At 62.8% G+C, this 50,492-nt stretch carries 51 protein-coding genes and 4 pseudogenes; 30 read left to right on the top strand and 25 right to left on the bottom strand.

What is annotated here, in order from left to right; translation table 11 throughout:
• Window positions 1-388 precede the first annotated feature (388 nt).
• Window positions 389-619 (top strand): hypothetical protein, encoded by a 231-nt coding sequence (locus AC1DIO_RS30090; protein WP_476833001.1) that lies wholly within the window; start codon window positions 389-391, stop codon window positions 617-619.
• 26 nt (window positions 620-645) lie between these two features.
• Here AC1DIO_RS30090 and AC1DIO_RS30085 read toward each other — a convergent pair whose 3' ends face one another.
• Window positions 646-1,290 (bottom strand): helix-turn-helix transcriptional regulator, encoded by a 645-nt coding sequence (locus AC1DIO_RS30085; protein ID WP_476854514.1) that lies wholly within the window; start codon window positions 1,288-1,290, stop codon window positions 646-648.
• A gap of 257 nt (window positions 1,291-1,547) precedes the next feature.
• Between AC1DIO_RS30085 and AC1DIO_RS30080 the strand changes: the two are divergent.
• Window positions 1,548-1,805 (top strand): annotated as a pseudogene (locus AC1DIO_RS30080) (ATP-dependent DNA ligase); the annotation flags it as partial.
• Window positions 1,806-1,982: 177 nt separating this feature from the next.
• Here AC1DIO_RS30080 and AC1DIO_RS30075 read toward each other — a convergent pair.
• Both AC1DIO_RS30075 and AC1DIO_RS30070 read right to left on the bottom strand, forming a co-directional pair.
• A complete protein-coding gene (locus AC1DIO_RS30075) occupies window positions 1,983-2,489 on the bottom strand; it encodes a thermonuclease family protein (RefSeq protein ID WP_476854513.1) in 507 nt (168 codons plus the stop codon).
• Between the two features lie 1,211 nt (window positions 2,490-3,700).
• Window positions 3,701-4,195 carry a hypothetical protein gene (locus AC1DIO_RS30070; RefSeq protein ID WP_441509130.1) on the bottom strand — a complete coding sequence of 165 codons (495 nt, stop codon included), beginning with the start codon at window positions 4,193-4,195 and terminating at the stop codon, window positions 3,701-3,703.
• A gap of 738 nt (window positions 4,196-4,933) precedes the next feature.
• Here AC1DIO_RS30070 and AC1DIO_RS30065 point away from each other — a divergent pair.
• Window positions 4,934-6,460 carry a hypothetical protein gene (locus AC1DIO_RS30065; protein ID WP_476854512.1) on the top strand — a complete coding sequence of 509 codons (1,527 nt, stop codon included), beginning with the start codon at window positions 4,934-4,936 and terminating at the stop codon, window positions 6,458-6,460.
• A gap of 73 nt (window positions 6,461-6,533) precedes the next feature.
• Here AC1DIO_RS30065 and AC1DIO_RS30060 read toward each other — a convergent pair whose 3' ends face one another.
• The 13 genes from AC1DIO_RS30060 to AC1DIO_RS30000 form a co-directional block, all read right to left on the bottom strand.
• Window positions 6,534-6,803, bottom strand: coding sequence for a hypothetical protein (locus AC1DIO_RS30060; protein WP_476854511.1), 270 nt, complete (start codon window positions 6,801-6,803; stop codon window positions 6,534-6,536).
• Between the two features lie 121 nt (window positions 6,804-6,924).
• Window positions 6,925-7,143 (bottom strand): hypothetical protein, encoded by a 219-nt coding sequence (locus AC1DIO_RS30055; RefSeq protein ID WP_476833006.1) that lies wholly within the window; start codon window positions 7,141-7,143, stop codon window positions 6,925-6,927.
• Between the two features lie 324 nt (window positions 7,144-7,467).
• Window positions 7,468-7,818 carry a hypothetical protein gene (locus AC1DIO_RS30050; RefSeq protein ID WP_476833007.1) on the bottom strand — a complete coding sequence of 117 codons (351 nt, stop codon included), beginning with the start codon at window positions 7,816-7,818 and terminating at the stop codon, window positions 7,468-7,470.
• Between the two features lie 263 nt (window positions 7,819-8,081).
• Window positions 8,082-9,185: an NAD(P)/FAD-dependent oxidoreductase gene (locus AC1DIO_RS30045; RefSeq protein ID WP_441508807.1), complete on the bottom strand. Its 1,104-nt coding sequence runs from the start codon at window positions 9,183-9,185 to the stop codon at window positions 8,082-8,084.
• Window positions 9,186-9,231: 46 nt separating this feature from the next.
• A complete protein-coding gene (locus AC1DIO_RS30040; protein WP_476854510.1) occupies window positions 9,232-10,320 on the bottom strand; it encodes an NAD/NADP octopine/nopaline dehydrogenase family protein in 1,089 nt (362 codons plus the stop codon).
• Between the two features lie 76 nt (window positions 10,321-10,396).
• Window positions 10,397-12,139, bottom strand: coding sequence for an ABC transporter substrate-binding protein (locus AC1DIO_RS30035; protein WP_476854509.1), 1,743 nt, complete (start codon window positions 12,137-12,139; stop codon window positions 10,397-10,399).
• Between the two features lie 57 nt (window positions 12,140-12,196).
• Entirely contained in the window at window positions 12,197-13,306 is a 1,110-nt protein-coding gene (locus AC1DIO_RS30030) for an NAD(P)/FAD-dependent oxidoreductase (RefSeq protein WP_476854508.1), read from the bottom strand.
• A 30-nt stretch (window positions 13,307-13,336) separates the two neighbouring features.
• Window positions 13,337-14,359, bottom strand: coding sequence for an ABC transporter ATP-binding protein (locus AC1DIO_RS30025; RefSeq protein WP_476854507.1), 1,023 nt, complete (start codon window positions 14,357-14,359; stop codon window positions 13,337-13,339).
• Complete coding sequence (locus tag AC1DIO_RS30020) at window positions 14,352-15,434, bottom strand: ABC transporter ATP-binding protein (protein WP_476854506.1); 1,083 nt, start codon at window positions 15,432-15,434, stop codon at window positions 14,352-14,354. Before AC1DIO_RS30020 ends, AC1DIO_RS30025 begins: the two co-directional genes overlap by 8 nt.
• Window position 15,435: 1 nt before the next feature.
• Window positions 15,436-16,383, bottom strand: a complete 948-nt coding sequence (locus tag AC1DIO_RS30015) for an ABC transporter permease (RefSeq protein WP_441508812.1) — start codon at window positions 16,381-16,383, stop codon at window positions 15,436-15,438.
• Window positions 16,384-16,387: 4 nt separating this feature from the next.
• Window positions 16,388-17,356: an ABC transporter permease gene (locus AC1DIO_RS30010; protein WP_476825881.1), complete on the bottom strand. Its 969-nt coding sequence runs from the start codon at window positions 17,354-17,356 to the stop codon at window positions 16,388-16,390.
• 212 nt (window positions 17,357-17,568) lie between these two features.
• On the bottom strand, window positions 17,569-18,468 hold the full coding sequence (locus AC1DIO_RS30005) for a LysR substrate-binding domain-containing protein (RefSeq protein ID WP_476854505.1): 900 nt from the start codon (window positions 18,466-18,468) through the stop codon (window positions 17,569-17,571).
• A 156-nt stretch (window positions 18,469-18,624) separates the two neighbouring features.
• Window positions 18,625-19,530 carry a LysR family transcriptional regulator gene (locus AC1DIO_RS30000; protein WP_476854504.1) on the bottom strand — a complete coding sequence of 302 codons (906 nt, stop codon included), beginning with the start codon at window positions 19,528-19,530 and terminating at the stop codon, window positions 18,625-18,627.
• Between the two features lie 232 nt (window positions 19,531-19,762).
• On the opposite strand from AC1DIO_RS30000, the gene AC1DIO_RS29995 reads away from it, so the two are divergent.
• The 10 genes and pseudogenes from AC1DIO_RS29995 to AC1DIO_RS29950 all read left to right on the top strand — a co-directional run bounded on the left by AC1DIO_RS29995 (window position 19,763) and on the right by AC1DIO_RS29950 (window position 31,383).
• On the top strand, window positions 19,763-21,295 hold the full coding sequence (locus tag AC1DIO_RS29995) for an ABC transporter substrate-binding protein (RefSeq protein WP_476825878.1): 1,533 nt from the start codon (window positions 19,763-19,765) through the stop codon (window positions 21,293-21,295).
• A gap of 24 nt (window positions 21,296-21,319) precedes the next feature.
• Window positions 21,320-22,246 (top strand): ABC transporter permease, encoded by a 927-nt coding sequence (locus AC1DIO_RS29990; RefSeq protein ID WP_476769565.1) that lies wholly within the window; start codon window positions 21,320-21,322, stop codon window positions 22,244-22,246.
• Window positions 22,243-24,210, top strand: coding sequence for a dipeptide/oligopeptide/nickel ABC transporter permease/ATP-binding protein (locus tag AC1DIO_RS29985; RefSeq protein ID WP_476854503.1), 1,968 nt, complete (start codon window positions 22,243-22,245; stop codon window positions 24,208-24,210). The genes AC1DIO_RS29990 and AC1DIO_RS29985 overlap by 4 nt, the downstream gene beginning before the upstream one ends.
• Window positions 24,207-25,325 carry an ABC transporter ATP-binding protein gene (locus AC1DIO_RS29980; RefSeq protein WP_476769566.1) on the top strand — a complete coding sequence of 373 codons (1,119 nt, stop codon included), beginning with the start codon at window positions 24,207-24,209 and terminating at the stop codon, window positions 25,323-25,325. Before AC1DIO_RS29985 ends, AC1DIO_RS29980 begins: the two co-directional genes overlap by 4 nt.
• Before the next feature lie 3 nt (window positions 25,326-25,328).
• Window positions 25,329-26,534, top strand: a complete 1,206-nt coding sequence (locus tag AC1DIO_RS29975; protein ID WP_476833013.1) for an NAD(P)/FAD-dependent oxidoreductase — start codon at window positions 25,329-25,331, stop codon at window positions 26,532-26,534.
• 76 nt (window positions 26,535-26,610) lie between these two features.
• Window positions 26,611-27,579, top strand: coding sequence for a M14 family metallopeptidase (locus AC1DIO_RS29970; RefSeq protein WP_476854502.1), 969 nt, complete (start codon window positions 26,611-26,613; stop codon window positions 27,577-27,579).
• A gap of 421 nt (window positions 27,580-28,000) precedes the next feature.
• Window positions 28,001-28,564, top strand: a pseudogene (locus AC1DIO_RS29965) (SDR family oxidoreductase); the annotation flags it as partial.
• Between the two features lie 217 nt (window positions 28,565-28,781).
• Window positions 28,782-29,249, top strand: coding sequence for a PH domain-containing protein (locus AC1DIO_RS29960; protein ID WP_441508905.1), 468 nt, complete (start codon window positions 28,782-28,784; stop codon window positions 29,247-29,249).
• A 462-nt stretch (window positions 29,250-29,711) separates the two neighbouring features.
• The gene (locus AC1DIO_RS29955; RefSeq protein ID WP_476854501.1) at window positions 29,712-30,074 is read left to right on the top strand and encodes a helix-turn-helix domain-containing protein; all 363 of its coding nucleotides are present in this window, start codon (window positions 29,712-29,714) and stop codon (window positions 30,072-30,074) included.
• Window positions 30,034-31,383, top strand: coding sequence for a type II toxin-antitoxin system HipA family toxin (locus AC1DIO_RS29950; RefSeq protein ID WP_476854500.1), 1,350 nt, complete (start codon window positions 30,034-30,036; stop codon window positions 31,381-31,383). The genes AC1DIO_RS29955 and AC1DIO_RS29950 overlap by 41 nt, the downstream gene beginning before the upstream one ends.
• Before the next feature lie 45 nt (window positions 31,384-31,428).
• On the opposite strand, the pseudogene AC1DIO_RS29945 reads toward AC1DIO_RS29950, so the two are convergent.
• Window positions 31,429-31,736, bottom strand: a pseudogene (locus AC1DIO_RS29945) (cytochrome c oxidase subunit I); the annotation flags it as partial.
• Between the two features lie 743 nt (window positions 31,737-32,479).
• On the opposite strand from AC1DIO_RS29945, the gene AC1DIO_RS29940 reads away from it, so the two are divergent.
• Window positions 32,480-33,364 carry a hypothetical protein gene (locus AC1DIO_RS29940; protein WP_476854499.1) on the top strand — a complete coding sequence of 295 codons (885 nt, stop codon included), beginning with the start codon at window positions 32,480-32,482 and terminating at the stop codon, window positions 33,362-33,364.
• A 70-nt stretch (window positions 33,365-33,434) separates the two neighbouring features.
• Here AC1DIO_RS29940 and AC1DIO_RS29935 read toward each other — a convergent pair whose 3' ends face one another.
• Complete coding sequence (locus tag AC1DIO_RS29935) at window positions 33,435-33,572, bottom strand: hypothetical protein (RefSeq protein ID WP_476854518.1); 138 nt, start codon at window positions 33,570-33,572, stop codon at window positions 33,435-33,437.
• Here AC1DIO_RS29935 and AC1DIO_RS29930 point away from each other — a divergent pair.
• Window positions 33,516-33,782 carry a DUF6894 family protein gene (locus AC1DIO_RS29930; RefSeq protein WP_476854517.1) on the top strand — a complete coding sequence of 89 codons (267 nt, stop codon included), beginning with the start codon at window positions 33,516-33,518 and terminating at the stop codon, window positions 33,780-33,782. The genes AC1DIO_RS29935 and AC1DIO_RS29930 overlap by 57 nt on opposite strands.
• Before the next feature lie 120 nt (window positions 33,783-33,902).
• Here the strand turns inward: AC1DIO_RS29930 and AC1DIO_RS29925 are convergent, their stop codons facing one another.
• Entirely contained in the window at window positions 33,903-34,484 is a 582-nt protein-coding gene (locus AC1DIO_RS29925; protein WP_476854498.1) for a PRC-barrel domain-containing protein, read from the bottom strand.
• A gap of 62 nt (window positions 34,485-34,546) precedes the next feature.
• Between AC1DIO_RS29925 and AC1DIO_RS29920 the strand changes: the two genes are divergently transcribed.
• The 6 genes from AC1DIO_RS29920 (at window position 34,547) to AC1DIO_RS29895 (ending at window position 38,088) form a co-directional block, all read left to right on the top strand.
• The gene (locus tag AC1DIO_RS29920) at window positions 34,547-34,804 is read left to right on the top strand and encodes a DUF1236 domain-containing protein (RefSeq protein ID WP_476854497.1); all 258 of its coding nucleotides are present in this window, start codon (window positions 34,547-34,549) and stop codon (window positions 34,802-34,804) included.
• A gap of 574 nt (window positions 34,805-35,378) precedes the next feature.
• Window positions 35,379-35,675: a PepSY domain-containing protein gene (locus AC1DIO_RS29915; RefSeq protein ID WP_476854496.1), complete on the top strand. Its 297-nt coding sequence runs from the start codon at window positions 35,379-35,381 to the stop codon at window positions 35,673-35,675.
• Between the two features lie 36 nt (window positions 35,676-35,711).
• Window positions 35,712-36,254 carry a general stress protein gene (locus AC1DIO_RS29910; RefSeq protein WP_441493860.1) on the top strand — a complete coding sequence of 181 codons (543 nt, stop codon included), beginning with the start codon at window positions 35,712-35,714 and terminating at the stop codon, window positions 36,252-36,254.
• A 128-nt stretch (window positions 36,255-36,382) separates the two neighbouring features.
• Window positions 36,383-36,646 carry a DksA/TraR family C4-type zinc finger protein gene (locus tag AC1DIO_RS29905; RefSeq protein WP_476824007.1) on the top strand — a complete coding sequence of 88 codons (264 nt, stop codon included), beginning with the start codon at window positions 36,383-36,385 and terminating at the stop codon, window positions 36,644-36,646.
• Window positions 36,647-37,585: 939 nt separating this feature from the next.
• Entirely contained in the window at window positions 37,586-37,795 is a 210-nt protein-coding gene (locus AC1DIO_RS29900) for a hypothetical protein (protein WP_476854495.1), read from the top strand.
• The gene (locus AC1DIO_RS29895) at window positions 37,765-38,088 is read left to right on the top strand and encodes a helix-turn-helix transcriptional regulator (RefSeq protein ID WP_476854494.1); all 324 of its coding nucleotides are present in this window, start codon (window positions 37,765-37,767) and stop codon (window positions 38,086-38,088) included. The genes AC1DIO_RS29900 and AC1DIO_RS29895 overlap by 31 nt, the downstream gene beginning before the upstream one ends.
• 70 nt (window positions 38,089-38,158) lie before the next feature.
• Here the strand turns inward: AC1DIO_RS29895 and AC1DIO_RS29890 are convergent, their stop codons facing one another.
• Both AC1DIO_RS29890 and AC1DIO_RS29885 read right to left on the bottom strand, forming a co-directional pair.
• Window positions 38,159-38,407: a hypothetical protein gene (locus AC1DIO_RS29890; protein ID WP_476833023.1), complete on the bottom strand. Its 249-nt coding sequence runs from the start codon at window positions 38,405-38,407 to the stop codon at window positions 38,159-38,161.
• A gap of 382 nt (window positions 38,408-38,789) precedes the next feature.
• The gene (locus AC1DIO_RS29885) at window positions 38,790-39,029 is read right to left on the bottom strand and encodes a DUF982 domain-containing protein (protein ID WP_476835935.1); all 240 of its coding nucleotides are present in this window, start codon (window positions 39,027-39,029) and stop codon (window positions 38,790-38,792) included.
• 244 nt (window positions 39,030-39,273) lie between these two features.
• Here AC1DIO_RS29885 and AC1DIO_RS29880 point away from each other — a divergent pair, with 244 nt between their 5' ends.
• On the top strand, window positions 39,274-39,543 hold the full coding sequence (locus AC1DIO_RS29880) for a hypothetical protein (RefSeq protein ID WP_476854493.1): 270 nt from the start codon (window positions 39,274-39,276) through the stop codon (window positions 39,541-39,543).
• A gap of 171 nt (window positions 39,544-39,714) precedes the next feature.
• Here AC1DIO_RS29880 and AC1DIO_RS29875 read toward each other — a convergent pair whose 3' ends face one another.
• Together AC1DIO_RS29875 and AC1DIO_RS29870 are read right to left on the bottom strand one after the other, a co-directional pair.
• Window positions 39,715-39,774: a hypothetical protein gene (locus AC1DIO_RS29875; protein WP_476854516.1), complete on the bottom strand. Its 60-nt coding sequence runs from the start codon at window positions 39,772-39,774 to the stop codon at window positions 39,715-39,717.
• A 41-nt stretch (window positions 39,775-39,815) separates the two neighbouring features.
• Window positions 39,816-40,349, bottom strand: coding sequence for an ATP-dependent DNA ligase (locus tag AC1DIO_RS29870; protein WP_476854492.1), 534 nt, complete (start codon window positions 40,347-40,349; stop codon window positions 39,816-39,818).
• A gap of 1,005 nt (window positions 40,350-41,354) precedes the next feature.
• Between AC1DIO_RS29870 and AC1DIO_RS29865 the strand changes: the two genes are divergently transcribed.
• On the top strand, window positions 41,355-41,657 hold the full coding sequence (locus tag AC1DIO_RS29865) for a DUF7696 family protein (RefSeq protein WP_476854515.1): 303 nt from the start codon (window positions 41,355-41,357) through the stop codon (window positions 41,655-41,657).
• Between the two features lie 478 nt (window positions 41,658-42,135).
• Here AC1DIO_RS29865 and AC1DIO_RS29860 read toward each other — a convergent pair.
• Window positions 42,136-42,333: pseudogene (locus tag AC1DIO_RS29860) on the bottom strand (cold-shock protein); the annotation flags it as partial.
• 338 nt (window positions 42,334-42,671) lie between these two features.
• Here AC1DIO_RS29860 and AC1DIO_RS29855 point away from each other — a divergent pair.
• Together AC1DIO_RS29855 and xth are read left to right on the top strand one after the other, a co-directional pair.
• Window positions 42,672-42,911, top strand: coding sequence for an alpha/beta hydrolase family protein (locus AC1DIO_RS29855; protein WP_476825791.1), 240 nt, complete (start codon window positions 42,672-42,674; stop codon window positions 42,909-42,911).
• Window positions 42,912-42,980: 69 nt separating this feature from the next.
• Window positions 42,981-43,766, top strand: coding sequence for an exodeoxyribonuclease III (gene xth, locus AC1DIO_RS29850; protein WP_476854491.1), 786 nt, complete (start codon window positions 42,981-42,983; stop codon window positions 43,764-43,766).
• A gap of 295 nt (window positions 43,767-44,061) precedes the next feature.
• Here xth and AC1DIO_RS29845 read toward each other — a convergent pair whose 3' ends face one another.
• The gene (locus AC1DIO_RS29845; RefSeq protein ID WP_476854490.1) at window positions 44,062-45,066 is read right to left on the bottom strand and encodes a LysR substrate-binding domain-containing protein; all 1,005 of its coding nucleotides are present in this window, start codon (window positions 45,064-45,066) and stop codon (window positions 44,062-44,064) included.
• 33 nt (window positions 45,067-45,099) lie between these two features.
• Between AC1DIO_RS29845 and AC1DIO_RS29840 the strand changes: the two genes are divergently transcribed.
• The 5 genes from AC1DIO_RS29840 (at window position 45,100) to AC1DIO_RS29820 (ending at window position 49,982) form a co-directional block, all read left to right on the top strand.
• Entirely contained in the window at window positions 45,100-46,194 is a 1,095-nt protein-coding gene (locus tag AC1DIO_RS29840; RefSeq protein WP_476854489.1) for an ABC transporter ATP-binding protein, read from the top strand.
• A complete protein-coding gene (locus AC1DIO_RS29835; RefSeq protein WP_476854488.1) occupies window positions 46,191-47,045 on the top strand; it encodes an ABC transporter permease in 855 nt (284 codons plus the stop codon). The genes AC1DIO_RS29840 and AC1DIO_RS29835 overlap by 4 nt, the downstream gene beginning before the upstream one ends.
• Window positions 47,046-47,047: 2 nt before the next feature.
• Window positions 47,048-47,851 (top strand): ABC transporter permease, encoded by an 804-nt coding sequence (locus tag AC1DIO_RS29830; RefSeq protein ID WP_441481251.1) that lies wholly within the window; start codon window positions 47,048-47,050, stop codon window positions 47,849-47,851.
• 19 nt (window positions 47,852-47,870) lie between these two features.
• Window positions 47,871-48,989: an ABC transporter substrate-binding protein gene (locus AC1DIO_RS29825; RefSeq protein ID WP_441481252.1), complete on the top strand. Its 1,119-nt coding sequence runs from the start codon at window positions 47,871-47,873 to the stop codon at window positions 48,987-48,989.
• A 69-nt stretch (window positions 48,990-49,058) separates the two neighbouring features.
• Window positions 49,059-49,982, top strand: coding sequence for an arginase family protein (locus tag AC1DIO_RS29820; protein ID WP_476854487.1), 924 nt, complete (start codon window positions 49,059-49,061; stop codon window positions 49,980-49,982).
• Window positions 49,983-50,492 lie beyond the last annotated feature (510 nt).

Genomic DNA, 50,492 nt, shown 5'->3' with positions numbered 1-50,492 from the left:
GCTGGTGGTGCGAACAGACACATCAAGACCGACGAACAGCTCCATGGCAGGCCTCCTGACCGGTTGGATCGATGGAGCCTGACCGGAAGACCGCTCTCCGTCATCCCGTATCAACGGGCGGCCGGAGCCCCAACAACCCGATCTTTTTGCGTTGGCGCCGAACCGCTGCTTTCCCAGCGCGTTTCTCCACCAATCATGCCCCCTACACTTGGCCCGCAGTGGGAGGACGCCGCGGGCCGCTTTTTTTTGTTCCCGTATTCTGCTTTGATGGAACACCGAGGGGCATCATCGGTTTGTCTCTCTGTGCTGGCATCGCCACTCTCCAAGCCTGCACAGCCTCGGGCCCTGCTGTCGCCATAGGCGGGCCCTATCGCTCGGAATCAGGCGGATGTACCGTACCGAGGTCTCAAACACGTGGATTTACCACGTCGCAATCCCGATCGCGGGGCACCACTTCCTGGATAAGTGGCTGACCGAGTGGGAAATCCCTTACCGGGTTATTCCAACAGAAATTGGTGATTCAGCCCTGTTGATCGGGTTTCCAACTGAGCGCTTTGCGCGCGCCTTTATCCTCGCGGAAGAGGCAGGGGGCACGTCCGTTTCGACCGGCCAACAATAAGCGGCTTTCTCCTTGAACGAGCGCGTTCAGGGCAGGACCGCTACCCTGGCGAGCAACGTGACCAGCTCTGCCTGACGTTTCGTGTTGGTTTTTGCGAAGAGCGCAGCTAGTTGCGAGCGAATGGTGGTGCGGCTTAGGTGCCGACTGCTGGCGACATCCGCGGGCAGATCGCCCTGCGCCATTTGAAGCGCAAGGCGCGTCTCAGCCATGGTCAGGCCAAACATGCGCTGAAGCATGAAGGGATTCGGTCGCAGGTGTGCATCAAGATCGAGCAGCATGACCACGCTCGTGCCGTCCGGTATGTCGTCCGCGACCTGATTGAGGAGGAAAGGCGTGTCGCTTGTGCCAGAGATGACGATCCAGCTCAGTGGACCGAGTCTCGGGCCGTTTGGGGCTCGCCCGATCAACCGCTTGAAGGCGCTGGTCAGCTGGCCAAGATCTTGAAAAGCCCCCTCATCGCAGCCAAGGATCAGTCTGGCCGTTGCGTTGGCCTCAACGATCTTTCGGTGGTTCTCGACGACGAGATAGCCGCAGCCGATTCGGTCGAGCATGTTCAGGGCCACAGCGCGGCGATAATTGCTTGTCGAACCTGATCTCCCCTTCTCCTGTGGCTCGCTGCTCAAAGTTGCGCTCAGCCTGGCGTCGTTCGGCCTAGAGATCATCGGTTCCAACCTTATCCCCCCAGCAATGAATACGCCCATCAAACTTTAACTATCGAGCCGCTCGCCTGTTCCTTTGCCGAGGTGCTGTATTTGCAGCGCTAGCCGCGCCGGGGAATCGCGGGTTTCGCCATGAGTTCGCTATTCAGTCTTGGCGTCATCCACATCCGGCACCGTCACGGCCTAGGGAGCCCCGCCGCGCCCCCTCGGAACGGCGGGGCGAACCTCGTGCGTGTGTTGGAGTGTCAGTTGTGTGCGCGCGTCGCGTTTTGCGTGCCGGCCCTGGGGCCGAGACTGTCCGTGGCCCGGTCAGCAAAGCGCGGGATGCGCGCCAGCGGAAGCTCAACTTTGACCCCATGCCGGAGCGGGTCGAGCCATGCCTGGATCTATTGGCTTCCAAGCCGCCTACCGGCAACGACTGGTCGTTTGAAGTGAAATGGGACGGCTATCGTCTCGCCATTCATATCGATAATCGCACCGTTCGGATCCTGACCCGCGGCGGGCATGATTGGACCAATCGCTTCCCGACKAGGACGTTCTTCAATTAAAAGATCCATCATGACCTAGTTTATGCCGTCTGCTCTCGACTCTAGTCGGATGTTGGGACTCGGTCAGAACGCGACATTGATCCCCGCAAGGTGTAGCGTACTGGAAGGGGCGCCCGTTCCTTGGCTCTCGCGAACGCGTTCGCGTTCCAAACGGAGTCACCCGGTGCGGCCGAGAATTTCTGTGACGGTGTCCGCCTCGCCCGGCATCCACCGGCTCCTGGAAGGTCGCCGGGATCTTGCCCCCTGAGCAGACGTTCCGAAGGTCGCAGAAGGGTCGCGAGCGGAAATTAACACCAGGGGCGTCGGCCGCCATTCCATGGTCAAGCCCTCGTCGACGAGTTGGGCGCCGATCGAACCACCGCCGTTCGCGACGATACGAAGTTTTCGGCCGTACGAATCTACGTCCCGGCTGCCAATCGCTTCCAATCGGAAGGGCCTCGAGCTCAGGAGCTCGGCCAGTCTCAGGGTGGCCCGTTGACCGAGAGCTGCTTCGTCGGCGCATTTGGCTCCGCCTGTTTCCGGCGCGTCAATGTCAGCGATCCGGATCTTCTCGCCGCGAAACCGGAAGGTGTCACCGTCGATGACGCAGTCGCCGGCGCCCCGCCCACATAGCGGGGAGGAAGATTGCGCCTGGCTGGATCCTGCAGTCGCTGGGCGGATCACCTCGATCTCGTTCGGGCGCGGGTTTGATCTCGAAGACAGGGGATCGAGTAGCGTCGCCCGGATCGATCCAGCCGGTTAGGGGAGGGCGTTAGCAAGCCGAGTGCGGCCCCCATCGAGACGATGAAGGTGCACACGCAGACGACTGCCCATTGGGCCGAACTCATGCCGGCCAAGTCTCGTCGGAACGACATTGCTGATCCTCCAGGCTGGAGAGTGCCAGAGGCGTCCTAAGGGACAGCCTAGGGAGACAGCACGGTTTGATGGTTCGCAGAACGAAACCGTTAGTGAAAATGGCCCGGCTCGCGGGCCTCAAGCGATAGCTTCTGACGCCGGATGGCGGCAGCAAACCTGAGGAAGCGAAGCAGCCTCACTGGCCAGGGTTAGGAGCCCGATGAGGGCGACCAATAAGGCATCAAAATTCGCTCGTGCGCAGGCACGCGGAAGGGTCACGGGGGGCTCTTTGGCGAAGGCCAAGGCGCCTATCCCGTAGCCTCGTCATGAGGCGTCGGACACGCGAATTTCTGTGCCTTAATTCGAGGCCAGTCTACGTCTCCAAGCCCCATGAGCGCGCAGGCGCTGGACCACCATTCAAGAGCCGCCGAAGGGCGGCCAAACGACATCCGAAACCGATCAGGCCCGGGCGAAGGCAGGGCTGGCGTGCGCAGGCGCGCATCAAGGTCGGAAGCGGATGGAAGTGGTGTGGTCCTGGGGGCTGTCGGAGACCGAAATGACGCGAAGGCGTCACTCAGTTTTATGTGGTGTGCGAAGGCACCCACAAAAACTGCGGTATTGAGCCTATTTTTTATTTTGGGAAATGAGGCCCATTCCGGGCCTGTCCTTGGTGGGAGGCAGCCACTGTGAGGCTGCGCATTTGCGGGGGTTTCTGCCGTCCTTGCCTGGGGCTTCTCAGGCGCCCTGAGCGGGCAACGCCGTCAGCTTGGGGCAGGGCCTGATCCTTGGAGGGGAGGGAGGCTCCGTGGGGTCTTCAAGCCCGTCTATGGAGCGTCCGTCTTTATTGGGGAACGCCGGCGGCAGCTGCCAGTGCTTCAGCCAGCAGATGCCGCCGGCGGACTTGTCCTTGATAAGTGGCTTTGTCGATAGCGGCCGCGGGGTTTTAGCCAGTCCTCAAAAGATAAGCGCAGGCGGACACTTGGCACGCCTGCGCTTTGTTTACATGGGGGTTTGCGCCCTGGAGCGCGGCGTCGAGATGTTCAACGGCCGGATTTCACGGCCTGTTCCAGGGACTGGAACCTATGCCGGGCGATGAGCAGCTTACGGATCCGGGATCCAAGCTTCGCAGCGAAGGAGTATTTCGAGACTTCGGCACGCGCCATGATGGGCTCACCATCGACAACGTCAAATAGCGTTTCGATGTATACCAGGGTTTCATCATCGCGGATCTGAACCTCAGCGAGAGGTTTTTCATCACCGTTCTCAACCCACCAATCGTAGGGCAGTCTTTTTCCCGGACTGAATTGATAAATCGGCGAGAATGCCTTCAATCGGTCGATAGCAGCGCGGCCGATCACCGCGTCGGAAGCATCCGCATCAAGGCAGACGAGTTCTCCAGAGTGGTGATATCCTCCGATCGCACTCATTGCGATACCTCCTCCCGTGTAGAATGCGGAAGCACGGCGCGTGCCGATGTAAGGTAATTCTTCACTGATCCAAGGTTCATCGAGAATGAGCGCTTCGAAATCGTGCATGGGCAATGTCAATCCTGGTAGGGGCGATGCTTATTGTATTCGACAATTTGGGATCGCCAAGAGATGCGCTCTTTTACTGGGGTTATGGAAACTCACAGAGAGCGTGCGGGCAGGGCAAATCAAGCCATAGCGTATCGAGCCGCGCTCGACATACCAGATGATGTGTTGTGAGGCCCGGATTTGATTCGCATAAGGAAGATTATGGAACCAATCCGGATCGGATTTCGATTTGTTTCGCCTTAGCCAGGCAGGCCCGCCTGGGTCGAGGTCGCCAGAGAGGTTTCCGCAAATTGCAGCAAATCCGGCCTCAACGGCCGCTAACCTCCTGATACGACGTGATCTCAAGTGCAAAACGCTAAGGCGAGATAATTGCGTTTCGACCACGGGACGGCCGGGGCATCCAGCGAAGTCCGAGTGCAGTTCCTTAGGCGAGATAAATGCGAGCGCCGCTTGAATCACAGGCGCGATAAAGCTGGAATACCTTAGGCGAATTAATTTCGAATGCTGACCTGATCGGCGCCACCAAATGCGGGTTGGAAATTGCGATCGCTTAGGCGAAATTAATTACTGAGACGGCGCTGCGGCATTTTTGGCGCCTTGGGAAAATCGCCGTTGAAGGCTGTCGGAAATAATCCAATTTTTTAGGCGAAATAATTCGCTCACTGACTTGTCAGGGTCGGAGCGCACCCGCTAAAATGAGCATCGAATTCAAACGCTATGCGTCACCCAGGACTTGCAATGACCGTTTTTCAATATCAGTGGGGCACCGAGCGTCCGCGTTCGCGCGGTGACCGACAGGACCGCTACCTTGGCGCATATGCCGAGGCGGGTCTGGCGCGCATTCTCGCGGAGAATGAGGCTCGGCTGGCCCGGTTTCAGAGCGACCTTGATGTGATCAAGCGCGATCGGGAGATCGTGCGCCTGTCGACGCCGGGTGGCCGCTATAACAGCGAGGTTGCGGCGACGGTTGCGGCGCAGTTTGGCGTCGTGTCGATGGGAGAACCCGTAAAGCGCGGTCGCGGACGTCCCGTGAAGTATGGCCCGCATGATCCGCGCCCGGCGCGGCCGAGTCGCGCGGTGACGCCTGCCGGTCGTTTGAGGGCCGCAGCCATGGTGCATACCCGCAAGAAGCGCGGCGGTGTGCGGCAGGAGTCTGGCACAGTCTCCCTCGTCACCGCCTCGCCGGCGCGTGCCGTCGCGCCGAAGGCGGCTGCTGAGATCGGTCGCGAATTGCTGAGCGGAACGATTGCGGCGCAGCAGGATGTGGTCGCGCCAGTCGAGCTTGACGTTGTGGTCGCGGATGGTGCGCTGGTTGCGGAGCCGGTGGCGAAGGCTCCGTCCTTCGACCTGGCTGCGATTTTGGCTCGTCAGCAGAGCAGCATGGAATCGGCGCTGCGGGAATTGTCGTCCGAGGACGACTTGTCCGAGGATGCCATCGTGGTGCGCAGCTTGTTCTTGAGCAGCCATAAGGCGCAGACACAGCTTCATCGGCGCCGGGTGCGCGGCGACGATGGTATTACTCGTCTGGATTATGACTTCACGGACGCCCTGGATGAATCCAAGGTGCCTGCCGAGGTGCGCGCGCGCTTCCCGGCTTTCGGACTGGTGACTGACCCGCCATCCGGGGAATTCTCGGAGGAGGAGCTTCTGCTTTGGATGAAGCTCGGGATCTTCAACGGCGTTGATTACCCGGAGGCCGATTTTGATCGGTATCTGCGGGATTATAAGACCGCCAAGCAGTTTTATGCGTCATTGAAGCGTCTTGTCGATCCCATTATCGACGGCGAGCGGCGGCGCATTCTTGTCTGGCCGTCGATCGAGCGTCGCCTGCATTTTGTCGAGCAAACGCATGATCGGTTTGCTCGCGGAAAGATCAACCTCGACACGGCGATGGTTCGTGTGGCGAACTTCGATTTCCTCGAACTCGATACCATTCGATACGGGGCGCATAAGATCTATCGTGCGATTGTCGATGCCATGCGCTGGTTCGAGGGCTTCTCGCGATTGGATATTGCGGAATGGTCGGGGCATGACCCCTCAAAGGTGCCGTCGTGCCGGTCGATTTATGGTTTTCCGAATTGGACGTTCCCGGAGCGTCTCCATGCCGAGATCGGCAACGGGAATATGCTCTGGGAGGAGGTTGATGCGGAGTACGCCGTGCCGAGCATGAAGGATCTTGTTGAATTTTCTGCGACGGACACMGAGATCCTGATCGCGAATCTCCGAAATCGCACCGACGTCGATTACGCAGATATCGAAATCTAGGGGTTTCGCCGATTGGGCGTGAAAAAGGGCGGCTGCCGCGAGGCGAGCCGCCCTTCACTATTCTGGTCTGATCTCAGAGGCTGCCGTCTCGCTCGATGAGGCGTTTGTGGACGCGATCGGTGAGGACCTTATACCCGTGGTCCCAGTTCGCGATGGCGTACTGGTTCCGGCGCACGATCATCTCGTAGAGGTCTATTTCGGTTCGATAGCTGTGCGGCGGCGTCCTGGTGCAGATGTGATCCGCCAGACGCTCGAGGTCTCTGTCGACCTTGGTCCGCTTTTTGGTCCAGGCCGGATTGGGCTTGCCGAAGGCTTTCGGGTCGAACGCGGTCTGGCCTATCATGGCGAACGTCCATTTTCTGGGGTTTCAACCCTCTTGGGTTCGCCCAAATTTCGATTTTGATCGAAGTGCGAGATCGGATTGATCGACCTCGCCTTGGGCTGCTCCAGAACGAACGTCAGCGTCAGTTGGCGGCGTCGGCCGGCTCTGGGTTCTGGATCCAGGTCTTTTTGGCGGCATCCCATTGATAGGTGGACTCCTCACCCTCTTTGTAGAAGTCGAGGGCTGCGACGGCGCCGCCGCCGTAGCCGGCGCTGTTCATCGCCGCGGTGATGGTCGGACCACGCACGATCTCGGTTTCGCCGGTGAGCCAGTAGAGGCGGAAGGTTTTCGTTTGGGTCATTGGGGTCCTTCAGAGAGCGTTCGAATCGAAGGGGTTGGGCTTATTTGTAGCCCAGGCTGCGGCGGCCAGCGCGAGAGATTTCCGGGATGCCGTATCCGAGCATTTTACGCGGGGTTGGCCCGGGACGCAGGGCTTTGGCCTGCGCCTTTGCGAGGCGGCGCCTTGCCGCGCGATCCATTTCCTCCGCGGCTGGCTGATCAGGCTCGGACGGTTCCGGCCTGGGAGTGGGCGGTGCAGCGCCGAGCCCGGCGGACATAAGGCTGAGCGCGGCAATTCCGATGCGGGCTCTCATGCGCGTTCCTTCGTTGGTTGTCAGGATCGAGATCAGCAGGCCTCGATGAACAGCTCGGGCTTGTGACCGGTAGCGGAGATGATGCCGAAGATGATGTCTTTGGCCTCGTCAAGCAGATGCGCCGGTGTCGGATCGACGCCGATCCCATTGGCGATGTTGGCGGTTGTGTCGACTTCGATCATTTCAAAGACTGTGACCGGGATCTCGACGCCCGCGCCCCGCTCGGCGATGTCGAAAAGCTCAGTGAGTTCGGGAGCTTTGGCGGCGAGGACGTCATAGACCTGGTGACGCTGCAAGGTGCAGTCATTCGTGAGCGCGTGCGTGGTGATGCGACGGGCGCCATTGACGCGCGAGATGATCGAGAGCGAGAGGCCGTATGCCATCGTTGTCACCCTTCTTGGGATTTCGAAGAAAATCGATTTCGATTCCCAATGCTGGAATGATGGCCTCTCCCCTCCCCTTGGGTTTGATMGCACCGCTCAAAAAGAACCCGCCATTCTGGCGGGTCGAGATGGGGAGGGTCTCTCCTCTAAGGGAGCACGATACTCAATGGGTGTCGTTCCTACCACACGTTGCGTCAGGAACTGGTCACTTGGCTCGGTTAGCGACGGGTTTTGATCGCGTCAATCTTGCGATCGGTCCGAACCTAGCGAAAGAACCGGGCCGGCCGGAACTGGGCGAGTTCGGGGCGCGGTTTGCCGCTCATTATCTCGTCTGCCGCCATCGCCCCGAGCGCAGGCGAAAGCGTCGCGCCGCTATGGGTGACCATCACATAGTAGCCTTCGAGGTTCGGTACGGGGCCCATGGCGGAGAGGCCGTCCTTGGGAATCGGACGCTGGGTGACGCGGCTCGCTTCCGGTTTCACCGGCGCGATTCCGGGCAGGATCCGTGTCAGGCGCGCGACGAGATCCGCCGCCTGGTCGAGGCCAGGACGGTTCGTGATTTCGGGGGTAACCAAGGCATCGGCCGGCCCCCAGTGCACCATAAGCCTGCCGGCGCCATCCGGCCTAAAATCGCAAACAGGTGTGGCCACGACACGCTGGATCGATGCGGGAACCGGGGGCGTGAAGACCAGAAAGCCGACAGTCGGCGCCAGCGGCACATTCGGGGCCGTTCCGGCAATCGTGTCGTTCGACCAGCGCCCGGTGCAGTTGACCACGAGATCGGCCATCAGGGTGTCCCCCGCCTCGGTGTGCACACCCTTGACCTTGCCGCCCTGCACAAGCAGCCCGGTAACCTTCGTTTGGGTATGCAACTGCGCGCCCTTGCGGCGTGCAGCGGTCATCATCGCATGGGAGTAGACGACAGGATCGAGCCATCCGTCCTCCGGATACCAGGCGACCGGGGCATCGCCCACCGCGGCAGGATCGATATCGGGCTCGAGTTCAAGCAGCTGCTGGCGATCGATCCATTCGACGCCATAATCCCATTCCTGGAGGCGAGCCACCTTGGCGCGGTGTTCGTCTCGCCCCTCCTCGTCGCGCCATTCGACACGGCCGCCGGCATGCCACCACGGCGTCGCACCGAACTCGTCCTTCAGCGCCGCATGCGCCCGCATGCCCGCGACATTCAGATCGTGATAGGGGCGCGGCGCCTTATTGCTGGAATTCGTCCAGGCGAAGCTGATGCCGGAGGTGCCACCGCCGACGCGCGTGGCCTCCAGCACKGTGACCTTCGCGCCCGCGAGCGCAAGACGATAGGCCACCGACGTCCCCAGGACGCCGGCACCGACAACGATGATCTCAGGCATAACCGTATTTCCGATCGAATAAGGGGCGATTGGGATGGCGCCGGAACTACTTCGCCTGCGACGCGGACCAGCCGTCACGAACCAGCGTCTTGAGTTCGGCCAGCGACATGGTCTCGAGCCCGATATCGTCGAGCAGGTCGTTCTCGCTCGCGAAATCGCGGCCATAAAGTGCCGAGAAGACGTCGATGCCAGCCTGGTGCAGCGTGGCGGGCCGATCGGTCAATTTGCCGAGCAGCACGGTCGGATGCAGGCCGAAGGGCGCATCCTCCAGCACATAGCGCGTGTCGATGCTGTCGGGGCCGTTGCCGCCATTGCCGCGTGCGGCAAGCTGGCGGGCCATCTCGCCGACCGGTCCGGGCTCGACATGGAAGGAGAGGTTATAGTGCTCTCGAATGGTGCGCACCTTGTAGCCGGCCGCCTCGGCGATCGCGAGGCGTTCAGCATCGAGCGCTTCGAGCAGGCGGCCGACAGAGTCGGTATTGTTTTCGTTCTGGCCCCAGGTTTCGCCGTGCTCCATGCGCGTGAAATTGCATAGTGCGATGCCGAGATGGTTTTGCGGATTGAGGTTGGAGAGAGAAATCGCCAGTGCGTCGGAGCGCTCGACGAAGCGGTCGCCGAACAGTTCCTGACAGACTTGCAGCCCGCGTGCGCCAGCCGAGGCAGGGATGGTCGCGATATCGACCTTGGAACGGATCGTCGAGACGTTCACGCTCGCGTCCCCGGTGCGGCGCCCTGCCGTCACAGTGGTTCCCCAGACAACGACAGGGATATCGAGCCCGCGCTCCGCGATCTTTTTGGCGATATAGAGGCCGCTGAACGAGGTGTGCGAGCTGATGATGACAATCTGACCGCTGGCAAGGTGGGGAGCGGCGGCATCCATCGCCATGCGATGGCCATTGGCCGGCAAGGCCAGCAGGACGGCGTCAGCGCCGGCGATCGCATCACCCGCGTTGGTCGCCATCGTGACCTTGAACGAACCGTMGAGCGAGCCAGTCGCCGCTAGTGGCTTGCCCGCGACGATGCTTTGCCCGGTTTTGCCTGAGGGCGACCACAGCACAGGCTCATGGCCGAGGGAGGCGAGCAGCGCAGCATTGCCATAGGCTATCGAGCCCGCACCGAGTATTGCGACACGCATCGTTTGTTTCCTTGGGAGTACTAGAGGCTTCTGGAGCGCCGGGCCGACGAGCCCGGCGCTGACGACGGCATTGAATTCAGTATTTGTAGCCGGCCTTTTCCATATATTGCTTGGCCAGGTTCATGTCGTAGGCGATCGGCTTGAGCAGATCGTGGTCATAATCTTCGGAGGTGAAGGGAATTGGCACCGTGCCGGGCTTGCCGAAACCGGCAACAACGTTCTTGATGATCTGCTCGCGCGGGATCATGTGGCTCATGGCCTTGCGGACATAGGCCGCAGCTTCCGCCGCACGGCTGGGATCCTGCTTGCCGAGCGGGGTTTCCACGCCCGTTCCGAAGACCGGGTGGTTCATGTTCAAGCAGGTCTGCATCCACTTATAGGAATCGAAGCGATTGACGGTGCCCCATGACGGATCGATCGTCTCGAGCAGCCCGCCGACGTCGTACATCGGATCATGCGCATCGATGGAGCCGGCCTTGATCGCGCTCAGAACAGCGTCGGCGCCCTGGATATTGACCACGTAGAAGGTTTTCACATTGCCTTCGGTCTTCTTCCAGTAGCTATCGTTCTTGATGTATTTGTAAGCCTTGCGGGCCGGATCGAAACCCTGCGGAATCCAGGGCCCCGTGCCGATACCGCCTTTGGCCTCGAAGGTCTTGCCGTCGGAGGTCTTGACCGGGAAGGTGCCGAGCCAGGTGCTGATGACATGGCCACGCAGCTCCTCGGGCTTGAGGCCCTGATAGGCGTGTTTCGGCATGATCGCGATGACGGGCAGGACGAAATCGCGAAACATCACGTTCGGCTCCCGCAAGGTCACGGTGATCTCGTGGGTGCCGCTTACCTTGTAGGCATCCTTGCTGCCCAGGACGGTCTCGAGGGGCGACTGGAAGACGCTGGCATAGGTCTTGTCGATCACCGTATCCCAGGTGAACTTGACATCTTCGGCAGTGAACTCCTCGCCGCTATGCCATTTCACGCCCTTGCGAAGGGTGAATACCCAGGTCCTGCCGTCGTCGGAGGTCTTCACTGACTCCGCCAGCGCCGGGACGAGCTTCTTGTTCGCCCAGCTGTCGTATTCGAACAGCGCGTTGTAGACGGGGMCGAAGATATTGGCCTCGTTGTAGCCGCTGCCATACATCGGGATGAGCTGGCTCGGCGGCTGCCAGGACGCGAAAGTGGCCGTGACGTCGCCAGTGGCGCCCTCGATCGTCCAGTTCTCGGGGCGCGGATAGAAGACCGGGTTGTAGGTCGTCGATTCCATGCCCTTCAGCTTCGGATTCGTGATGATCACCTCTTCCGGATAGAAGACGACATGGAGCGGCTCGATCTCGTACCAGCGCTTCATGAAGGCGGTGATCGCCGCCTTGCGGTCGGCCGGCGTGACGGAGCGCGAGTATTTCTCGATCGCCTCGTCGATCTGCTTGTCGGCGATGCGATAGTAATTCTGCCCGTTCGGCGGAAAATTCTTGCTGTGGAAGAGCGTCTCGGGCAGCGGCACCAGCCCACTGTAGTAAATCCGCTCGGAATACATGTCCCAGCCGCCATCGACATGCGTCTTGCCGCTGTCATTGGCGCGCCGCGCGATCACGACCGAAGGCGGCTGGTAGCTCGACACGATATCGATGCCGAGGCGGGCGAACTGCTTTCCGATCAGGTCCGTCCAGATCATGCGCGACTGGAGGTTGTTGAAGATCATCAGGTAGAGCTTGAAGAAGGGCGGCTTGGCCAGCGCCCCCTCCGGTATCCCACCGGCCGCGAGCGCGGCCGCTCCGGCTCCGGACCATTTCAGCACATCGCGTCGCGTCGATTTCCTGGACATCGATTTTCCMCTTGTTTCTTGGTGGTGCGAAATGAACAGGCCGAGAGCGTCCGGCACTCAGGCCTGGAAGCGCGAAGGACGAAACTGCGCCAGTTCCGGACGCTCCCTGCCCCGCAGGACCTCGTCGGCGACGGCCTGGCCGAGGAAGGGAGACAGCGTCACGCCGCTGTGGGTCACGACGACGTAGTAGCCGTCGACGCCGCGGGCCGGTCCGACGGTGGAGAGCCCATCGGCGGGGATCGGTCTGACGGTCGTGCGCACCGCTTCGGCCTCGACGCCTGCCAAGCCGGGCAGAAGCTCGGTTGCGCTTGCGAGCGCGATCTTCGCCTCCTCGCAATCCGGCAGACGGCTTTCCAATTCGGCGAAACGGTCGTCGAGCGAGTCCTTGCGGATCATCATGCGGCCTGCCCCGTCCGGACGGACATCGACGTCGGGCGCATGGAAGGGCCGGCGCAGATCGACACCGACCGGAGGCGTGAAGACGAGGAAGCCCACGGTCGGAGCGAGCGGGACATTCGGCGCCGTCTCGCTCACCGTATCGTTGGACCAGCGCCCGGTGCAGTTGATGACGAGGTCGGCTGCGTGGACAGCGCCCGTATCATCCCGAGCGCCGACGACACGACCATTGCGGGTCTCTACCCCGGTCACCTTCACGCCGGTCTTCAGCGCCGCTCCATAGCGCTGACGGGCAGCGCGCAGCATGGCTCCGGCGTACTGGACAGGGTCCACCCACCCTTCTTCAGGGCAGAATACGATCTGAGCCTTGTCCGAAACTGCGCCGATTGCCAGCTCCGGCTCAAGCGCCTGCAGCCGCTTCTTGTCGATAAACTCCGCCGCATAGCCCCACTCGCGCAGCCGCTCGACCTTCTTCGCCTGAGCGGCGATCTCCGCCGGATCGACGCGCCACTCCAGGCTACCGCTCTGATGGAACCAGGGTGTCGAGCCGAACTCATCCTTCAACGCGGCATGCGCGCGCATGCCTGCGACGTTCAGGTCGTGATAGGGGCGCGGCGTCTTGTTGTTCGCATTCGTCCAGGCGAAGCTCACTCCGGATGTTCCGGCGCCGACGCGAGAGGCTTCGAGGACCGTGACCTTCGCACCGCCCTGGGCGACGCGGTAGGCGATGGAGCTGCCGACAATTCCGGCTCCGACGACGATAACATTCATCATGGCGTTTCCTATGGTCTCTCCCCGCTCTCAGCGCGGGTTGTGGCAAGCGAAGGCGTGGGTGCCGTCCGGTGCGGACAGCGGCGGAATCTGTTGGGAACAGACAGGCAGTGCGGCGGGGCAGCGGGTGTGAAAGACACAGCCGGACGGTCGCCGGACAACACTGGGGACTTCGCCCTGGATCGCCTGGCGCTGTGCCTGGTTTGAGGGATCAGGCACGGGAATCGCCGAGATCAGGGCAGCGGTGTAGTGATGGCGCGGCCGTGCGAAAATCTCGTCGACCTMACCGATCTCGACGAGATTGCCGAGATACATCACCGCAATGCGGTTGCTCAGAAAGCGCACGGAACTCAGGTCGTGCGAGATGTAGAGATAGGAGAGTCCCAGGTCTTCCTGCAGGTCCGCCAGCAGATTCAGGACCTGCGCCCGCACCGAGACGTCGAGCGAGGAGACGGGCTCGTCGCAGATCAGCAGTCGCGGCTCGACCGCCAGAGCGCGCGCGATCCCAATGCGCTGGCGCTGCCCGCCGGAGAATTCGTGGGGATAGCGATCGGCATAGTCCGGCGGCAGCCCGACCCGCTCCAGCAGACCTTCCACCGTCGCGTCCCAGTCCTCCTTCGGGGCATGACCATGGACGCGCAGCGGCTCGGTCAGGATCTGCCTGACGCTCCAGCGCGGATTGAGTGAAAGATAGGGATCCTGGAAGACGTATTGCATCTGACGGCGCAGCGCGAGCACGTCCGGCCGCCGATCCTGAGTGAACGTCGCCCGGATATCCGTGTCGCCGAGGCGGATCGCACCGGCAGTCGGTTCGACGAGGTGCAGGATCGCGCGGGCCGCCGTCGTCTTGCCGCAGCCGCTTTCGCCGACGATGCTCAGCGTCTCCCCGGCCGCCACGCTGAAGCTGATGTCGTTGACCGCGCGGATTTCCCCGGTGACCTTCTGGCGGAAGAGCCCGCGGCGGCGCAACGGGTAGCTCTTCACCAGCCCGTCAACGGTCAGCAGGGGCTGTGGCACGCTGCGTGGGCGGACATTCGGGGTCGGCTCAATCATGGCTGGCCACTCCGGCGCTGCCGCGCTTCAGGCAATGAACGACACGGCCTGGCTCGATCGCTGCGGCCTGGGGCACCAGCCGGGAGCATTCCGGCGCGGCTTCGGGACAGCGCCCGGCGAAGCGGCAACCGCCACCGAGTGATTGTCCGGGCGCGACGGCGCGCCCGACCGTGGGCAAGCGCTCGCGACGCCCCTCACCATCGACTGCGTAGCGCCGGTCGATGCGCGGCGTGCTTGCCAGAAGGGCCTGCGTGTAGGGGTGCGAGGGCCGTGCGAAGATGGCGTGCTTGTCGCCCGTCTCGCAGACCTGGCCCGCATACATGACGGTGATCCGATCGGCGATGCGAGCCACGACGCCCATGTCGTGCGTGACGAAGATCATCGACATGCCGAACCGCGCCTTCAGGTCTTCGAAGAGATCGAGGATCTGGGCCTGGATCGTGACGTCGAGCGCCGTCGTCGGCTCATCCGCGAGCACGAGCGCCGGGTTGCAGAGCAGAGCACGGGCGATGCAGACACGCTGCTTCATGCCGCCGCTCATCTCATGCGGATACTGCGACAGGCGCGAGCCGGGGTCGGTGATGCCGACGAGGCGAAACAACTCCTCCACCCGCTGCAGAGCAACGCTGCGCGGCATCTTCTCGTGAACCTTCAGGATCTCGMCGAGCTGCGCGCCGACCGTCATCAGCGGGTTCAGGGAATAGCCGGGGTTTTGGAAGACCATGGCGAGCCTGCGCCCGCGCAGTTTCTGCATCTCGCCCTGCGACTTCGCGGCGAGGTTCTCGCCATCGAACATGATGCGGCCGCCGGTGATCCGTGCGGGAGGCGGCAGAAGGTTCAGAATCGCGAGACTCGACAGGGTCTTGCCGCTGCCGGATTCTCCGACGATGCCCATCGTCTCGCCGGCGCGGACCTGAAAGCTGACATCCTCAATGATGCGAACGGGCGCATTCCAGGGTGGAAACTGAATCCGCAGGTTCTCGACGCGGACGAGGTCATGGACAGGCGGCGTCAGCACGCTGCTATCGTCGATCGAAATGGCGGCGACTGGCTTTGGGGTGGCGAGGCTCGACATCTCAGCGCTTCGCCCGTGGGTTGAAGGCATCGGTCAGGCCGTCCGCCAGAAGGTTGAAGCCGAGCACCGTGATGAAGATGGCGACACCCGGGCTGAGCGATGCCCAGGGAGCCACTTTCAGTGCCTCGTAATTGAAGTAGAGCAATTGCCCCCAGCTCACCGCGGCCGGATCGCCGAAACCGAGGAAGCCGATCATCGCCTCCGCCAGCACGGCCCCGCCGATGCCGAGCGCCACGATGACGACAAGGGATGGCAAGGCGTTCGGAAGAATGTGGCGGAAGAGGATATCGCCCGAAGTAGCGCCGATGCAGCGCGCAGCCTCGACGAATTCCTGGTTCTTCAGCCGCAGGAACTCGGCACGCGTCATCCGAGCGATCGGAGCCCAGGAGAAGACGCCGATCAGCAGGATGATGACGCCGAGATTGAGATACGGCACGCTTTCGAAGGGCGTGTTGACGACCGCCACGCCGAGCAGGCGAATGACGGCGAGGATGACGACAAACATCGGAATCACGAGGAAGAAATCGGTGAAGCGCATCAGCACCTCATCCGTGGTGCCCCCGCGATAGCCGGCAACGCCGCCGACCAGAACACCGATCAGCGAGGCGATCGACATGGCTCCAAGCCCGACGGCAAGTGCCGTCGGCGCGCCGTAGATCACACGGCTGGCGACATCATAGCCCATGCGGTCCGTCCCCAGCGGGTGGACCCAGCTCGGCGGCGCCTTTGCACCGGGGTCGATCATCGGGCTCTGGTCCTGCGGATCGAAGGGCGCAATGAATGGCCCGATGACGGCGGTCGCGACGACGAGGAGGACCAGGATGAGTCCGAGCATGCCGGTGCGGCTACGGGCGAAGCGCTGCCAGCCCTGCCGCCAGATGCCCTTGACCGGACGGCGGGCCGGCCTTGCGGAAGACGGCGGATGAGCCGTGATCGTCTGATCGCTCACATGCTCACTCCAGGCTGATGCGGGGGTCGATGAAGACGTAGATGACGTCCGTCAGCAGGGTGGTGCAGATCAGCATGAAGGCGATGACCGCGCTCGCCCCCATGATGACGGGATAGTCGAGCTGATGGATCGCGGAGATGTAGAGATATCCGAGCCCCGGCCAGGTGAAGACGGATTCGGTTACCGGCGCCGTGCCCAGCATCAGGCCAATCAGGAGGCCCAAATAGGTCAGCATCGGGATGAAGGCGGCGCGCAGTGCGTGCACATAGATGACGCGCCGCTCGGGGATGCCACTCGCGCGCATCGCCGCGATGAAGTCGCTCTTCAGCACATCGACCATATTCGAGCGCATCAGGAGCGTCAGCGTCGCGGTGTTGAAGAAGGTCAACATCGCGACCGGCAGGACCATGTGCCAGAGCGCATCGAGCGTCGGGCTGCCCCAGAGAGGATTGCGGGTCGAATAGGCGCCGTAGCTCGGCAGCCAGTCCAGGCTGTACGAGAAGATGAAGATCAACAGGATGCCAAGGAAGAAGGCTGGCAGCGACTGCCCCAGCAGCGCCGTGGCCATCACCGCGAAATCGGAGCGCGAGTGTTGTCGGCGCGCCGCCGTGACACCGAACAGGATCGCGACCGCAAGGGCGATCAGGATCGCGGGAAGCTGAATCTTGAGGGTCTGCCAACCCCAGGTCAGGATGAGCGAGCCGACAGGCTGGTTGTAGACGATGCTGGTGCCGAAATCGAGTTGGACGATCCGGCTCAGCCAGAGCAGGTAGCGCGTCATCGGCGGATGATCGAGCCCGTAATAGGCCTTCATCCGATCGATCACCTCGCCGGTCATGCCGGGTGTTTCCGCCATCATCAATTCGATCGGGTTGCCGATCGAATTGACCAGAAAGAAGATCGCCGCACTGACGCCCAGCATCAGCAGGGCTGCAAAGATCATTCTTCTCGTCAGGAAGACGAAAATCCGCATCGGCGAATATTTCTCCAAGTCAACGGGACAGCAGATCTCATTCGCTCCACAGCGTTGTTAGGCGCGAATGGAACTGGCGGTTTCTGTTTGATCTACGTCAATGACAAGGAGCGTATGGGCCGAAAAATAGGCCGTCAAAGAATATGTTTTTGCTAGTTCATTCCTTCAGGTTATGAGTTAGGCCTTCGACCGGCCCAGCCTCCAAGCGGTGCTTAAGCTTCGGCCCGATAGCCAAGCCGCTCGAATTCGTCCTCGAGATCGCGGGTCAAGGCCTCGGCAAGGGAGGAGCTGCTCAGGCTGAGGGGCCGCAGGTGCCAGACGGGGAAGGAGATCTCCGGCAGAAAGGGCTTCACGACGAGGCCGCGGCCGCGAAAGGCCAGCGCATTGATCTCGTCGACGATGGCGACAGCCGCCCCGTTCGCGACCAGAGCACAGGTCAAATGCGCCATCGGCGCCTCGATCATGATCCGCAACCGCACGCCGGCAGCATCAAAAGCCTTCTCGATGATCGTGCTGCGCTCGATCGCGCCGATCGAGACATAATCCTCTCCGTCGAAATCCTCAGGCCGCACGTCGCTGCGCCCCGCGAGCTTATGCTGTTCCGGAACGATGCAGACGCCAGGTATGCGCGCCATGACGCGGCACGCCACATTGGGATGCGGCGTCGACTTATTGGTTATGCCGAGATCGATCTGCCCGGCAATGGCCCATTCGATCACGCGCTCGGAACTGCGCGAGTGCAGCGATATCGTCGTATTCTCGTGTTTGCGGCGGAAACGCGCGATCAGCGGCGGCATCAGCGTGCCGGCCAGCGCCGGTTTCACGCCCAGATTGAGGCGGCCGAAGCGCATCTGACTGATGTCCTTCGACATCCGTTCAAGCCGCTCGATGCTTTCCCAGGTCCGCTGGACCTCCGCGAAGAACAGTTCGCCGTCGCGCGTCGGCTTGAGCCGTCCCTTGGTGCGCTGGAACAGGGTGATCCCCGTCGACCTCTCGAGCTGGAAGAGCATCTTGCTCGCCGCTGGCTGCGAGATGGCCATGATCTCGCCCGCCTGCGTGAGCGTTCCGAACTTCATGATGTGACGGAAAAGCTCGACATGCCTGAGATTCATCAATGCCCCGCTCCTTGCTCGTGATTGAGAAACCCGAGATCACCGTGCGTCCGCGCACCCTGTCGATTCCAAACTGCGACCCTTGCCCGGCCCATGCAGAGCCGAAACCCGGCTCAGCCGATCGTCGGGCACGACAAAGCGTGAAGGATGCAGCCGTCAGTCATCCCCGCCATCGTCCCCTCGAAAGGGCGACGGCGGCAACAGGCTGGCACTGAACGCCTCCACCAATTTGCTGGTGGGGCGACCGCGCTGGCGGAACAGATAGATCGGCACGCGTATCCTCGGGCTGAAGGCACGAAACACAAGCCCCTTCCCGGCCTGGGTGCGGGCGGCCTCGCTGTCGACGATGCCCACGCCACATCCTGCGGCGACGAGGGTGCAAACCGTGACGCCCAGGCTTGCATCGATCATCGAGCGGTATCGCACGCTCGCGCCATCGAGCGCCTGGGATAGCCGGCGCCGGAATTCGTCATCCAATCCGAGCCCGACAATGGCCTCGTCGGCGAGGTCTTCCGCCCTGATTTCCGACCTGCTCGTCAATCGATGCCTTTCCGGCAAGGCGATGACGCCTTCGAGGTCGAACAGCTTGCGGCGCGACAGATTGTATTCCTCGCTTCGCAGCTGGGCGATGCCGAGATCGATCTCGCCAGTACCGACAAGCCGGGCGGCGTCGGTGGAATTGCTGGATTGCAGCGAGATGGTGACATCCGGATGGGCTGCGGAAAACCGCGCAACCATGGCCGGGAGCCAGGCGAGCCCCAGCGCTGGAATCGTGCTGACCACGATGCGGCCCTGCTTGCGGTCGCGCAGACTAGCGGCGAAGCGCGCCAGATTCTGCATACCGAAATAGGTGCGCTCGACTTCCGTGTAGAGCGCCCGCGCTTCTTCCGTTGCAGCGATCCCCTTCGTGGTTCGCGAGAAGAGCCGCAACCCGAGTTCGTCTTCGAGCAGTTTCAGCGCCTTGCTGACCGCCGGCTGCGAGATCCGCAGCATGGTCGCCGCCTCCGTGATGGAGCCGGAGTCCATGATCGCCTTGAAAACTTCCACCTGCCGATAATTCATGCGGCCTCGCCATAACCTCAGTTCATATACATCGCATAATTATGAATTTGAGGCAGATCAATGCGTGTGGTTCTCTAAAGGCCGTCGCTGACTTTGCTGCGCCCGATCCAATCGCGGCGCGAAAGCGACCAAGGAAGCAAAAACAGCAATCCCTCCATAGCGTTAGGCGGGGCATTCGCCCGGCTGCGCCGTCATGGAACGATATCTTTGCGAGCTTGGGGAACAGTCGAACATGCGCAACCTTCGTCGATCCTGCTACGTCGCCGCCCTCTCCGCCGGCGTGTCGATCATGGCCCTCCAGGTGCAGGCGCAGCCGGCCGGCATCCTTCGCATCGCGGTCGGTGCGGACCCGGCTACCTTCGATCCCGCCTTCAATGATCTTCCGGTCGGGAATGCGGTTGATCTGGCCGTCATGGAGGGCCTCTTCCGGCTCGATCCGCAGAACAACGTCCAGAAGAATCTTGCGACAGACCATGCCTTCTCGCCCGATGGGAAGGTCTTCACGGTGAAGATCCGGACAGGCAGGAAATTCAGCAACGGCGACCCGCTGAACGCCGAGGCCGTTGCGGCAAGCTTCAACCGCATGCTCGACGAGAAGACCGGCTCGATCTATCGCGGCCTCTATGCCTCGCTCGGGACGATCAAAGCGGTAGGCGAGGATACCGTCGAGTTCCACCTCGCTGAGCCGAACGGGCATATCCTGATGCTGCTGTCCAACACGGCCGCCAGCATCGTCAACGTCAAGGCGCTGCAGGCCATGGGCGCAGAATATGGCCGAAAGCCCATCGGCTCCGGCCCTTACATGGTCGAGAAATTCATCGGTGGCGAAGGCTTCAGGCTCGTCCCCAACCCTTCCTATTCCGGCGACTATCCGGCGACGCTCAAGGCCATCGACTTCACTGTCGTTCCCGAAGACGGCTCCCGCATGGCGCTTCTGGAAACCGGGAGCGTCGATGTCGTCGAACGCGTACCACCTGAATCCATGCCGGCGATCAATGCCTTGAAGGACGCCAAGGTCATCAACCCACCCAGCATGTTCTCCATCAACATGGAGATGGTGCTGCGCGGGCCGCTCGCCGACCCGCGCGTGCGCAAGGCCTTGAACCTCGCGATCGATCGTGAAGGCATCACCAAGGGAATTCTTGGCGGACTGGGCACACCATCCGTCGGCATGGTCGGCCCAGGCACTCAGGACGAACTGCGCAAGACCTTCCCGCCGATCGCCTTCGACCCTGAAGGCGCCAAGAAACTGCTCGCCGAGGCCGGCTACAAGCCGGGCCAGCTCACGCTCAGCTTCACCTGCCCTACCGGTCGCTACATCAAGGATTCGCAGGTCTGCCAGGCCCTCGCCGGCTCATTCGAGGATATCGGGATCAAGGCGACTCCCATCGTTGTCGACCGCGGCACCTGGACCAAGGTCGTCGGCATGGAGCCGGCCCAGCGCACCGACAACATGGGCATGGTCGGCCGCGCCACCGCGGGCATGGACTATACGCTCTACCGCCTGTTCTTCACCGGCGTCGGCGCGAACCGAACCGGCTACACAAATCCGCGCGTCGATGCATTGCTGAAGGAGGGACGCATGGCGACCGACCCGGTAAAGCAGAAGGAGATCTATGGCGAGATCCAGAACATTGTCTGGAGCGACCAGCCCTTCCTCTTCCTCTGGTACCAGACCCAGGCGCTGGGCGTAGCCAACCGCGTTCAGGGTCTGGCGATCCAGCCGAACGAGACGCTGGTCTTCGACAAGGTCACGCTGAAGTGAGGCTTGCATAGCGGAGAAGCGGCAATGTTCGTTCTCAAACGCCTGGGCAGCGCGCTGCCGACGCTCTTTGCGGTTTCCCTGCTCGTCTTCCTCTTCGTCGACCTGATACCGGGCGATCCGGCCCAGATCCTCGCCGGGCCGACCGCCTCGAACGAAGAGATCGAGAGCATCCGCAAATTCCTCGGCCTGAACGAGCCGCTTCTCACGCGGTACGGCCAGTTTCTGCGCGGCATCTGGGATCCATCCGCTGCGACGTCCTTCCGAACGCACCGCCCCGTCGTCGTCGAGCTCTCGGAGCGGCTGCCGAATACGTTGATCGTCTCGATCGGCGGGCTMGCACTCGGTCTTGTCGTCGGCACGATTGCCGGCATCGTCTGCGCCATGCGGCCGGGCGGGCTCGCCGATGCTGCGATCACGGTGCTCACGCTCGCCGGCATCTCGATGCCGATCTATTGGCTGGGCCTGCTTTGCATCTGGCTCTTCGCGGTCAATCTCGGCTGGCTGCCCGCGGCCGGCGCCTCGACGCCTGCCCATTTCGTCCTCCCGATCCTCGTCATCGCGACGCGCCCGGCAGCGATGTTCAGCCGCCTCGTCGCCACGAGCCTGCTGGAATCGATGGGCAAGGACTATCTCGATACCGCCCGGGCCAAGGGGCTCAGCGAGACCCGCGTCGTCCTGTTCCATGCGCTGCGCAATTCGCTGATCGCTGCGGTCAGCGTCGCCGGCGTACAGTTTGGCGGCATGCTGGGCGGCTCGGTCGTCACCGAAACCGTGTTTGGCATTCCAGGCGTCGGTCGCCTGCTCGTCGATGCGGTCTCCCGCGCCGACTATCCGGTGATCCAGTATGCCATCCTGATGTTCGCGTTCTTCTTCGTGATCATCAATCTCGTCACCGACCTGCTGACCCAGTGGCTCGACCCCCGCACGCGCGAGCAGGAGCGGGCGACATGAGCATCATGCCGAACGTGCTCTCCGCACCTGAAAGAGCGGCACCCCTTGACGCCTTTGCACCGCAGTCGCGCTGGCTGCTGCTGCGACGCATCCTTTCACAGCCGAAAGGCGTCGTAGGCCTGACGCTTGTCACGCTCTACCTGCTGCTCGCGATCTTCGGGCCTATGCTGGCGCCTCAGGATGCCTTTCGCCAGAACTTCGCCCAGACCCTGCGGCCACCTTCCGCCGCGCATTGGTTCGGCACCGACCAGCTCGGCCGCGATGTTTTGAGCCGCGTCCTGGTCGGCGCCCGTGCGACGCTGGGCATCGGAGTAGGCGGCGTCGCCGTGGCCTTTCTGGTCGGCGTGCCGCTCGGCGTCCTCGCCGCCTGGCGGAGGGGCTGGATCGAAGCCGCGGTGATGCGCGCCATCGATGTCATGCTGAGCTTCCCCGATATCGTCTTTGCGCTGGCGGTCGTCGCGATCCTCGGCGCCAATATGCAGAACGTCATCATCGCGGTCGGCATCGTTGCGATCCCGGTCTTTGCGCGCACGGCAAGGGCGGTGACACTCAGCATCCTCGCCGAGCCCTATATCGAAGGCTCGATCGCGCTGGGCGCCAATCCGGTGCGGGTGATCCTGCGCCATGTGCTGCCGAACATCTCCGGCACGCTTCTGACGCTGTCGACCTTGCTGTTCGCTTCGACCCTGCTCTCCGCCTCGGGCCTCGGCTTCCTCGGACTCGGCACCCAGCCGCCCTTCCCCGAATGGGGAACGATGCTGGGGGAGAGCCGCTCCTATATTCGCAGCCATCCCTATCTCGCGACGTTCCCTGGGCTCTTCCTCGCCGTCTCGGCGCTAGCCTTCAATTTGCTCGGAGACGCTCTGCGTACGATTTACGATCCGACGAGCCGGCGTGTCGCCCGCAGGCCTCCGATTCTTAGCCTGTTGCGGCGCCGCCCTCCGCCAGCCGAAGCGCAGCAGCAATCCGCGGAGAAAGCGACCGACCTGGCCGTTTCAGTTCGTGGTTTGCGCATCGCCTACCGCACGGGCGAGGGCCTTCTCGAGGTTGTGCGCGGTGTCGATCTCGCGATCAAGCCGGGCCGGACTCTGGCGGTGGTCGGTGAATCCGGCTCCGGCAAGTCGACGCTGCTGAGGGCAGTCGGCACCTTGGTCAATCCGCAGGAAGTTGCGATTACGGCAGGCGCTATCCGCATCGGGGGCGAGCCGGCATTGGGCCTCGGCCCCGCCGCCCTGCGCGATCTGCGACGCCGCAAGGTCGGCATTGTGTTCCAGGATGCGGCAAGCGCATTGAACCCCGTGCTCACCATTGGCAACCAGCTCGCCGAGGCGGTCACGGCCGGCTCCCGGCTCGACTCGGAGACCGTGCGGCAGCGCTGCATTGCACTGCTGCGCGACGTGAATATCGCCGATCCCGAGCGCCGGCTCGACATGTACCCGCACCAGTTCTCCGGCGGCATGAAGCAGCGCATCGTCATCGCCATCGCCCTTGCTCAGAACCCCGAAGTGCTGCTCGCCGACGAGCCGACCAGTGCGCTCGACGTCACGATCCAGCAGCAGATCCTCGTCCTGCTGACCGAGATCCAGAAGAAGCGTGGCATGGCCATTCTGCTCGTGACCCACGATCTCAACCTGGTCGCGCGCTTCGCCGACGACGTTGCGGTGATGTATGCGGGCCGGCTCGTCGAAAGCGGCGATGTTGCGAGCGTGCTGGAGCGACCGCTCCATCCGTATACTCAGGCACTGCGCGCGTCGGCGCCGGGTGGCAGCGAAGGCCGAGGCCGGCATCTGCGGACCATCGCTGGCGAGCCGCCGCTGATCGGTCGCCTGCCATCGGGCTGCTCATTCCGTCCCCGCTGCCAGCGCAGCGCCAACCGGGCGGAATGCGCCTCAAGCGAGCCTGGTCTCCGGGCCGTCGCCGGCCGCGACGTGGCCTGCGTCTTTGCCGAGGAGGCAACGCGATGAACGCGCCCTTCCCACTCCCACCTCGCGTCCCCGGAACCGACACCGACGACATCGTTATAGTCGCGGATGTCAGCCGGCATTTCGGTGGCAGGCGGCGCTTTCTGAGCGGTGTGGCGGCGCCTGTGGTACGGGCCGTCGACAGGGTTTCATTCCGCGTCCAGCGCGGAACCTGCTTCGCCATCGTGGGAGAATCCGGCTCCGGCAAGAGCTCGCTGGCACGGCTCGTCGTCGGGCTGCTGCGACCGACCGAGGGCGAGGTCACGATCGATGGCGTGCCGCTCTCGACGCTAGATTCAGCCGGCCTGCGCACGATGCGCCGCAAGGTTCAGCTCGTCCTGCAGGATCCGAGGGCCTCGCTTGATCCGCGGATGACCGTGTTCGATACGCTCTGTGAAGCGCTAACCGTGCACGGGCTCCATCGCGAACGCACAGCCAAGCTCGACCGGATCAAGACGGTGATTGGGCTGGTCGGTCTCAACCTGGCCCATCTGGGGCGCTACCCGCATGAATTGTCCGGCGGACAACGCCAGCGCGTTGCCATCGCCCGAGCAATCATCTGCGAGCCGGAGGTGCTCGTCCTCGACGAGCCGGTCAGCGCGCTCGACGTTTCGGTCCAGGCACAGATCATCAATCTCCTGGCCGATCTTCAGGCCAAGCTTGCTCTGACCTACGTGATCATCACGCATGATCTGGCCCTGGTCGAACATATGGCCGATGCCGTCGGCGTGATGTATCTCGGCCGCTTCGTCGAGCAAGGCGATGTCGGCGAGGTCTGCGGCGCACCCCGCCACCCCTATACGCAAAGCCTGATGGCGATCGCCGGCCACTCCGCCCCGATCTCCCGCGACCGGCCAGCGCCGGTGCTGGAGGGCTCGATTCCGAGCCCGCTCGCGATTCCGCCGGGCTGCAGTTTCCACACACGCTGCCCCTTGGCGCGGCGGCTCGCCATCGGAGCGACCACGGTCGTCGAAACCGCCGATGGACGCGTGCCACGTCCCTGCGCCGAGGATCCTCCACCATCCCTGCCTGCGCCGGGAGGCCGCAGCACCGCGACCTGTCACTTCGCGGATGAACGCCTCCCCGACTTTGACCACCGAAGCAACATAAGGAACTGATCGATGTCCGATCACAGCAATGCCTCCGAAATCGTCATCGTTGGCGGGGGCATTTACGGCACGAGCCTGGCCTATCAACTGGCGAGCGCCGGCAAGACAGTGACGCTCCTCGAGGCCGGCGAAATCGCCGGCGGCGCCTCCGGCGGACCGGGCGAGCGCGGCGTGCGCGCCAATGGCCGCGACCTGCGCGAATTGCCCATCTGCGCCGTCGCCCTGAAGCTTTGGGGCGACTATCAGGAGAGTTTCGAGGGCGGTGTCGGGTTCCGCCGCCTCGGTGGCCTGCAGGTCTACGACGTCTCGTATGGCCATCGCGAACACGAAGTGCTCGGGCGCATGGCGGCAAACGCCGCCGCACAGGCGCGGCTCGGTACGCCTTCGCAGGTCCTGACGCGCGATGAGGCGCTGGCTCGGGAACCCGAGCTCGCCCCCGGTATCATCGGCGCGATCTACTGCCCCAATGACGGCGTCGGCGACCACACATTCGCAACGCTGCAATTCGCAGCGCAGGCGACGAAGGCCGGAGCGGTGATCCGCACGGGCGCCAAGGTCGTCGAGATCCTGCATGCGCGCGGGGTCGCCACCGCCGTGAAGCTCGCCGACGGCGAGATAGTCCCGGTCGGAGAGCGGCTGGTGGTGGTCGCCAATGCCGGCGCGGAGACGCTGCTGAAGCCTGTTCTCAAGCCGCATGAGCTCGGGCCGGTCTGGAACCTCATGCCGCAGATGCACTACGTCTCGAACCCGTTGAAGAAGACGGTCAATCATCTTCTCTCGCACGCCCATCGGCGCCTCGCGGTCAAGCAACTCCCGGATGGAACGATCATGCTGTCGGGCGGCGCCCATGTCGCCCATACACCGGAGGGCCTCTGGAAAGGCTCGCTGAGTGCCATGACGCAGAACGTGACCGATGCGATCCTGACCCTGCCCTTCATCGACAACTCGACCTTCCTCAAGGCGGACGCGTCGCGGGTCGATACCGTCGCCGTCGACCACATTCCGCTGATCGGACAGGCGGAGGGCCTGGCCAACACCATCTATGGCTATGGCTGGTCCGGCCATGGCTTCGCGATCTCGCTGGGGTTCACCAAGTTCTTCACGGAATGGCTGATCTCCGGCGTGAAGCCAGAGGTCCTGGAGCCCTTCTCCCCGGCGCGGTTTCACAAGCCGGCCGCGATGCTTGCCGCCGCGCCGCTCGGCCGCGCCGCCGCCTGAACCACCATCCATCTGAAACCAGCGCCGACGGGTACAGCCTTGGCTTGCTGTCCCTGTCGGTCGGAAGGACACGGCTATGCTTCCTGAATTCGACGCGACCCGCCCCGGCAAGTTCAACTACGATCTCGGGCCGATCGCCGGTGCCCTCGACGGCGTCACCGGCGATTTCGTCTGCTGCATCAATAACGGCAAGGGCCCCTCCGTCCTGCTCTGCGGCGGCATCCATGGTGACGAATACGAGGCGCAGATCGTCCTGCGGCGACTTGCGGAGCGGCTCGAACCCGCTGACGTGACCGGGCGCGTGATCATCGTGCCGTCCCTCAATTTCCCCGCCTCACAGAAGGGCAAGCGCCTCTCGCCCATCGATGGGCAGAACATGAATCGCTTTTTCCCCGGCAAGGCCGACGGCACGCCAACCGAGCGGCTCTGCGCGTTCGCCGCAGAAGTGCTGTTTCCGGCTGTCGACCTTTTGATCGACGTCCATGCCGGCGGCAGCGATGTCTCGGTCGTGCCCATGGTCTTCGGCTTCACGACGGCGAAAAGCACCGTCGACGACGCCCGCCTGAACCGCCTGATGGAGGCATGGGGCTACGGTTTCGTGCAGCATGTCGACGGAATCGACGAAACTGCCTGCGGCGCCGCGAAACTCGCCGATCTGGCCTCCATCGAGGTCGAGGGTGGCGGCGGGCGCATGAAATCATCCGAGCTGACGATCATGGAAGACGGGCTGCTGCGCGCGCTTGCCGATTTCGGCGCGATCAAGCCGGTGCTGGAGCCCCTCCCCTTCGCCGGCGTGCATTTCACGGCCGGGCCGGAAGGCCAGTATCTGGCGTCGCGCGCGGGCCTCGTCGAACATCTCGTCGCGCTGGGTGACGAGGTCACGAAGGGCCAGCGCGTGGCGCTGCTGCATCCGACGGCAGGAGCGCGCAGCGCCCCGGAGGAGATCCTTAGTCCGATGCCGGGCTATGTGCTGCGCCAGACGGAGCACGCCTACGTGTCGGCTAAGCAGTTGATCGGCAATGTAGGTACTCCGATCAAAGGATAAGCCGACGTTCGGCCGGCAGGACGTAGCGGAGCGATCTGGCGGGCCGAGTGTTGTCGCCCGCCTCGCTTCGATCCGTGGGATCTAACGGAGCTTGCGCCTCATATCGTCCTCAGCGCCCCCCTGCCCACGATGCCGCCCGTCCCTGCATGGGCGGTATCGCGTGCTGGATCAGCGCTCCGCTCCGGCAATCCATTGTTCCCAGGCGATCGGGGCCGTTGCACCCAAACGCCTGATGGGCTCTGGGGGAAGCCAATTGGGGCCATTCAGCGTCAGGCGCTCACTCAGGAGCGAGGACTGCGAACCGCAAGCCAGTTCGGCCAGCAATTTGCCTTGGATCGTGCCTCTCGCTCCGCCGGATCCGACCGATGCGAACAACCCAGCTTGACCTGTCCGAAGGCGAAGGACCGAAGTGACCGATTAGGCTTCGGTGAAGAACCTCTTTGCCAGGACGAAGGAAGCTTTTGGCCGCCTCGACGTGCTGTTCAACAATGCCGGCGTCAATGCACCGGGCGAAATCCTGCTCGAGGATCTCTCGCTGGAGCAGTGGCAGGCGGTGGTCGACACCAACCTGACCGGGCCGTTCCTCTGCACGCAGGAGGCCTTCAAGCTGATGAAGGACCAGAGCCCGCGCGGCGGTCGCATCATTAACAACGGCTCGATCTCGGCGCAGGTGCCGCGCCCGAACTCGGCCGCCTATACCGCGACCAAGCACGCGATCAGCGGCCTGACCAAGACCCCATCGCTCGACGGCCGCAAATACGACATCGCGGTCGGCCAGGTCGATATCGGCAATGCACTGACCGAGATGGCCCAGAAGATGACGACCGGCGTGCCGCAGGCCGACGGCTCGATCGAGGTTGAGGCGGTGATGGATGTGGCGCATGTCGCCTCCACGGTTCTGCACATGGCGAGCCTGCGGATCGAGGCCAATGTGCTGTTCGTCACCGTGATGGCGAGCAAGGCGCCGCTGGTCGGGCGCGCCTGAGGCGGGGGCCACTCTGGGGTCCTGGCCGGCCTTGCCCCGCTTCGCGGCGTCGGGCTATGGGACGAGCAGACTAGTTGTGAGCTCTCAATAGGTTGTCCATCCGGCAATGATGCCCTAGCGGCTTAATCGAAAAATCTTCTGCACCTGCCCTAATGGTCCCCACCGTGGTTGGAATATCGGGTGGCGTTGCCTATGCTGCTGAAGGAGACCCATTTTCATGAGCTACGTTCAGCGCGTCTTGCAGCCCAATGAACAGGTCCGGCACATCTCGTCCATTCATTGGATAGTGTACTGGCCCGGTATTGCGGTTGCACTCCTAGCGGCGGTCGCTTTCTGGCTCAGCGCTACGCAGTTCATGCCAGGATTCTGGCGGTATACGGGATATGCCCTCGCACTCGTTGCGGCGGTCCTCTTGATTCAGCAATGGTTCCACTCGTGGGTCACCGAGATCGCAGTCACCAACCGACGGGTCATCTACAAGAAAGGTCTCATCCAGCGGGAGACCACCGAGATGAACATGGACAAGGTCGAAAGCGTCCAGATCGATCAATCAATCTTGGGACGCATGCTCGACTATGGCAACGTGACGATCCATGGCACCGGCGAAGGCTTCAAGACGCTCCGCACCATCGCCAACCCAATCGAGCTTCGAAACAGCATCACCGGAAACGACGCACAGGGCTGACCAGTGACGAATATGGGAAGCGTCGAACCGAGTTTGCTCAGGCAGCCGGCGTTTCCGAAAGCGGCGGGATCTATCGACGGATGAGGACGCGGCCATGCCGCCATGGAGGATCAGGGCAAGGTCTATCAGACGCGCGATGTGGAGCTTTTCGCGAGAGCCATTGAAGACCTCGCACATCATTACCGGACAAGGACCCCTCCAGACGAGTTAGCCAAGGCTCCGCTCTTGAGCGGATAATAGCAGCGAACATGCGGGTGCCATCGACCGATCTGCCGTCTTAATTACGGATCGAATTATCACTCGATGGCGCGACGGCACGCTTGTGAATCGCCTCGGTCCCCAATCGCGCCAGCCTTCTGATACTTGCTATATATCGCAAAAATGCCGCTAATTGCGTTATTTCGCAATTTTCCATTGCCTGGCTATCATGCGCTATATCCAAAAATCGAAGGAATTTGCGAAATGTCGCAACGTAGCCACGAGGCTCGTCGCCGGTTAGGTGGCCAGATTGAACGGTATCGCGAGCAACGTGGTTGGACCCTGCGCGAACTTTCGAAACGCGTCGGGCGCGACCCTGCTCGCCTGAGTGAAATCGAGAGCGGCAGGGCTAATCCATCCATCGACAACCTCGTCGACCTTGGAGAAGCCCTGGGTCTGGAAATCGTTCTCGTACCCCGTGAACGCTTAGCTGAGGCGCTCGGCTTGGCAGGGAACCCGGCGTCCGCATTACCATCTGTCCCCCCCACGCCGTCGAGCCTATTAGACGAGCTTTTGATCGAGGGTGATGACGATCCCGAGGACGATGTTGGCCATGCCCCCCGCTGACACGCTGGAAGTCTATCTGCGCCCCGACGCACGGCGAGAGCTAAAAATTGGCATAATCGTTCGAGATCGGAGCCAGCGCATAACATCGTTCTTCCCCGACGATGCATATCTCGCCATGGGGCCCGTCCGCCCGCTCGTATCGTTGTCATGGACGGGGCAATCCGAGGAAGCCACGATGCAGCGGCTGACCAGGAGAGCGGACAAGCTCGGCACGAATGGCTACCTGCCACCCTTCTTCGACAATCTCCTGCCCGAAGGAGCGTTGCGTGAGCTCGTAGAGAAGGAACTCGGGCATGGCCGCACTGATCACTTCGACGTCCTTGCCCGCCTGGGAATGGACCTGCCCGGCGCTCTCACCGTGCACCGCGCCACCAAAGGCGGTTTCGTAGACGACGAATCTCCTGCAACAGACTCCCCTTGGCCTAGGGGCCCGTCCCTTCGTTTTTCGCTTGCCGGCGCTCAACTGAAATTCTCGATGAAGGCTCGAAACGACCGCCTGACGCTCCCGATGTTCGGTGAGGAGGTTGGGGACGTTATCCTCAAAGTACCACATAAGAAGTACCGCGACCTGCCGGAGATGGAGCATGCCGCGATGACAATGGTCGCCGCCACGGGGCGACGGGTGGCTCTGACTCGCCTCGTCCCCTCCTCCGCGGTGGAAGGCCTTCCAGAGAAATACCTGGAACACGGGTCGACCTGTCTTGCAGTGACCCGCTTCGACAGAGGGCCCAACGGCCTCCGCGTTCAGATGGAGGACTTTGCCCAGATTACCGGGGCTCTCGGAGATCAGAAATATACGCGGGCAAACGAAGAAACAGTCCTCAACATCGTCCGTCGGTTCGCGACCGACAGTCGAGGGGAGCTCGTGGAAGCCATCGGCCGTTCCGTATGTAACATGCTGATCGGGAACGGCGACGCGCACCTTAAAAAGTGGTCGTTCCTCTACCCCGAGGGCGGTGAAATCGCGCTCAGCCCCACCTACGACGTCGTGCCCACCGTCGTCTTTGGCGACGCCGAACTCGCCTTGCCGTTCATGAGAACGAGTAACCCCGATTCGCTCACGCTCCGCCGTTTCGAACGCGCGGCGGGCCTTCTTGAAGTCCCGTCGGGCGTGGTCATCCACGAAGTCAAAAGAACCGTAGAAAGCGCGTTCGCGACCTGGCCGGCGATCTTGAGGGAGATGATGCCTTCTCGTGCTGCCGAAGCGATCGTCAACAGAATCAACCGGCTTCCCTTCGTGAAAGAGCTTTTGCCGGACATGGATTTCTCCGTCGCCCCGACCGAGGACGCTACCGTGGGGGCGGGATAATAGGTTGGCTATCGCCTCGTCCCGCTCGCACCGGTTCAGCAGGCCTCATGCAGGTGCACCTCCACGCGGCGGATGGGGCTGCTTCGCGGCGGACTGCAGAGTGCGTKAAAATATGAACAGAGGTCCCAGGGTCCATTCCAGCGTCGGTGCACCTTCGCCCCACGGACTGCTTCTTCGAGAAGGCGACGATGACGCCGTAGAAGAAGACCAGCAAGCCCGCAGCGAAGACGTAGGAGCCGATCGACGATCAGAAATGCCAGCCGGCGAAGGCATCCAGATAGTCCACGTCAAGGCCAAGGAAATGCTGCGGGAAGAACAGCAGGTTGGCGCCGAAAAAATCCGACCCAGAAGTGCCGCCTGCGGAGCGACCAGTCCTCGACCGTGGCCCGACGCGCGATGAACGACCACCGCTGATCCATGTCGCGGAAAATGGAGGACACCACCCCGCCGACCTCCCGCTGGAGCAACGGGCGCATCACCTTGGCTCCCAATTAGCGACATCGACGCTTAGGCTTTCAATGGCTGAACCAATTGTAGAGACACAAAGCGACATAACCGATGAGCATAAGCCACGCGATGACGACTATAAACAATACTGAGGCAAATGAGCCCCCTCGAACGCGAGGTGAATATTCATTGAAGCGCGTCTGCCCCCCGTTCGCCGTTGTGGTCTCAACAGCCTCAAACGGGCGGTCATGCCGGTCGATTGCTGTCATTAGGGCTCTCCGTTCCGCTCCGGGCAAACTCGTCAGGCTGCTCGCACGGGTGACATGCAGCAGCAAAGCCGCCGTGCACGCTATCGAAAAAAGGCGAGCAAAATGATTATCGGCAGGGGTATTCCCAACATCCAAAGAAGTATGCCGCGGCCCATGGCCTGTCCTCCTGTTTGTCCAGCTTGAACCAACGACAAGCAGGAGTGTTCCCGGGCACGTCGGTCCCGCCTGGAACTATTTGGCTCCGCCGTCTGTTCATCCCACGTCACATATGTGGCGGTGCATCGGGAGAGTCTCATGAACGGCGTCATCTACATCGTTGGCCTCATCGTGGTCGTGTTGGCCATTCTTTCATTCCTTGGTCTTCGGTAGGAGGCTGCATCATGTCCGTGAGCACACCCAACGTGGTCGTCGTTCCCCCTCCCGCCCTAAGGGGTGCCTCCACCGGCTCCTATCTTGAATGGAGCGCCATCTTTGGCGGTGCGGTGCTCTCCGCGGCCATCACTACGGTGATGGCAGCTTTTGGCTCTGCTATTGGCCTGTCCCTGGTGTCCGCGGACACCGCGCGCTCTTCGGGCCTGACAGCCTTGACCATCGCCGCAGGCCTGTGGGCCATCTGGATCACAGTCTCGGCCTGCAGCGCGGGCGGATATCTTGCCGGGCGTATGCGTCGGCCGGTTACCGACGCCAGCGACCACGAGCGCCATGTTCGCGACGGTGCTCATGGCTTGGTCGTTTGGGCTGCCGGGGCGTTGATCGTAGCGATGGTCGCCAGTTCGTCGCTGCTGGGTGCTGCCAAAACAACTGCGACCGGTGTGGCTGCCGCAACTGGCGGAGCCGCCGCTCTTATCAGTCAGCAGGCGGACCCGCTGGGTTCGACCTTGGACTCTGTCATGAGGTCAAACGGCACCACGCCGCCGACTGCCAGTGAACGCGAGGAGGCGTCCCGGATCTTCATGACCGGAATCAGATCGGGAAAGCTCGATCAAGTTGACCGCGACTACATTGCGACGCGCGTCGCTGCACGGATGAACATCCCTCAGCCCGAGGCTCAGAAGAAGGTCGATGACGCCTTCGCAAAACTGGAGCAGGCGAAGGAGACCGCAAAGCAAGCCGCGGAGCGCGCTCGGAAGGCTGCAGTGATTACCGCATTTATGACCGCAGCAGTGCTTTTGTTGGCGGCGGCGGCAGCTTGGATGGCAGCCCAACTTGGCGGCAAGCACCGCGACGAGGAAATGGATCTCGGATCGCTGTTCGGGCGGCGATGAAGGAAATCGGAGGGGCTCGCACGGGCCCCTCCACACCTGCCGATACGCAAAGAAGCAAAGACGACGTCTTTCAGCCGCGCTGCTCCGTTGCGAACTGGAACTTTGCCGAGGGCGGGGCCGTTAAGCCGGCATGGCCCAATACTTTTTCGACATCGAGATCAATACGGAGCTGGTCGTCGACGGCGAAGGCATCGACCTCGAGGACCACGCCGCCGCCCGCCTTTCGGCCCTTTCAAGCCTCGGCGACATCATCTCAGAGCGTGTCCAGTCCAGCGACGATCTCAGCATTGACGTGAGAATACGCTACGCCGATGGCACTCCGATCTTTGCGGCGACGCTCATTTTGAACAGCCGGTGGCTCACTCCAGCGCCCCCGATCCCGATCCGGAACGCTGTCCCCGGCAAATCTGAAGAGTGAAGCAATTCGGAGGCACGGGCCCGACACAAATAAGGCCCGCGCACCATTCGGAGCAGCGGGTCAGGTCATGTCCTGGTTTAACCCCCCAGCACGCTAGGTTCCCGCGCCGGCCGGGTCCGGTCACTTTGCGAAGCGGCCCTCGTACTTGAACTGCGGCGCCGCCTTGAGCTGTTCCTTGGTCGCGTTGATCCGCGCATTCCATTTCTTGTCGGTCTGATTCCAGGTGACGGCGAGCGCACTCGGGCTGACGGCAACATAGTGAATGCCCAGACCGAGAAAACCGCCGACGGATAGAATGTAGGACGCCAACGAATTGCCGGCGATGACCACATCCTCGATCTCGCCGACAGTCTCATCGCCGGCATTCTTGACGTCGAGACCCTTCAGGCTGCTGACGAGAGCGGACGCCTCGTCAACCGACACGAAGACGGGCGGCTGGGCGGGGGCTGGGACGGGTGCTGTCTGTGCTAACGCCGCACTGGAAAGCAGGGTCGCTGCAAGAGCAAAAATGATGGTGCGCATGTTCGGATGACCTCCCTTATAGGGCCGCAGGCAGGAACCGCTGCGGCAGGATGGAAAGGTAATTCCGATCATTCTGATCTGTTCCTCATGCGCATTCGCGGAGCTCCGTGTTCGAACGATTCCCGCGCGGAACAAGGACGATACTCTGGGGTTTTGAAAGCGGCCGGGGAGGACACTCATGATGGAGGACGTCCATGACCTAATTCTCACCACGTTGTTTGCTGCTGCACTTGCGAGCGGCCGTGCTGGCACAGACTACCACAACTACGACGATCACCACGGAACAATCAGGCAAGATCAAATCCTACTTCATGAAAGAGAAGCCCAAATCCGTGAAGGTTCCGGAAACTGTGGCGGTCGGCGCCACGCTTCCGGCAACGGTCGAACTGTACACATTCACTTCGGATGTTGGTGTGACGCAGTATCGTTATACGATGGTCAATGACCGCGCTGTGCTGGTCGAGCCCAGCTCGCGTAAGATCATCCAGATCATCGAGTAAGCGCCCACCGCGGCCCTGGCGATGTTGCGTTAGGGCGGCGCTGGCTAGCCGCTCGCCACGGCGAATGCACTCCGAGAACCTTATCCCGTTCCAGATGATCATGACGGCCATTTAAGACTTCTGCGCGGGACCGCGGTCACGTGGATCTCAAGAGTGGCCGCGGCCCACGATCACCTCGCGGCCGTAACCCCCAAAACCAATCCGGTGGCCGCGGCCCAGGCCATCACACGAAGCGGACGCGCCCAAATCTCGTCCTCAAGCCTTTCCTGAAATTCCCCCACTCGCTCAAATGCAGCCGCTGCCTCCGATCGGGTTCGACGCCGATCGTCTTCTGAAAGGGCCTCAGCGCGCTGTGACATCTTGATGAAGCCGGTGGAGGAAGGCGCGGTGGCGATGAATCATTCCCCGGCGCTGGATCCTGTCCAACTCCGGTAGTCGAGCCGATGTTCCGCTATTGGGCGCTCCTTCTTGGCCCTCGGTTCCGCACGCCGGCGGGATTGGGAAAGGAACCAAAGCGGTGCGGCGCCGTTTTCTTGGGCACTGCGGCACCGCCGCTTCCCTTGGGAGAGCCACCATGAAAAAGCTCATCATAGTTTCCCTGATCGCCACCACGACCTCCTTTGGGGCCATGGCGCAAACCTCGACCACATCCCCCGCACCGGCTCCCGCTCCGGCCGACGCGAACGCCMCGCTGCCGGGCGCCAACAGCTTCACTGAAGGCCAGGCCAAGAGCCGTCTCGAAGCCAACGGCTACACAAACGTCACCGGCCTGAAAAAGGACGACAACGGCGTCTGGAAGGGCACGGCGACGAACGCCGGCACTCAAGTGAATGTTTCGGTCGATTATCGCGGCAACATCACTCGCAACTGATCGATACCTCTCGCACCCCGACTTCTGGAGGCAACCATGACCCGTACGATCACTCGTTCATACGACACCTACGATCAGGCCGCTGCGGCGGTCGAGAAGCTCGAACAGGCCGGCATCACGTCGTCGGAGATCAGTGTCATCGGCCGCGATGAGCGCGCCAAGGACAGCAACGCCGCCGAGGGGGCTGGCATCGGCGCAGGCATCGGGGGGGCGGCCGGCCTTCTCGCCGGCGTGGGCCTTCTAGCAATCCCGGGCATTGGCCCTGTCGTCGCCGCTGGCTGGCTGGCGTCGACCGCGGCGGGCGCTGTCGCGGGAGCAGCGGCGGGTGGCCTCGTCGGATCGTTCACCAGTGCAGGTGTCGATGAGGACGAGGCCCATTATTATGCGGAGACGGTTCGTCGCGGCGGCACGGTCGTTTCCGTCAGGGCGGTCGACGAGCAGGCCGCTACGGTCGAGGCCATCCTGGATGGTGCGACCCCGATCGATCGCGAGAGCCGTGTGGCCCAGTACCGTCGCGAAGGCTGGACCCGCTTCGACGAAACAGCGGATCCGTATGTGCGCGGCCAGGCCGGCATCTGACGCCACGCGCCGCTGCCGTGGGGCTCGCCCCGCGGCAGCGGCGCGTTGGTGATGCAAGGCCGTCCCAAGATGGTCGCCATTGGAGTCGCGGTGGACGAACACCATTTGGGAATAAAGAGAGGTGTTCCATGGCAAGTGGTTGGGCTCCCGACGGAGCCGTTCAGGACCAGATCGACGACTCGATAACCGATGCCGTCCGGCTTGCGCGGTCACGGCTTCCGACCGGACCTGGCGAGATTTATTGCCAGGTGTGCGGAGAGGAAATCGCGGAGGCGCGGCGTCGCGCGATGCCTGGCGCCCGTACCTGCGTGGATTGCCAGTCAGGCCTCGACCGTCCCAGAGCGATGTCCGGCATCAACCGCCGGGGCAGCAAGGACAGCCAATTGAAATGACCGCATGCGGTTGCTCCGATCGCGATTAGGCTGTCATCTTCACCTGTGAGCGCCGCGGCCTCCTGCTGCCCCCGGAACACTCCGCCCCGGTCTCTCCCCGCACGATCTGACGCCGCACAAATGCATCAACTACCGCCCGACGGGCTCCGGTGGCCTATTGCCTGGGAATTCGAGAAGGAGGGGCAGGGTCTGTCCATGCGCGTGGCGGGCTTGTGTTCAGCGATGCCGACCTCATTCTGGATCCTCGAGCAGGCTTGGCTGACGCGGATCTGGCGGCCTGCTGACGACCCCGCTCCTTAGAGCGGAGAAGCCTGGCCCGGTACGCAGGATACGACGCGCGCACACAACGGCCACTCCAGCGCAGAGAACGCGGCCCCCGCAAGATTCGTTCCGCGATACGGGACGCAAAAGAGGTCCGCCAGCCATCGGTCAGCTCTACGGAATCGCGAGGTCACTCACTCACCCGATGTCCCCTCCGCCTTTCTGGCTCGCCGGGTTTTGCTGCCCGACAATAAGGGCGGCTAGTGCCGCGAGAGCGACCTGCTTCTTTGACCCTTTTGGATGAACCTCTCGAACAGCGCGATACAGTGCGGCAGGACTGCTAGAGTCGCCCGCAACGCGGTTCAGAATGTCAGCCATTTTCCGGACCGCCTGAGTCCCCAGGCATGACAATTGTCCTCCCAAAGCACTGGACTTAGCACCTCGACMACCCAAGATGACCCGCCCGGGCCGCCCCCTGTTCACCAGGCAAAGGAACACGCCACTCGGCTCCAGAGTTAGAATTTTACGTGAGTTCAAATGGGGGCTGACGAGGACAGGACACATGTCATCAGAGCCGGGGACTCCCCCGTCGAACCCGCCTGCCTGGACCGGGCGTCGTMTAATTACGTTACCGAGCAACCAACGCACTGTAGCTTTAGATCTGCTCGACCGTCTCGGATGCGGTATCTCGTGGTCGAGGGCCAGCGCATCATCGAGGCCAACACCGCCGCCAGCCTGATCCTTGGCTGCCAGCGCGATGCGGCCCTCGATCTTCACCACCTGATGAGTGCGTTCCGACGCCTGATCGAGCGGGCTCCGCACCGCCTAAAGCTCGGGCCGTTGAGCTGGATTGTMATATGGAACAGGACGATGCGCCGTTCATCCTGAACCAGGCTGCTAACTCCGTACCGGCCGGCATCAACGTAGTCATGCTGGTCGATCTCTACGCTCGCCTGCAGCCGAATCCGTTCATGCTTCGGCGCCTGTTCGGCCTGACTGCGGCCGAGACCCGGCTTGCTCTTCAATTGGCGCGCGGTGACCAGCTCGCCGATGTCGCCCGAAAGTCGGAGGTAAGCCTCTGTACCATTCGCAGCCAGCTCGGCACGGTGTTCGGGAAAACCAATACTAGGCGTCAGGCGGAGCTMGTGACGTTGCTTACTCGGCTGGCGATCCTGCCTTGAGAGGGCCCCGGCCCGGTCCGGGGGAGCCCGGGGCCATGGCCACCCGAGATGCGGCGCAGTGGGCACACGCTCAGTGCAGGCCTGGCAAAGCGGCCGTTGCCATCTCTTTCTCCACGGCGATGAAGGCGTGGGCGAAGTCCTCGGTCGGGAACCGGATCAACAGGGCTGTATCACCGACGTTGAGTGGCACCACCTCATAGGGGATTTCCCACTCGCTCAGCCAATCCTCCATCGCCTGGAGCCGAGATAGAAATCGCAACGCGGTCAGTGGCATGACAACGTGATAAATCCACGTGTTTGAGCCATGGCTTTTGCCCATCCGCCTGATCCGAAGCGATATGAAGGCCCCGCCGCTTCGCAACGGCAGGGCCCCAGGCTGTGAGGGTTGCGGCCGTGGAGTTGTCAATCGCTCAACGCCCTCACGCCACTAAAACGGACGGTGGCCCAGCGTGTTCCTAAGGACAGGACAAGAAACAAAAAAGCCCGCGGCGCTTCGTCCCGCTGCGGGCCAGTTGTAAGGGAAAAGAGCTTCGCCGTGCGGGGGATTGCATGCGGGCTCCGACCCGGTGGTGCCGCCCGGAGAATCTGATCGCGGCGTCACCACTAAGCGTGAAACGCCCGACGAGGCCTTTAGTTCCGCGGCCGTCCACTTGTCAGGGCTCGTGGAACCGTGGGGCAGCCAGGTCCGCCAACGCAGCTGACTACCCGATAAGGCGGCCACACTCCCGCGCCGCCTCCTCGAACGCCTCCCGCGCCTCATCAACGGTCCCGGCACCATTCAGCACTGCCGTGCAGGCGCGCACTGCGTCTTGCCACTTCGGCCCCGCTCCAATCGCTTTCCAGGCTAGCAACAGCTCAGCGGCTTGCTCGACGTCGGTGATAGAATAGCCCACTCCGGGCCGGTCGGCTTGAACGACAACGGGTGGGCTGAACCAGTGCATCGGCATGGCACATTCCCGTCCTCCTGATCGCCAGAACGCAAAAAGGCGCCCGGCAGTTCCCTGAGGAGCTGGCGGGCAAAGTGTTCAGCAGCGACGGCTTGATCAGGCTGGTTGCAGCGCTCGAGGAATGGCTCACCACCATCCGTACACGGGCAGATTGGTGGAGTTTCTCCCTAAATGCGCGCCTACTGCCAAGCTGCCTTCATCTTAGCCTGGTCAGATAATTTCGCGGTGTGAGGCGCCGATGTTCACCGGGAAAGGTGTGTTGGTTGATAAGGCTGGAATGCGCTTGATGGTAACCTATCAGTATGTCGCCATCGGAGAGTGTGGGCGCGCCGGCCGCCTCTATAGCGAACCGATCGAAGCAGGCCCTTTTGCCTTTGACCAAACCTTCGATCTCGAATGCGAGGACGGGGTTGCGATGATCGTTGTTGTCACGCAAGTTTCGGGGCGCCGATGGGTGTTTTTTGGCCGGGAACCGGGCAAGAATCCTCCGCCGGCCTCGTCCAATTGAGCGTCGAACAGCTGACCCGGTTGTCCTGAGGAAACGGCGGAACAGGTAGAGCCGAATCCACCGGCGGGCGCGGCGCTCGAGGATTGTCTCATCGCCAAATACCGGGATTAGCGGGCACTACTCGTCAAGGCGAAGGACGTTGTCAGCATCGGAGATGTCGCGTAGCCCCTTTTAGGACGCGTGCCGCAGTTTTTGGTCCGTGGTCCAGCCGCGGAATTCGATCTCAGCCACCAGTGACGGCGTCACCCAGCGCGTCCCTTTTCTTGTCAGTTTCAGCGCGGGCTTCGATCAGGAGGGCGTCGAGCTGCTTTCGCAGCGCGGTAGCCGAGCKATCGGTGAACCCGGTCCCTACGCCGCCGACAGGTCAGCCGGTTGTTCTTCCAGGCCGCKAGCAGCAGCCGCCCGATACCGCCCAATGCCGCCGACGACGGCTCATAGCCGATGATGAAGAACCCTTCCGATTGGATGCACTTGATCTTGAGCCATTCGCCGCCCCGGCCGGATCTATAGGGCGCATCGCGCCGCTTCGCGATGACGCCCTCGAGGCCCATCTTGCAGGCGAGCGCCAGGAAGGCGTCGCCTTCGGCGTCGACGTCCGCGCTGAACAGGATCGAGGTATGGGGCTTTATGATGCCGGCGAGCATCTCGCGCCGCTCCTCACACGCCAGCGGACGAAGATCGTGACCATTGAGATACAGCAAATCGAAAGCGTACAGGAGCGCTCCGGCGGCAGATCGCTTGCCGCCCCGGCCACCGAGAGCTTGCTGCAAGGCGCCGAAGTCGGAAGCACCGCGTTCGTCGAGCACGACGGCCTCACCGTCGAGGATGGCGCTATCCGGCCCGAGATCCCGAACATCACCTGGGATCGTGGGAACCGGTTCGTCCAGTCATGACCGTCGCCGGCGGGTGGCTTGGAAGCCAGGAGAGCCAGGCAGGGCTTAATCCGATCAGGCATGGCGTCGAAGCGGAGCTTCCGCTGGCGCGCATCGCGCGCTTTGTTGACAGGGCCACGGACTCTCGACTCCAGGGCCGACACGCAGGGTACGACGCGCACACACAACTGATACTCCAACGCACGCACGAGGTTCGCCCCGCCGTTCCGGGGGGAATAGCGGCGGGGCTCCCCAGGCCGTGACGGCGCCGGATGTGAACAACGCCACCACGCAGTAGCGAACCGCTGTCGAAACCAGCAGTTCCGGCCGGCGACTACTATTTCACTCGCTCAAGATTCTCCCGGTCCTTTCGACGCGGTCTCATCGAAACGTTGGACAGCAAGTACTGCCAAATCGACGCTTGGGTCCGCCCTCCACAACTCGGCGATGATTGAGGCCAGACGCTCGCGTTGGACGGGCTCGCTGGGCGGGTCGACCCTTGCTGCAATCTCGCCAAAAGCCGCGGCGATCCGAGCGAGTTCCTCTGGCGTGGCGACGATAGAACGGAACGGCATCGCAATCCCCCTGCGATGCTCACAGTTTATAATCCATCAAAAGAACGCAAGGATGAATTGGCCAGCCGGAGGCCCCGCCGTATGGCAGCGGCGGAGCCCGAGGCCGTGCGGGCGGTGGAGAGTGGTGGCCGGCACGCAGAGAAAACAAACTTGCCCCTCAGCTGTTCCGTCGACGAGGAACAAAAAAAGGACCCGCAGCGTCCTCACACAGCGGGCCAGTTCACCCCTATTGGGCTGAGGTATGAAACGCGCAGCGGCCCCTGCGGGTTCCGGGCGCGAGCGAAATTGTTTCATCGGCGCGGAACCGGCGATCGGCTCCATGAGTTGAGTCGAGGCAGGATGCGGTGCCTGCGTCGATGAACGCATTGCGATCGACCAGTCGGGGGGCAACCCTGGAGATGCACCGTGCCAGGCTCCTCACCTCGCGTCGTCTGGCCCCATCTCTTCGGTCGAGAGGTTCTCTCCGATTCCGGGGGAGTGGCTGCACGAATGCGAGGTCGAATATTTGCTCTCCCTCCCAGAGGCGAAGCGCGCCGAAATCCTCGACGGCGTCCCCGGCGCCGTGGACCGCAAAAGACAAGGCATCAGGGGCATGCGCGGCGAGGGCGTGGTTGCTGCGCTCAAAGTTCAGATCGAGCGACTGCGGCTCATCAAAATGAAGGGCTGAGTGTGGGCCCGCTGATCCGGCGGGAGCAGCGAGGCCCCAAGGCCGTGCCCGCGCGCCGGCGTCTCAGGATTTCCCTCCTCTAATAAGCGCCTCCGACTCCAAAGAGGCCGCCAACTCTTCGTATTCCATAATCCGCTCGGCGCGTTCTGGCGCTTCCGACCGGGCCCAGAAATCGAGCCCGATCCACGCCAGCTCATAGGCCTCACAGAGAACGAGAATCAGACGTCTGTTCGAAGCCCGCACGCAAACCAGGCAGCCGCAGCATAAGACGTGTCAGTCCACGTTTCTGATCGGCGTCATGGCATTCACGAGCGCGTTCCGAAGTGGCCATCCTCCCACCAAGGTATTGGATCCTCTATTGGACTTGAGGGCGATGCCAGGAGAGGAAATAGGGCCCCGCCCTAGGGCAAATCGCAGCGGGTAGGTCGTGTGGCCTTTGAGGGGAACAGCACGCCGTCCAAACGAATGGTACCGTAGTCAGTTCCTCGGCACAGGTTTTTCCCGAGCGTTGGTCGGGAACAAGCTCGTAAGCGATTTTTTGTCCGTCGCGCAGCTCGCGCAATCCCGCACGCTCCAAGGCGCTGATGTGAACAAACACATCCTGTCCGCCGTCGTCAGGTTGAATAAAACTAAATCCCTTGGTGGGATTGAACCACTTCACCGTTCCCGTAGCCATGGCTGTCCTCCTGAGCCCAAAAAAGGGCCCGCGGTGTCCTCCCACAGCGGGCCAGTCAGGGGTCATGGGTACTGTCGGCTGAACGCGCATGGAAACGGAGGGTTCCGCCAAAACGCAAAAAGGCTCGCCACCCTTTTCAGAGCAGCGGGCCGGTTTCAAGAGGAAGCACCAAGCTGAGCGGCCGGCTGACGCAGCCAGATACCTAAAAGGAACATAAGTACAAATTTGTTTTTAATGGCTTTCCCAAGGGCCAGTTCCTTAGCCTGGCGCAACTCAAATGAAACGGCCTCGGCTGCCCGATGTCGATTCGTGAGTTTGGATTATGATTGCGGTGATGCTTGCCCTGGCCGTGGCTCAGCCGCCCTCGGTGTTTCGGTCCGACACCGACACTCATTTTGCATGGGGATGCCGACCATGTGGTCCCGGTATCAGACGCCGGGGCCATCGAGAGGCTGATCAAAAGTACCGGGGGACATGTCCAAAGCCATATCTATCCAGGCGAAGGACATGGACTTTCTCTCGCTAGTTGGCCGGATGTGATATCGAGAGCGCAGGCGTTCCTGCGCGAGAACCTCTGACGCTCGGCGGGAAAGGGCCGAAACCCCCGAGCTATGTGGAGAGATTCCCGGCTAGGAGGAGAGCCGTCATTGAAGATCGCGACCTACAATGTAAACGGCATCAACGGCTGCTTGTCGGTTCTTCTGCGGTGGCTCAAGCAGGACAACCCCGACGTAGTCTGTCTGCAGGAGCTGAAATGTTCCGATGATCGCTTTCCGGAGCGTGAGCTACAGCAAGCCGGCTATGCGGCGGTTTGGCAGGGCCAGAAGAGTTGGAACGGTGTCGCCATCCTCGCAAAGCGCGGCCGCCCTCTTGTCCTGACGCGCCGGGGCTTACCCGGAGATCCCGATGACAGCCATAGCCGGTACATCGAGGCGGCGGTGAACGGGATGCTGATAGGGTGTCTCTATCTTCCCAATGGCAATCCCGCCCCTGGGCCCAAGTTCGAATACAAACTTCGCTGGTTTGATCGACTGCAAAGCTACGCCGAGGAGATACTATCACTCGACGTGCCGGTTGCGCTCGTTGGTGATTTCAATGTCATGCCGACGGCGCTGGATGTCTATGCGCCTGAGCGGTGGAAGGAGGACGCTCTCTTTCGCCCCGAGGTGAGGAAGGCATACGCCAAACTTCTTGAACAGGGGTGGGTCGACGCCGTCAGGCACCTCCATCCCCACGAGCGCATCTACACGTTTTGGAAATACTGGCGCAACTCGTTTGAACGCGACGCGGGACTGCGGATCGACCACTTCCTGCTAAGCCCCGCTTTGGCTGCATCACTCAAGCGTGCGGAGATTCGGCGTTCGCCGCGTGGCTGGGAGCATACCAGTGACCACGCCCCGGTCCTGATAGAGCTTGAATACCCCCCGCCGTAGCTCGTCGAACTTGAAACAGATCGTTGCCAATTTCCCGCCGCCTTGCAGGAACCAAAGCCGTCACCATCTCGGTGTCCGCGCGGTGCCATCATCGCACCTGCCTGCTCTCCGGTTGGATGCGTTGCCGCGGATGTACCGGCCGCAACCGACAGGAGGGCAAAGCCAGTTTCCCGGCGATGGCCGGAGCCGTCTAGTCCTGACGATAGTCAGAGGCCCGCCGTTCACAGAACGGTGGGCTTAATTTTTGAAGCGCAGAGCGAATTCCGGGGACGGGGACGTCCTGTGCTCACTTGGATTAGGCTCCCGTGTAGGGAGAATTAGCCCGAACTAAGCGAGTGTTTTCTTCCCTGAATGCATCCACAAACTCACGCGCAATTCGTGAAAGTGGACGCACGCCCGGCTGGAACATCGCATAGCGATAATCGAGCCTCGGAAGGAACGGTTTCGCGATCAGTCCCACCTTCTGGAAATGCAGGCTGGTGACGACGTCGACGATGGTCACGCCGACGCCTTCCATGACCAGCGCGCAAGCGGTGCCGAAAAACTCGACATGAACGGCCATGCGCAGCCGCGCCGAATGCTCGGCGAAGGCGCGTTCGATCGCCTCGTGCAGGAAATGATCGGCATAAAGCGAGATGAAGGGGGCGTCGTCGAGATGGGCCGGCGTGATGACCGACTCGGCTGCGAGCGGATGATCGGCGGGCAGCATGCAGACGCAGGGGACTTCGATCGTCTCGATGACGGAGGCTGGGCTCTCGATCGGATGCTCGGCGAAACCGATATCAAAGGCCTCGATGCGGCCGAGATCGCGCACGGTGGGCGATGAGCGCGTGATGAAGCGCACCGTGCCGTCCGGCCAGCGCCTGAGGAGCCGAGAGATGATCGGCGGCAGGGCATAGGTGGCGAGGCCGGGCTGGCTCGCCAGCGACAGCGTTCCCGAGCGTAGGCTCTTAAGATCCCGTGCGACCTGGCGGGTGCGTTCGAGCACCCCGAGAGCGCGACGCGCCTCCTCGTAGAAAAGCGTCGCTTCGGGCGTGACCTGCAACCTGCCCTTTTTGCGCTCGAACAGGGAGACGCCGAGCTCGTCCTCAAGCCGGGTGATCAGGTTGCTGATCGCCGGCTGCGACTTTGCCAGCACGGTCGCCGCAGCGCTCATCGAGCCAGTCTCGATGACAGCACGAAAGGCCTCGAGGTGCCGCGTATCCAAGCCCGTCTCCGCCATTGAGTTATAATCCAGATTTATATCTTTTAACTCATTTCGTTTTTGACGTAAGCCGGGAAAACGGGACCATGGAGCCAAGCCTAAACGGCAACGGGGAATGGGACAGCATCGGTGAAAGACTCGCTTGTCCTCGACAAGGTCGAGAAGCGCTATGGCGATTTCGTCGCGCTCGAACCGACCAATCTGACGATCAAGGCCGGCGAGTTCATCACGCTGCTCGGCCCTTCCGGGTCGGGCAAGACGACGATCTTGATGAGCATTGCCGGCTTCGTCGCACCCAGCAGCGGCCGCATGCTGCTCGACGGCCGCGACGTGACGGCGCTGCCGCCCGAGCGGCGCAATTTCGGCGTCGTCTTCCAGGGCTATGCGCTGTTCCCGCACCTCACCGTCTACGACAATGTCGCCTTTCCGCTGAGAGCACGCGGCATCACCGGCGAGGCGGCCCGGCCGAAGATCGTGGCCGCGCTGGAGACGGCGAAGCTGCAGGCCTTCGCACATCGCTATCCCCGCCAATTGTCGGGCGGGCAGCAGCAGCGCGTCGCGCTTGCCCGCTCGCTTGTCTTCGCGCCGGAACTGCTCCTGCTCGACGAGCCCCTGAGTGCGCTCGACAAGGCCTTGCGCAAGGAATTCCAGACCGAGTTCCGGTCGATCCATCGCGAGGTCGGCTCGACCTTCATCTATGTCACGCATGACCAGGAGGAGGCGCTGACGATGTCGGACCGCATCGTCATCCTCGACCGCGGCCGCATCCTCCAGATCGCCCCGCCAGCCGAGCTCTACGAGCGGCCGGCCACCGAGTTTGTGGCGGGCTTCCTCGGCAAGAGCAATTTCCTGCGCGGCAAGATCGCCTCGACCAGCGGTGGGCACGTCGAGATCCATATGCCCGGCTTCGCCGCGACGGCCGTAGTAAACGGCATCGCGGCGCGTGCCGGCGAAGCAGCGGTCGCTGCCCTCCGGCCTGAGAAAATCAGGCTTGCCGCGTCAACGGCCAGCGCCGAGGCCGCGCCTTGCCAAGTCCGCGGTCGGGTCGGTGACATCACCTATCTCGGCGCGGCCGTCGAGGTCGAGGTCAAACTAACGAATGGCGAGACGCTGCTCGCGACGGTTCCGGCCGGGCAGCGCAGCTTCGCGGAGGGCGAGGAGATCGTCGCCTCATGGGCGCCGGATGCGGCGATCCTCGTGTGCGGCAGCGAGGCCTCGCCGTGAGCGCTTCCGCCGCCACCAGCACCGGCGGAAGCGAGCGGCTCTACTGGCTGATGTTGCTGGCGCCCTGCGTCTTCCTGGCGCTGTTCTACCTCGCGCCGGTGCTGAACGTGCTGGTGCTGAGCTTCACCGTGCCCAGGCCCGGCCTCGCCAACTATGCGGAACTCGTCAACAACGGCGCCGTGCAGCGCGTGCTCTGGAGGACGCTTCGGATCGGGGCGATCACCACCGTGCTGGCGCTGGCCATCGGCTACATCGTCGCCTACGCCTTGCTGCAATGCGGGCCGCGCGAGCGCAAGATCCTGCTCGGCATCGTCGTGGCGAGCTTCTGGATCAGCGCCCTCATCCGCGCCTTCGCCTGGGTCGCGCTGCTGCAGTCGAAGGGGCTGGTCAATTCGATCCTGCTCTCGACCGGCCTGATCGAGAGCCCGCTCAGCCTCGTGCGCAACGAGGTCGGCGTGCTCATCGGCATGGTCCATTACATGCTGCCCTACGCGATCCTGCCGCTCTACACGAGCCTGCGCGGCATCGACGACCGGCTGGTGCCGGCGGCGCGCGCGCTCGGGGCGACGCCGGGGCAGGCCTTCCGCTGGGTCTTCCTGCCGCTCAGCCTGCCCGGCCTGATCGGCGCGGGCGTGATCGTGATGATCTTCTCGCTCGGCTTCTACATCACCCCGGCCATCCTCGGCGGCGGGCGCACGATCATGGTGGCCGAGTTCATTAGCGTACAGATTTCCGAGACGCTTCGCTGGGGGCTGGCGGCGATGCTGGCGACCGTGCTGCTCGGCGCCGTGCTCCTGCTCGTGATGTGGCTCAGCCGCTTCATGGACGTCGAACAGGCGCTGAGGAAGTAACCATGGCAGCGCTCAGCGTCCCCTCGAACTCAACCGGGCTTTCGCTCAACCGGATTGTCGCCTGGCTCGCGGCCTCGTTCCTGCTGCTGCCCATCCTCGTCGTCATCCCGATCTCGCTGACGCCGGAGCGCTATCTCTCGCTGCCGAGTACATCGATCTCATTTCGCCATTACGGCAGCCTCGCGACCGACGGCCGCTGGACGAAGAGTATCGTCGACAGCCTGATCGTCGGTATCGGCGCGACAGTGCTTGCGACCGTGCTCGGCGTCGCCTTCGCGGTCGGCGCCTGGCGGCTGGGAGCGCCGCTCGCCCGGCGCCTGCGCCTCCTGCTGCTGGCGCCGATCATCGTGCCGCCGATCGTGCATGCGGTCGCGTTCTACCGCGCCTGGGCCACGCTCGGACTGCTCGACACCTATCTCGGGCTGATCCTGATCCACGCGATGAAGGGGCTGCCCTTCGTCGTGCTTACCGTCGCCGGCACGCTGTCCAATGTCGATCCGCGGCTGGAACAGGCGGCACGCAGCCTCGGCGCCAATGCGCGGCAGGCGATGGGCTGGGTCGTGCTGCCGCAGATCCGCGCCGGCATCGTTGCAGGCGCCGCCTTTGCCTTCATCACTTCCTGGGACGAGACCATCGTCGCGCTCTTCGTCACCAGCCGCGCCGTGACGACCCTGCCGCGCCGGATCTGGGAGGGGCTGGCAGACAATATCGACCCGGCCATCGCTGCGCTCGGCACGGTGATGATCGTCCTGACCTTCGCCGCCGTCGCGATCTCGGCGCTGCGCAGCGCCTCCGCAAAAGCCTGACAACAGAGGGGAGACCAGCATGACCAGAGAGCATCAGGAATTCCGTGACGACTGCCTCGCGATCCTGCGCAGGCAGACCGAGGGCAAGCGCGTGCATCGCCGCCGCTTCCTGCAGGCGCTCGCCATGCTGGGAGCGATCCCGGTGGGCCTGCGCCTCACGCCGGCCCATGCCCAGACCGGCGAGATCGTCGTCGTTAACTGGGGCGGGGATGCCGTGCCGGCCTATGACGCTATCTGGGCCCAGCCCTTCAACGCCGCCAATCCCGGCGCGAAGGCGTTGATCAACGGCTCGGGGCCGAGCTCCGGCAAGATCAAGGCGATGGTCGAGAGCGGCGCCGTGACCTGGGACGTCTGCGACCGCACCGTGCCGGCCTCGATCGAGCTCGGACGCCAGAACCTCCTGGAAAAGGTCGATTGGTCGATCGTCGCGCAGGACAAGGTCCGCGCCGCGCATCGCTCGGACTGGGGCGTCGGCGCCTATCTCTATTCCTTCGTGCTGACCTACGACGCGAAGGCCCTGAAAGGACCGGTGCCGAAGAACTGGAAAGACTTCTGGAACGTCAAGGAATTCCCGGGCAAACGCACGCTGCGCAATAATATCGAGGGCATGCTGGAGGCGGCGCTGCTCGCCGACGGCGTCAGCCGCGACAAGATCTACCCAATCGACGTCGACCGGGCGCTCGCCAAGATCAAAGAGATCAAGCAGCACACGATCTTCTGGACCACCGGCGCGGAGAGCCAGCAGCTCTTCCGCAACCAGGAGGTCGTGATGGGCAATCTCTGGCACACGCGCTCGATGCTGCTCGCCAAGGAAGTTGGCGACCACATCAAGTTCACCTTCGAGGACGGCATCCTCTTTCCCGGCGCCTGGATCGTGCCGAAGGGGAACCCGGCCAAGGCCGGCGCCTGGAAGTTCATCGCCTCGGCGCAGGATCCCAAGAGCCAGGTCGAACTGTTCAAGCGCGTCGGCAACGGGCCGGTCAACCCGGCCGCCGCCGCGATGGTACCGGCCGAGATGAAGGCGCTCGACTGCGGATCGCCCGAGAATTTCGCGCGCCAGGTCGCCGTCGACAACGAGTGGTACGCGCAGCACTACGCCACGATCCTCGCCCGCTACATGGACGCGATCGCCTCCTGAGCCTCGACCCACGATGGGCGGCATCGCGCCGCCCGCCCCTGCCTTTCCGACCAAGACACAGGACTATCGATGACAACGGCGCCGTTTTCGCTCGCCCAGACCTTCATGGGCGTCCCACATCGCACCGAGATCGGCGACGCCAAGGCGGTAGTCCTCGGCCTGCCCTTCGATTGCGGGACGCATCCGCAGCGCGTCGGCTCGCGGCTCGGGCCGTCCTCTATACGCGAGCAGTCGCTGCTGTTGCGAGCCTTCGACTTCGTCAACGGCATCAACCCACTGGAGGCGCTCGGCGTTGTCGATGTCGGCGATGCGAAGGTCAGCCCCGGCGATCTCGAAGCCTCCTATGTCGCGATCGAGGCCGCGGTCGGCGCCATCGCCGAGACGCGGGCCGTGGCGGTGACGCTCGGCGGCKACGGAGCGATCGCGCTGCCGGAGATGCGGGCGCTGCACCGTGTCTATCCCGATCTCGTCACCGTCCATATCGACGCCCATACCGACGCTTACCCGATCGAGGGCTACAACACCGCAACCGCCTTCGGCCGCGCCGTCGAGGAAGGGCTCGTCGACCCGGCCCGCTCCTACCAGGTCGGAATGCGCGGCACGACGATGCTGCCCGGCGTCGGCGAATACGGGCGCAGCCTCGGCTACAACGTGATCCCGCTCGCCGAACTGCTGGAACGCGGCATCGCCAACGTCTTCTCCGAGATCCGCGCGCATATCGGCGACCGAGCGGTGTACCTCTCCTACGACATGGACTTCTTCGACCCCTCGGTCGCGCCGGGCGTCTGCACGCCGACCTGGGGCGGGGCGACCTCGCGCGAGGGGCTGGCGGTGCTGGAGGCCTGCGCCGGGCTCAATCTGGTGGGCGTCAACATCAACACGGTCAGCCCGCCGCATGATGTCGGAGGCATGTCGGCGCTGCTGGCGGCGCAAGTGACGCTGAATGCGCTCAACCTGATCGCGCGGCAGCACCAGTCCAAAGCTGCCAGTTAAGAAACGAGGTTTCTGGCCGGCGAACGACGGATGGCCGGCCAGAAAACGGGAGCGAACTTTGGTGGCTTCCCCTTAAATCATAGAACTCGCACTGTACGGGCTACCCCTATTCCCCTTCGATACTCCTCCCGATGCCGCCGCTCCGGCTTTTCAATGCCCCGGCCATGGGAATGGGCCTTTCACCATTTCCCGGGACCGATCGAGACGAGATGAATTGAAGACGTCGATCGTGGGTTTCGAGATGTCCGGAGGTGCATGAACCGCCGCCCCATCGCGGCGCTGCCTCATTCAACTCGTAGCGCTTGATCCCCATCTTCGGCTCCGCGTCTCAACACGGAACCCCATGAATCAGACATCTCGACAGTTGTGAATCTGGAGGGTTCTGTGAGGTCGCGCGGCACTGATCGTGGAGCGAGGCGCGGCGCGCGACCTCATTGAAGCCGGATTGAACGAAGCCGCCGGCGCGAGGGCCTATGGGTTTTGTGCCTTGGGGCCGCTGCTCAAGGGGCC

This window comes from Allobosea sp. 05T439, assembly GCF_056396005.1.
This window is presented reverse-complemented; position numbering and strand designations above follow the sequence as displayed.

What these genes read in the sequence shown, in the direction of transcription:
- AC1DIO_RS29985 (WP_476854503.1), top strand. Translation starts at nt 22,243, where the DNA reads ATGAGCATCATGCCGAACGTGCTCTCCGCACCTGAAAGAGCGGCACCC.
- AC1DIO_RS30005 (WP_476854505.1), bottom strand. Translation starts at nt 18,468, where the DNA reads ATGAATCTCAGGCATGTCGAGCTTTTCCGTCACATCATGAAGTTCGGA.
- AC1DIO_RS30000 (WP_476854504.1), bottom strand. Translation starts at nt 19,530, where the DNA reads ATGAATTATCGGCAGGTGGAAGTTTTCAAGGCGATCATGGACTCCGGC.
- AC1DIO_RS29885 (WP_476835935.1), bottom strand. Translation starts at nt 39,029, where the DNA reads ATGCACTGGTTCAGCCCACCCGTTGTCGTTCAAGCCGACCGGCCCGGA.
- AC1DIO_RS30050 (WP_476833007.1), bottom strand. Translation starts at nt 7,818, where the DNA reads ATGGCATACGGCCTCTCGCTCTCGATCATCTCGCGCGTCAATGGCGCC.
- AC1DIO_RS29880 (WP_476854493.1), top strand. Translation starts at nt 39,274, where the DNA reads ATGTTCACCGGGAAAGGTGTGTTGGTTGATAAGGCTGGAATGCGCTTG.
- AC1DIO_RS29890 (WP_476833023.1), bottom strand. Translation starts at nt 38,407, where the DNA reads ATGGGCAAAAGCCATGGCTCAAACACGTGGATTTATCACGTTGTCATG.
- AC1DIO_RS30060 (WP_476854511.1), bottom strand. Translation starts at nt 6,803, where the DNA reads ATGATAGGCCAGACCGCGTTCGACCCGAAAGCCTTCGGCAAGCCCAAT.
- AC1DIO_RS29960 (WP_441508905.1), top strand. Translation starts at nt 28,782, where the DNA reads ATGAGCTACGTTCAGCGCGTCTTGCAGCCCAATGAACAGGTCCGGCAC.
- AC1DIO_RS29825 (WP_441481252.1), top strand. Translation starts at nt 47,871, where the DNA reads ATGACCAGAGAGCATCAGGAATTCCGTGACGACTGCCTCGCGATCCTG.
- AC1DIO_RS29970 (WP_476854502.1), top strand. Translation starts at nt 26,611, where the DNA reads ATGCTTCCTGAATTCGACGCGACCCGCCCCGGCAAGTTCAACTACGAT.
- AC1DIO_RS30030 (WP_476854508.1), bottom strand. Translation starts at nt 13,306, where the DNA reads ATGAATGTTATCGTCGTCGGAGCCGGAATTGTCGGCAGCTCCATCGCC.
- AC1DIO_RS29975 (WP_476833013.1), top strand. Translation starts at nt 25,329, where the DNA reads ATGTCCGATCACAGCAATGCCTCCGAAATCGTCATCGTTGGCGGGGGC.
- AC1DIO_RS30090 (WP_476833001.1), top strand. Translation starts at nt 389, where the DNA reads ATGTACCGTACCGAGGTCTCAAACACGTGGATTTACCACGTCGCAATC.
- AC1DIO_RS30010 (WP_476825881.1), bottom strand. Translation starts at nt 17,356, where the DNA reads ATGCGGATTTTCGTCTTCCTGACGAGAAGAATGATCTTTGCAGCCCTG.
- AC1DIO_RS29925 (WP_476854498.1), bottom strand. Translation starts at nt 34,484, where the DNA reads ATGAGTGTCCTCCCCGGCCGCTTTCAAAACCCCAGAGTATCGTCCTTG.
- AC1DIO_RS29830 (WP_441481251.1), top strand. Translation starts at nt 47,048, where the DNA reads ATGGCAGCGCTCAGCGTCCCCTCGAACTCAACCGGGCTTTCGCTCAAC.
- AC1DIO_RS29950 (WP_476854500.1), top strand. Translation starts at nt 30,034, where the DNA reads ATGACGATCCCGAGGACGATGTTGGCCATGCCCCCCGCTGACACGCTG.
- AC1DIO_RS30070 (WP_441509130.1), bottom strand. Translation starts at nt 4,195, where the DNA reads ATGCACGATTTCGAAGCGCTCATTCTCGATGAACCTTGGATCAGTGAA.
- AC1DIO_RS29940 (WP_476854499.1), top strand. Translation starts at nt 32,480, where the DNA reads ATGTCCGTGAGCACACCCAACGTGGTCGTCGTTCCCCCTCCCGCCCTA.
- AC1DIO_RS29995 (WP_476825878.1), top strand. Translation starts at nt 19,763, where the DNA reads ATGCGCAACCTTCGTCGATCCTGCTACGTCGCCGCCCTCTCCGCCGGC.
- AC1DIO_RS29980 (WP_476769566.1), top strand. Translation starts at nt 24,207, where the DNA reads ATGAACGCGCCCTTCCCACTCCCACCTCGCGTCCCCGGAACCGACACC.
- AC1DIO_RS29955 (WP_476854501.1), top strand. Translation starts at nt 29,712, where the DNA reads ATGTCGCAACGTAGCCACGAGGCTCGTCGCCGGTTAGGTGGCCAGATT.
- AC1DIO_RS29910 (WP_441493860.1), top strand. Translation starts at nt 35,712, where the DNA reads ATGACCCGTACGATCACTCGTTCATACGACACCTACGATCAGGCCGCT.
- AC1DIO_RS30055 (WP_476833006.1), bottom strand. Translation starts at nt 7,143, where the DNA reads ATGACCCAAACGAAAACCTTCCGCCTCTACTGGCTCACCGGCGAAACC.
- AC1DIO_RS29905 (WP_476824007.1), top strand. Translation starts at nt 36,383, where the DNA reads ATGGCAAGTGGTTGGGCTCCCGACGGAGCCGTTCAGGACCAGATCGAC.